The sequence below is a fragment of the Sphaerisporangium corydalis genome, assembly GCF_025506355.1.
In the GTDB taxonomy this organism is placed as follows: Bacteria; Actinomycetota; Actinomycetes; order Streptosporangiales; family Streptosporangiaceae; genus Sphaerisporangium; species Sphaerisporangium corydalis.
The window spans coordinates 57672-109433 of record NZ_JANZYP010000024.1 but is presented as its reverse complement, the minus strand read 5'-3'; the positions used below and the strand labels follow the sequence as shown (position 1 = coordinate 109433).

The window sequence follows — 51762 nt, the reverse complement described above, 5'->3', positions numbered from 1 at the left end:
CGCCGCCCCACCCGCGCCGCCCCGTACGAAGCCCGCCGCCTCGCCCGCCCCCGGCGCTCCCGCCCGTGCCACGCCTCGTGCACCCGTCGGCGGTCCGGCCGACCCTCCGGGTACCGAGACGGGCGCCACCATCCCGGCCACACCGGGCGCCGCTCCGCCTCCCCCGGGGCGCCCCGCCGCCTCGCCGGGCAAGACCCCTCCGGCCCGCGCCAACCCGACGACGACGCCCACGCCCGCCATGGCCTGGCCCCAGCCCGGCGCGGCGGGCAGGCGTACCGGCCCGCCGGAGGCTCCGGCCGCCGCGGGGTCGAACACGGTCTCGGACGCGGCTTCGGGCGCGGCTTCGGACGCGGCTTCGGACGCGGAGCCCACGCCGGACAGCGGGTTCGAGGTGGACGCCGGGTTCCTGGCGGGCGCCGGTTTCGACCCGGACGCCGATCCCGAGCAGACCATGACGGTCATCCGTCCGAGGTCGGGCCTGCGCATCCCCCCTCCCGCCCCGGACGACGAGGACGCCCAGTCCACGATGGTGGGGCAGATCCCGGCGATCACCTCACCACCGCCCCCTCCCCCGGCCCCGGCCATGCCCCCGGCCGCCGCCGCGCCGCCCGTCCCGTCCAGGACACCGGCGCCTCCGGCCGCCCCGTACGCGCACCCGTACGGCCGGGCGCCGCAGCAGCCGGTCCCCGCGAGCGAGCGCACCCAGGTCGTGCCGAAGATGGAAGCGCGGCCCTGGGACCAGGCGCCGCAGGGGCCCGACGACGTGCCGACCAGGACGGGGGCCGAGGCCTTCGGCGGCCCGCCCGGGTCCGCGCAGGCGTTCGCCCAGCAGGGCGTGGCGCCCGACGAGGCCACCATGTGGAACGACCCCGCCGCCGACAACGGCCTCGGCACCGACCTGTTCGCCTTCCAGGGCACGGCCCCGCCCCGGAGCGGCAGCCCCACCGGGATGATCATCCTGGTCGTCGTCGCCCTGCTCGGGCTGGCGGCCATCGTCATGCTCGTCGCCGCCGCGCTCTCGCACAGCGCTCCCAGCGCTCCCGCGGGGGCCAAGGTGCCGGTCGGCGCGGCGTCCGTCGAGAAGGGCAGCGCGAGCGCGGACGCCGCGCCCGCGCCGGGCCTTCGCCGGTACGTCGACAAGACCGGTTTCGTGATCGACCTGCCGGCCAAGCTGCGCGCCGTCGCCAAGGGCGGCAGCGTCGGGTTCAGCGCCGCCGGGGACGTCCGCACGGTGCGGATCAGCCGCTCGGCGGACGGCACGGCCGACGTCCTCGGCGCGGCGCGCGCGGCGGAGAAGCGGGCCCTCGCGGCGGGCACCTATCCCGGGTACAAGCTCGTCCGCCTCGCCGTGACCCGCCCGGCGCCGTACGCGGGCACCGAGGTGGCCGACTGGGAGTTCACCTACACCGCGCCCACCGGCCCGGCGCACGTGCTCTCACGCTGGGTGTCGGTGCCGGGCGGCCCGAGCTACGCGATCTACTGGTCCACGCCGGAGACCACGTGGAAGAGCCACCGGCCACAGCTCGTGACGGTGCTGTCCTCGTTCCACCCGGCCCGCGGGAGCACATCCGGCGGTTCGTAGAGCAAGACTGGGGTCATGCAGGATTTCCGGATCGAACATGACTCGATGGGCGAGGTTCGCGTCCCGGCGGCGGCCAAGTGGCGGGCGCAGACGCAGCGAGCGGTGGAGAACTTCCCGATCTCCGGGCGCGGGCTCGAACCGGCCCACATAGCCGCGCTGGGGCTGATCAAGGCCGTGGCGGCGGAGGTGAACGGCGAGCTGGGCGTCCTCACCGGCGACATGGCCGAGGCCATCTCCGAGGCCGCCACCGACGTCGCCGAGGGCGAGTGGAACGGCGAGTTCCCGATCGACGTCTTCCAGACCGGCTCGGGCACCTCCTCCAACATGAACGCCAACGAGGTGGTCGCCACACTGGCCGAGAAGCGCCTCGGCCGCCAGGTGCACCCGAACGACCACGTCAACGCCTCACAGTCGTCCAATGACGTGTTCCCGTCGTCCATCCACGTGGCGGCGATGATCGACGTCGTCTACGAGCTGATCCCGGCGCTGGACCACCTGACCGTGGCGCTGCGCCAGAAGTCCGTGGAGTTCGCCGAGCTGGTCAAGGCCGGGCGCACCCACCTGATGGACGCCACGCCCGTGACCCTCGGCCAGGAGTTCGGCGGGTACGCCGCGCAGGTGGAGAACGGCATCGCGCGGCTGCGCTCGACGCTGCCCCGGGTCGCCGAGCTGCCGCTGGGCGGCACGGCGGTCGGCACGGGCATCAACACCCCGCCGGGCTTCGCGCAGGGGGTGGTGCGCAAGCTGAGGGAGGCCACCGAGCTGCCGTTCACCGAGGCGCGGGACCACTTCGAGGCCCAGGGCGCCCGTGACGCGCTGGTCGAGCTGTCCGGGCAGTTCCGCGTGATCGCCGTGTCCCTCAACAAGATCGCGAACGACCTGCGGTGGATGGGGTCGGGGCCGCGCGCGGGCCTGGGCGAGATCAACCTCCCCGACCTGCAGCCCGGCTCCTCGATCATGCCCGGCAAGGTCAACCCGGTCGTCCCCGAGGCGGTCTGCATGGTGGCGGCCCAGGTGATCGGCAACGACGCGGCCGTCACGTTCGCCGGGGCGTCGGGGACCTTCGAGCTCAACGTGATGATGCCGGTCATCGCCCGGAACGTCCTGGAGTCCTCGCGCCTGCTGGCCAGCGTGTCCCGGCTGCTCGCCGACAAGTGCGTCCACCGGATCACGGCCAACCGCGAGCGGCTCCGCGAGTACGCCGAGTCCTCGCCGTCGATCGTGACACCGCTGAACCGCTACCTCGGGTACGAGGAGGCGGCGAGCATCGCCAAGCAGTCGCTCAAGGAGCGCAAGACGATCAAGGAGGTCGTGATCGAACGCGGGCACGTCACCTCGGGCAAGCTGACCGAGGACCAACTCGACGCCGCCCTCGACGTCCTCGCCATGACCATCCGCCCCCAGTAGGCCCCCGGGCCGCGCGGTACCGGTCGTGATCAATTGCGATCAGTCGTGATCAGTCACCCTCGCTGCGCGGACCAGGCCGAGGAGTTCCAGCGGGGCGTAGCGGGATGACGATCGTCAGCGCGGGGTGCGGCCGAGGTAGCGGAGCAGGTCGTCGACGACCGGGGTGGGGGAAGGGCTGCCGGCGGCCTCGGCCTCCACCACGGGAGCGTAGGCGCCCCACTGGCGCAGCGGTTCGACGATTCCCCGCGCGGCGGCGAGAAGATGGCCCGCGAGCTCGTCGTCAAGCGGGGACGGCCGGCCCGTGGCGATCGCGATGTCCCATGCGTGCACGGCGGCGTCGAGCGCGCACATCACCGCGGCGACCGGGGTGGGCAGGTCACCGTGCGGCAGCGGCGTCGGAACGGTCTCGGTGTCGTCGGACACCGTCGCCCACGCCGCGGCGGTCTGCTCGATGGCGTCTTTCACCAGCTCCGCCGCGGTGCCGTCGACGGCTCCGGAAGGCGAGAAGGGGTCGTAGGCCGGACCGCTTCCGATGCCGAGCATCTTCGCGTAGGCGAGCTGGTCGCCCGCGGCGTGCTGAATCACCTGGGTGACCGTCCATTCCGAGCACGGGGTGGCGTTGTCCCCCTGCCCGTCCCGCACACCCGCGACGCTGTTCTCCAGCGCCCGGTACGAGGCGGCCAGCACCTCACGCCAGACCGGCCGCAGGGAGGTGACGGTGTCGGTGTCGGTCGTGTTCATGATTTTGCCTTTCGATCTCTTCCTTGCCTGTGACACCAACCTAGGGGCCCATTAGGCTACTTTCGTTCCTAATTGCTTGGTGAGGGTGGGAATTCGATGGCTCCGACGACGACCCGAGTGCTGCGCCTGCTGTCCCTGCTGCAGGACCGGTCTTACGTCGGCCGCGAACTCGCCGAGCGCCTCGGCGTCACCGGACGCACACTGCGGCACGACATTCAGCGCCTCCGCGAACTCGGCTATCCGGTGCACGCCGTGCGCGGCGCGGTAGGCGGATACCGGCTCGGACAGGGCGCGAAGATGCCCCCGCTGCTGCTCGACGACGACGAGGCGGTGGCCGTGGCGCTGGCCGTCGGCCTGGCCGAGGACGGCTCCACCGGGATCGCGGACATCGACGCCAGCCTCACCCGGGCACTCGCCAAGCTCCAGCAGATCCTCCCCAAACGCCTGCAGCGCAAGGTGACCGCCCTGCGGTCGGCCACCGCGGTCGGGCCCGCCACCGTCGGCTCCCGCGAGCCGGACGCCCCGGTGCCCGCCGCCACCCTCACCGTCGTCGCGGGCGCGATCCGCGATGGCGCGACCCTGTCGGCGACCCGCGCCGACACCGAGACCGAGGTGGAGCCCTACCGCCTGATCAGCTGGCGCCGCCGCTGGTTCCTGGTCGCCTACGACCTCGGCGCGCACGCCTGGCAGGCGCTACCCGTCGCCGACCTGACCCGCGTCCGGTCCGCGTCCCGCCGCTTCGCCGCCCGGTCCCTGCCCGACGACGACCTCGTCGCCTTCGTCCTGCGCGAAGTCGCGCAGACCGGCTGGAAGGTCCACGCCCGCGTCACCGTCCTCGCCCCCGCCGAAACCGTGATCGCCCGCATCAACCCCGCCGTCGGCGTCGTCGAAGCCGTCGACTCCCACACCAGCGTCCTCGTCACCGGTGCCGACGCCCTGGAGACCATCGCCATCTACCTCAGCATGCTGATGATGGACTTCCGCGTCGACGGCCCACCCGAACTGGTCGCCCACATCCGCACCCTCGCCCGCCGCTACACCGAAGCCCTCGACGGGTAGGCCGACCGGCATGCCCGTCAACGATGGTCGAGGCCGCTCGGAGCATGGAGCAGTTCCTGACAGCCATGGACAAAGGCTCTCGCTCCGCTCGAACAGTGTTTCGAAGGGCTTCGCCCCTGCCGGCAGGTAGCCGACGCACCCGTGTCCATGAGGCCACCCGTGATCAGGACTCGCCCGGTTCTATGTGTCCGGAGGGCAGGTGCCAGTCCCCGTCGTGGAAGCCGGTGTTCCGGCGTCGGCCGAGCAGGATCTCACCGCCTCGGCGCAGGATCACGTGCAGGTCGATAGGGGTCTTGTAGCGCTCTTCGGGCATGACGTCGTTCCTTGTCTTCGAGGTTGGTGCGGGCGGGTCGCCGCGTCCGGCAACGTTGCCGGAGCGAGTGGACACCCGCAGGTGATCGGACTGGTCGGTTCGCCGGGGCCGCCGTCCAATACCGGCACTCGACCGGCTCATGACCGATCTCCGGCACCACCGCGCCCCCTCCCCTAACCTGGAGGACATCGGCACAGGCGAGGGACTTTCAATGCGTGGAGAAACCTCAGGACCCGAAGGCCGCGACGAGTCGATCGGCTTCCGGATCGCTCGTGAGCGTAAGCTGCGCGGCCTCACCCAGACGCGGCTGGCGGAGCTCGTTCCCTGCTCGAAGAGCCTGATCGCCCAGGTCGAACGTGGTCACAAGCCCGCCACCCCCGCCCTCGTCGCAGGCGTCGCGCGAGCGTTGCGAACCGCCCCGGGCACCCTCACCGGACAGCCGTACGAGGAGACCGGCCGCCATCAGGGGCGGATCCATGCGGCCGTTCCGGAGGTACGGCGGGCGCTGCTGACCTGGGACCTCCCTGACGAGGAGATGCCTGTTCGCCCGGTCGAGCGGTTGCGCGCCGACGTCGCCCACGCCTCGGCCCTCGGCAGGCAGGCCAGGTACGCCCAGCTCGGCGAGATGCTCCCCGCGCTCCTGGACGAGCTGACCCGTGCCGCCCGGTCGGCCGACGGCTCGCGGAGGAACGAGCTGTACGCACTGCTCTCCGAGGCCTACACGGGGGCCACGGCCATCGCCTACGCCCTCGGCCTCTTGGACCTGCGCGGCCTCGCCATGGAACGCGTCGCCTGGGCCGCCTCCGAGTCGCAGGACCCGCTTCGGGTCGCCCGCACGCAGTGGCAGCGCGCCACGCTCTTCTTGAACACCGCGAGCTACGACAAGGGGCTCGTCCTGCTGGAGCGGATCCGACGCGAGATCGGCGACGATCCCAGCCGTCTGAGCCCTGCCGAGATCAGCATGTACGGCGCCGCGCACCTCCGCTCGGCCGTGTTCGCCGCACGCGCCGCGAACCGCCCGACCGCGCTGGAGCACATCGAGTACGCGCGGGAGGCCGCACGGTACCTCGGGGGCGACGCGAACCACTACGGACTCGAGTTCGGCCCCTCGAACGTGATCATGCATCACGTCGCGGTCGCCGTTGAGCTCTGCGACGGCACCGAGGCGGTACGGCTGGCCGGGCAGGAGCCGCTGCCGCCATCGGTCGCGCCCGTCCGGCTCGGTCACCACTACATCGACCTGGCCCGAGGCTGGCTCTACCACGGCGACCGCCGCAAATCCTTCGCGACGCTCCTGGACGCCCGCCGCGTCGCCCCCCAGCAGACCCGCAACCACCCCATGGTCCGCGAAACCATACGAATGCTCGTACAACTCGACCGCCGCTGCTCCAAACCCCTCAGCACCTTCGCCACCTGGCTCGGCATGCACTGACCCCATGCTCCCGGCCAGTGGACTTCTTCCCGGAGGCAGAACGCCCGGAGGACCCTGCCGGTTCAGCGGTGGGCGCGCATGGCGCTGAGGAGCCACTGGAAGGCTGGTACGGCTGATTCGTCTGGGATGCGGCCGTTGACCAGGCTCAGAAGGTGCCAGTACCGCTCGATGGCCGGATCGGTGACCCCTTCGAGCCAGGCGATCAGGTCCGCGTTCTCCTCCGAGGACTGGTCCGCCGGGACGATCCGATCCAGGACGATGCGGCCACGCGCTGAGCCCGGCTAGACGCCCTCCTCGACGGCGCCGCCCGCGTTCAGCAGGACCAGGGGCCGCAGCTCAAGGCCGAACTCCAGGCGGCTGTCCTCCCGCCCGCCCAGCACCAGCCGCCGTACCGCCCCACGGAAGTCCGCGTCCGCGACGAGATCGCCAAGCTCGATCCACGCCTCGACCTGCTCGGGCGCGGGATCGTCCGGCAGTTCGCTCGGCATCTCCCGCATCCACCCCGCGACGATCTCGGTCTCCTGACCGCCGACTCCCTCGAAGACCCACGTCACGAACTCGTCGATGATCTGCTGACGTTCTTCCGCCGACTTCCGTGCCAGCTTGTGCATCTGCGGCATCTCCCTGATATCGGTGTACTTGGCGAGACCCCGGAGGATCGCCCTGCGGGACCGGAGCAGCCGGATCTCCGCGTCCAGCGCCTCGGCATGAACCTCGACCGCCTCGGCCAGGGACGTCCGCCGGCTCAGGATCCGCTGGATCACCTCCAGCCCCAGCCCGAGATCCCGAAGCGTGCTCACCAGCTCCAGCCGCGCCACGGCCTCGTCGTCGTACAACCGGTAACCCCCCGCCGAACGACCCGACGGCGGCACCGCCCCCGCGTCCGACCAGAACCTGATCGTCCGCGCCGACAACCCCGTACGCCCCGCCAACTGCCCAATGGTGAGCAACTCCCCTTCGCCATCCATGACCCCAGGCTGCACCTTCCACCCACTGGAACCTCAAGTCCCCGAACGCGACGTCCCCAGCCGTTCATGCGCGGTCGGCTGACCTCGACCCGGAAGTTGACGGTGTACTCGTGGCGCCCGGAGGCGCCGGTGCCGATGTGGATGGGCCCGGACTGGGAGCCGATCGCATCCCGCAACCAGGTACCGCCGCCCGTCGGAGGCCGGGCCGCGAACCCGGGCCTGGGTGGACGGCTCGTCGTAGCCGTCGGTCGCGGCCGATTCCGGGCCGCCGTACCGGGCGAGGACCACGAACTCGGCCGAGCCGGACGGCATGGTGGTCAGGTAGAGGGTGCCGTCCGTACGTGCCGAGGTCGAGCTCCTCAGACAGGACGGCGAACTCTTCCAGGAGAGTCAAGCTCCACCACCACCCGTGAGTCATGTATTGAAGTCGCGTCGTATCGCTGGATATCGGATGGACATAAGCCCAAATGAGAGCGCCTTTGATCTGTTTTCTGTAACGGCGCCCTCACTGGGTGATATCGGCCTCTACCGTCACCTCATGGCGCGTGCGAAGACGGTGAATCTCGTCGGCCCGGTGATCGTCGTTCTTCTGATCGTCGGCGGTTGCAGCAAGCTCATCGAGTCGGTATTCGGGGGTGACGACCCGGCGCAGGCCGCTCAGCCCGCAGGGCCGGTGTACGTCCCAGATCTGCGGAAGACAACCCTCGTCGACGCCGAGAACAAGACCGAGGCGCTCGGGGTGGACCTGTCGGCCGACGGCATCGGGAGCAGCAGCTATTGTCCCGACGAAACCGATTGTGTGATCTACCGGATGTCGCCGAAACCCGGCACCGTGGTCAAGGCGGGCGCCGAGGTAGCCGTCAAGTTCGTGACCCGCGAGGAGTGGGCCTGGTACCGGAAGCATCGGAAGATGCCCAACGTGGTCGGCTGGTCGGAGACCAAAGCCGACGGCCTGTTCGACGTTGTGGATTCCACGGTGGACTCCGCGAGCAAGGAGTCAACGAGGGTGGCGGTGGGCAAGGACGTGGTGCTCGCTCAGTCCCCGAAACCTGGCCGGCCGCTGCGGATCGGCCAGAAGATCAAACTGGTGATCGGCTACAACTTCGGCATGTCGAGCGGTACTGGTGATCTGCCGAATGGCAACCTCAACCCGCCTAACGGGCGGGGCGAAAGCCGATTCTGTAGCCACCGCTGGTGGTGCTAGCGCAGGGACCGCCGGATCTCCGCCGCCACGATCTCCCCGAAGACCGGGGGTCTCAGTGCGCATCGGGTCTTCCGGGGACCTGGCCTTCCGGCCGAGGTCGTACCGGTCGGTGAGATCCTCGTGCTGCCGGGTCGCGTACGGGCCGTCGAAGGACACCGCGCCGACCAGATTCGCCTCGTCCACCGAAGGGGTCGCTGCGCGTCCTCGACGAGCTCGCGAAGCCGGCGACCCGGCACGCGGAACCTGTTCGCAGGTACGGTGACGTCGTGACCGTGGTGGACATCGTGACCGTGGACGGCGGCCAGCTCGTCTCGCGCGCCGAACTGGCCGACGACGGCACCGTCACGTATACCGGCGGGTCCTCGGCCGCCTCGGCGGTGCGCCGGTGGCGGGTTCTGAACCCCGGCGCGTCCGAGGCTGACGCCGTGCGCGCGGTCGCGCGGGGCGGCTGGTCCAACGGGTACCTCATGGTCGCCCAGGACGGCACCACACCCTGACAGCTGTGACCACCTGACTCGCCTGCGCCGTGTTGATGGTTCCATCGCCCCCCGCGAACCGGCGTCGTGTGTTCCCCACCACCGTATTGACCGTCTTGCGCTGCAAGATGTCCAAGCAGGTGTTCCGACCACGACTAACAGCCCGGTCCTCGTTCGCCACCAAGTACGGCTCGATCTCCCGTAGCGCTGCCAGGTAGCTCGTGGCCTGTTCGGCATTCGGTGTCGGCACGATAATGACCCGGCCTTCGCCCTTACGGCTCGCTTGGGCTGGTGCTGTCGAATCGGGCGCGGCGTTGGTCTGCTTGTCGTCTTCCCCGCCGAGCACCATGCCGATCACGACCAGAATGACGAACACGCTCACTACGGCGAGGAGCACGAGCTTCGCACGGTTCCTTTTCCGCGTCGGGGGTGGCTCCCATTGCTGGTGTGGGGGCGCGGGTCGCCGCGGGCCGGGCTGGTGCTGCGGCTGCTGAGGGTGCATGTCCCGCACCGTAGAGCCGCTCCTAGATCGTTCCGCGGAGGATCGCTCCGATAGATGCCCGCAATGGGCGAATTGCACCACCCGTATTCAGGGTTCGCCAGGCGCGACGTGGTCCTCGCCGTCGGAAATTGCTGGCCAACGCCGTCACCTACGGAAGACCACCGGTAAGGCTCTGCGTCTGGGCCGGGACGGAAAGTTCGTGGGTCCGGATGACCAACCAGGGGGCCGGTGAGCCGTCTCCGCTCAACCTGGGCGTCGACGCCGATCACGGCCGAGGCCTGGCCACAGTCGCCGCCCTCGCAGACGATCACGGCGTCACCCGGTCTCCGGACGCACCGGGCAAAACGGTCTGGGCGCAGTGGAGATACCTCACCGATGTGCCCTTCGACCGAGTGCCTTGACCATTCACGCAGCCCTTCGGCAGGGGCGAAGCCTCCGAAAACACTGTTCGAGCGAAGCGAGAGCCATTGATGGAGCGTGCCGAAGGACATCACCACGCACGCCTCGAATCAGCTGTTTGAGCAGGGCTTCGGCAGGGGCGAAGCCTCCGGAAAACACTGTTCGAGCGGAGCGAGAGCCATAGGCCGGAGTTACGAGCCGTGGTCGGGGGGTGGGGTGGGGAGGTAGCGCTGTTGGAGTTTGTGGGCGAGGCGGACGGCGTGGCGGCCGCCGGGGAGGTGGGTGGCGAGGCGGCCGAGGAGGGAGCGGCGGGTGGAGAGCATGCCGGGTTCGCCGCCGGCCTGGACGCGGGCGCGGCCGGCCCTGCCCATCTCCAGGACGAACCGCAGGTCGACCTCCTTGCCGTCGATGCGCAGCCGGGGCGCCCACAGGCCGGGGCCGATGTGCCCCTCGCCGGGCAGCCGGCGCACCGGGACCTTGGCGACCAGTTGCCCGGGGAACCGTCCAGGCACGCCGGGCTCGACGAGGGCGGGGATCGCGATGACGCGGCCCCGGCTGGCGATCTGCCGGAGCACCAGTTCGGCGGGCGGTCCCCCGCTCGGCGGGACGTACGGCACGGGCAGGACGACGAACACGTGGCCCTCGCGGTGGGTGACCGAGGCGCCAGGCGAGACGAGCACGATGGACTCGGAGAACGACCGGGGTTCGACGCAGACGCTCAGTTCCCGCTGTTCCGACCAGCAGGGGATGACCAGTTTGCGTGGTTCCCCGGCGAGCACGCCGACGCAGCTCAGCTGGGCGCCGTGCTGTCCGGCGACGCGGGTGCGGGCCTGCTGGGCTCCGCTGTGCATGCGGACGTGCACCTCCCACTCCCCCGAGCGCAGCGGGCGGCCGAACGCGGCGGTGCCGACGTCGAGCCGGGCACGGCCCACGGCCCAGACGCGCACCCGGTCGGCGTCCTGTGAGCGGCACACCTCGCCGGACACCGGGATGAAGAAGATCAGCCCGGTGTCGATGTGGCGGATGTAGACCTCCATGCGGGCCCGGGACACCGCGTCGGTGACGTCGGCGAGCGCGGCCGGCAGGACGAGGTCGCTGATGGGTGGGGTCCAGAAGAGGCGGTCGCCCTCGGCGCGGAAGGTCAGCGGGGCGCCGTGGGCGTCCACGATCTCCACGGCGAGGTCCATGGTCAGGGAGCCGTCCTCCCAGCGCACGTCGCGGAGCTCGGCCCGCACGGACGTGCCCCTGAACGCCTCGCTGAGGGCCACCAGACGCCCTGGTTCGCCGGATCTGACCAGAACCGCCCGGGCGCGCAGATGGACCGGGAGATGGCGGTCCAGCTCTTCGGGGAACCGTTCGCGGGTCAGCTCGCGCAGCGAGGCGAAGAGCGCGGCCCGCTGGTCGGGGCGCGCGGAGAGCCAGGGGCGCCCGCCGAGCAGGCGGAGCACGCCGGTGCGGAACCAGTGGGCGTACATGCGGTCCCGCTGGTCCCCCGGGTCGCTGTGCGCGTCGATGACGTCGAGGACCGCCCGGATGCCTGACGCGTGGGCGGCCGGGTCCACCGGGCCTTCGGGGGACGGGCCGAGGTGGCAGCAGATGTGGTCGGCGAGCACCGCGATGACCTTGGCCGTCAGGTACGCCTTGACGACGAACGCCTGTTCCGACAGGTCCGGCTCGATGTCGGGGAAGCGGATGTCGCGCGCGTCGAGGAAGGCGCGGCGGAACAGCTTGTGCGCGGTCGGCAGCCCGAGGAGGCGGTCGCGCAGGATGTCGGCGCGCTCCCGGTTGCGGGTGAAGGCCCTCGGCGGTGGGTTGTCGCCGCTCACGAGCCGGCCGATCAGCACGTCGGCGTCGGTCTCGACAGCGGAGCGGTACATGACCTCCAGCGCGACGCGCGCGAGCCGGTCGCGCTGGCCGAGCAGGTAGACGTACTCGCCCTGGGCCACGGCCAGTCCCACGTTCCGGCCCCGGGCCGGTGAGCCGGCGTGCTCCAGGTGCAGGACCCTGACGTTGGGGCGGACGGCGGCGACGGCGTCGAGGCGTTCGCGCGTCCCGTCGCCCGACCGGTCGTCCGCGAAGATCACTTCGTACTCGTCCGAGGGCATGGACTGCTCCAGGAGCGAACGTACGCACGCGTCGAACGCGTCATCGTCCGGGCCTGGCTCTGATACCGGCACCACCACGCTGACCTTCACACCCATGTGGGCCAGCGTGCGACGGGGACCGGCGAAACGGCGTCAGGCTTGCCGAAACGTCAAACAACCCTGACTAAGAGTTCGCGCTGTTCAGTATCCGGCCCGCACGGGCGAGCCGGGCGGGCGGATCAGTACGAGCCGGTCAGTACCAGCCGACGGACTGGGAGTGGCCCCAGGCGCCGCAGGGGGACTTGTACCGGGCGGCGATGTAGCCGAGGCCCCAGGCGATCTGGGTCGCGGCGCTGGTCTGCCAGTCGCCGCCGGCGCTCGCCATCTTGCTGCCGGGCAGGGCCTGGGGGATGCCGAACGCGCCGCTGCTGCGGTTCATGGCCCGCTCGTTCCAGTGGCTCTCGCGGTCCCAGAGCTTCTCCAGGCAGCCCCACTCGCCGCTCCAGCCGCGCGCGGCGGCCATCTTCTGGCCGAGCGCCTTGTTGCTGCCGGGGTTGGGCCGGGAGCCGGGCGGGAACGCCTGGGCGGTGAAGCCCTCGCCTCCCGGGGCCTTCTTGACGATCTTCACCGGGTCGAAGCCGGCGGCGGTCTTCTGACGGGCGGCCTTGATGTCGTACGCCCGCTGCGCCTGGGCGGCGACGGCCTTGAGCGCGTCGGTCTTGGCGTCGGGGGCGAACGGGTCGTTGACGCGGGTGAGCTCCTCCAGCGTGAGGGGCGTGCCGGTGGCCGCGTCGTTCTCCTTCATGGTCTTGACCACGAACACGCCGAGCGCGGCGATCACCGCGAAGGAGAGGCCGACGACGGCGACGCGCTTGACGGACAGCAATGGCTTGCGGGCCGACTTCGGCCGGGCGCGCCCACGCGGCGGCGGCGGGGGTCGTTCCTCGTCCCGCCTGCCTCGCCTGTCCCTCAACTGCTGACCAGAGCTCACGGCCTATGAGCTTGCCGTGACATGGGGGGTGGTCCGCAACCCAAACGGAAAAGTTATTTGACGGTTACTTGCCCTAACCCATGAGTAACGTGGCCTTATCCCACTGAATGTGATTTTCGTCACACCAAGGGTTCGAGGTCCGCCCTCCGGACCCCCGCACCGGAGGGCGGTGGAGCGGCGAACCACTCGAGGAGGCAAACCCGCGCACGAGACCCCGATCTCGCGGCGCCTGCGGACCGGTGCGGCACGAGGGACGACGCGGCGAACGGGATCGGACGCGGACCCCCTCAGGCTGCTTAGTTACTATCGGGGTTCCGTGGGCGCCAGGTCACAGTTTTGTGACATAGAAGGGGCTAACGGAGTTTCGGCAATAATGTCCGGGTGGCCGGCATCCTGCTCGTTGAAGATGATCTTTCTGTCCGGACGGGCCTTGAGCTGGCACTCACGCGGCAGGGACACTCCGTCACCGCCTACGGGACCGGCGAGGAGGCCCTCGATCACGTGCGCGCACGGCGCCCGGAGATCGTGATCCTCGACGTCATGCTCCCCGGCATCGACGGGGTCGAGGTGTGCCGCCGCATCCGCAGGCTCGACTCCCTGCCGATCATCCTGCTCACCGCGCGCGGCGACGACCTGGACATGGTGGTCGGGCTGGAGGCGGGCGCCGACGACTACGTGGTCAAGCCCGTCGAACCGCGCGTCCTGGACGCCCGCATCCGGGCCGTCCTGCGCCGGCTGGAGTCCGCCTCGGCCGACCGGATCAGCTTCGGCGACCTGGTGATCGACCGGGGGGCGCTGAAGGTCACCCTGGCCAACCGCGAGATCCACCTCACCCCCACCGAGCTGCGCCTGCTGCTCGAACTGGTCCGCCACCCGGGGCAGGTGCTCAACCGCCGCTACCTGCTGCGCGCGGTCTGGGACCACAACCACGTCGCCGACTCCCGCCTGGTGGACGCCTGCGTCCAGCGCATCCGCGCCAAGATCGAGCCCGTCCCGGCCGAGCCGGTGTTCATCCACACCGTGCGCGGGTTCGGGTACCGCTTCAGCCCGCCGTGAACCTCGGCCGCCGTCGTCCCACCGGGCTGCGCGGCCGGCTGGTCATCACCTTCATCCTGGTCGCGGTGACCGCCTCGGCCCTGGTGGCGGGCATCGGCTACCAGCTCGTCCGCCGCGCGCTCCTCGACCGCGTGGAGAACGGCGCCACCGTCGACGTCCGGGACGTCCTGCAGCGGGTCTCGCTGCCCATCGGCACCAGCGACCTGCTGTGGCCGACCGACTCGGTGGTCACCGAGAGCGACCTGAACGACCTCGCCGAATCCCTCGGCGGCCCCGACCGGCAGGTGATCCTGCGGTACGGCGACCAGGAACGGCTGAGCACCGGCACCAGTTTCGGTCTCACCGACGTCCCCGCGGAGGTGCGCAGGCGCGCGTCCACGCGCATGGTCCGCGAGCGGCTGCTGATCAGGGACGAGCCGTGGCTGCTCATCGGCACCCAGGTCCACCGGCTGACCAGGACCGGGGCGATCAGGCCGACCGGCATGTCGGTCTTCGTGTTCGTCTCGCTCAAGGAGGAGGACGGCGTCCTCGCCCGGCTGCGCACGGCCCTGGCCCAGGCGTCGGGGATCACCCTGGCGATCGCGCTCACCGTCGCCCTGGTGTCGGCGCGCAGCGTCCTGCTGCCGGTGCGCAGGCTCGGCGACGCCGCACGCGCGCTGGGCGCCGGCCGCCTGGACACCCGCCTGCCCGTGCACGGCCGGGACGAGCTGGCCGGGCTGTCCGCGACCTTCAACGACACCGCCTCCGCCCTGGAGCAGACCGTCTCGGAGCTGCGCGCCCTGGAGGCCATGTCACGGCGGTTCGTCGCCGACGTGTCCCACGAGCTGCGCACGCCCCTGACCGCCATGACGGCGGTGACCGACATGCTCACCGAGGAGGCCGAGCACCTTCCCCCGGACGCGGGCAAGGCGGTGGACCTGGTGGTCCGCGAGATCAACCGGCTGCGGATCCTGGTGGAGCACCTCATCGAGGCCAGCAGGCTGGACTCGGGCGTCGCCGTGCTGGTCAGGGAGAACGTCGACGTCGGCGTGGCGCTCGCCGACTGCCTGGAGATCCGCGGCTGGACCGGTCGGGTGCGCCTGGTGGTGCCGCGCGGGCTGTCGTTCTCGCTGGACCCCCGGCGGTTCGACGTGATCGTCGCCAACCTGATGGGCAACGCCCTGTCCCACGGCGCGCCGCCGGTGACGGCGACCGCGCGGGCCCTCGACCACGGCCTGGAGGTGCGGGTGCGCGACCGGGGGAAGGGCATCCCGGCGCAGGCGCTCCCGCACGTGTTCGAGCGCTTCTACAAGGTCGGCGCCGGCCGGGCGCGCAGCGAGGGCAGCGGGCTCGGGCTCGCCATCGCCAAGGCGAACGCCGAACTGCACGGCGGGACGATCACGGTCGAGCGGTGCGATCCCGGGACCCGGTTCATCGTGTGGATACCGCACCCATGACGCCCCTGAGGATCCTGATGAGCCCTCGGCCGCGCGCCCTGGTCCTGCTGCTGATCCTGGTCGGCGCGGTGGCCTGCGGCGTGGACCCGACCGGGACCGTGGACGCCGGGCCGGCCCCGGTGATCAGCGCGCGCGGGGCGGCGGCGAGCGTGTACCTGCTGCGGGACGGGCGGCTGGCGCCCAAGAACGTCGCCACCGCCTCCTCCGCCGCCCAGGACGTCATCACCGCCCTGTTCGAGGTGGGCAAACGGCCCGGGGACGGCCTCGGCACCGCCCTTGGCGGGTTCCGGCTGGAACAGACCGTCCTCGGGCGGTACGGCGTGGACCGGGGTGTGCGCAACGACCCGGAGAACCCCGTGGGCCTGCGGCTGCACGTGATCGTGAACGGTCCCGGCCGGCTCGGCAGGACGGCGATGGCCCAGATCACCTGTACCGCGCGGCTGCGCGAGGAGATCTGGGCCGTGAAGATCACTCAGACGACGTCCAAGGGTCCGATGGCGCTGGGTGAGCACACCTGCCGCGAGTACCACGACCTCGCGGCGGCGGGCGTCAACCTCCCCCCGTGACCAGGACGAGCCTGGTGTGCCGATCAGGTCAGACCGTGATGTCCTCCAGCATCTCGGTCACCAGGGCGGCGATGGGCGAGCGCTCGGACCGCGTCAGCGTGACGTGGGCGAACAGCGGATGCCCCTTGAGCTTCTCGACCACGGCGACCACCCCGTCATGCCGTCCCACCCTGAGGTTGTCGCGCTGGGCGATGTCGTGCGTGAGGACCACGCGGGAGTTGGCGCCGATGCGCGACAGCACGGTCAGCAGGACGCCCCGCTCCAGCGACTGGGCCTCGTCCACGATCACGAAGGCGTCGTGCAGGGAGCGGCCACGGATGTGGGTGAGCGGGAGCACCTCCAGCATGCCCCGGTCGAGGACCTCCTCGATCACCTCGGGCGTGGTGACGGCGCCGAGCGTGTCGTACACCGCCTGCGCCCACGGCCCCATCTTCTCGTTCTCCGAGCCCGGCAGGTAGCCGAGCTCCTGGCCGCCCACGGCGTACAGGGGACGGAAGACGATGACCTTGCGGTGCTGGCGGCGCTCCAGGACCGCCTCCAGGCCCGCGCACAGGGCCAGGGCGGACTTGCCGGTGCCCGCACGCCCGCCGAGCGACACGATGCCGACCTCGGGGTCCATGAGCAGGTCCAGGGCGATGCGCTGCTCGGCCGAGCGTCCGTGCAGGCCGAACACCTCGCGGTCGCCGCGCACCAGGCGCACGGACTTGTCGGGCAGCACCCGTCCGAGCGCCGAGCCTCTGGTCGACAGCAGCCGCAGCCCGGTGTGCGCGGGCAGCTCCCGCGCCTCCTCCAGGTCGGCGGTACCGTGCTCGAAGAGCGACTCGACGTCCTCGGTGGTGACCTGCAGTTCGGACATGCCGGTCCAGCCGGACTCCACGACCAGCTCGGCGCGGTATTCCTCCGCCGAGAGCCCGATCGAGGCGGCCTTGACCCGCATGGGCAGGTCCTTGGACACCAGGACCACGTCGTGGCCCTCGGCCGCGAGGGACCGTGCCACGGTGAGGATGCGGGTGTCGTTGTCGCCGAGCCGGAAGCCGGCCGGCAGGATCGCGGGATCGCTGTGGTTGAGCTCCACCCTGATGGTGCCCTCGCCTATCGGCATGGGCTCGTCCAGTCTGCCGTGCTTCACCCGTAGGTCATCGAGGAAGCGGAGGGCCTTGCGGGCGAAGTAACCCAGCTCTGGGTGATGCCGCTTGGCCTCCAGTTCGGTGATGACGACGATCGGTAGAACTACCTCGTGTTCGGCGAAGCGGCCCATCGCCGCAGGATCGGCTAGGAGGACAGAGGTGTCCACAATGTAGGTACGCCTGGACGGCGTCGCGCTACCGGAAACAGTGGACGGGTTGCTCGAGGACACTGCCACGCGTTCTCCCCCGGGCGCCAGGAGTAAGCACCCTGCCAGATGAGGTGGTGAACGGACCGGGCCCGGTGCCGCGCCTCCAGGCGAACGAGGCGGTGCCGGGACCCGGCCCTCCTCGTCAAAAGGCGACGCAAGGGCGGACCCTCTCCCGAAGTAGGCCGTATGGACTGCCTACTACTTACGGTACGTCGAGCATTCCCCCTACCCAACAGCTCAACCAGGGGCGATAGGGGGTCCTCTCGGGGTGTCTCAGTTTCCGTACCGCCGGTGCCGCGCGGCGTACGACCGCAGCGCCCGCAAGAAGTCGACCCTGCGGAAATCAGGCCAGTAGGCCTCACAGAAGTAGAACTCGGAGTGGGCGCTCTGCCAGAGCAGGAATCCGGAGAGTCGCTGCTCTCCCGAGGTCCGGATGAGAAGATCCGGGTCGGGGAGGCCGCGCGTGTAGAGATGCTCCGCGATGTGCTCGACATCGAGGACCTCGACAAGCTCCTCGATGCTCGCGCCCTTGCTGGCGTGCTCCTGGAGGAGGGAGCGCACCGCATCAGCGATCTCACGCCTTCCTCCATACCCAACTGCAACGTTCACAATCAGCCCAGGTCGGCTCGATGTCACTTCTTTTGCATCTTTAAGGACTCTGGCCGTGCGATCGGGCAAAAGGTCTAGCGCGCCCATGGGGTTGACCCGCCACCCGCCGGTGACCAGGCCCTGGACCGTCTCCTCGATGATCTCCATGAGCGGGTCGAGCTCTTCTTTGGGCCGCGAGAGGTTGTCGCTCGACAGCAGCCAGACCGTGACGACCTCCACGCCGGCCTCGCGGCACCAGTCGACCAGCTCGGAGATCTTGTCCGCGCCCTTCTGGTGGCCGTGGCTGACGTCGCGCAGGCCCATGGCACGCGCCCAGCGGCGGTTACCGTCGACGATCACGCCGACGTGGCGGGGGATATCGGAGGACAGCTTCGTCTCGAGCCGGCGCTCGTACAGCCGGTACACGAGATCGCGCACGCCCATGGAGACCTCCCCTTCGCCGCCCGTCCGGTCAGGCGTTGGCAACACGCAATTATCACGCGCCCGAGCGCTTGTCCGTCCCCCGCGTCGGTTGCTGTTCCGTCCCGGTAACCCTAGTCAACGCCACACGGGACATAACACCCCAAAACCCCAGGCAAAGTGTCAGCCGAGCCGGTCGACCAGGGCGTGGTACTCGTCCCACAGCGCCTCGGGCAGGTGGGTGCCGAACGTCGCGAAGAACTCGGGGACCAGAGCGGCCTCCCGCTTCCACGCCTCGCGGTCGACCGACATCAGGGTCTCCATGTCGGCCTCGGACACCGAAAGGCCCTCGGTGTCCAGGGCGCCCTTGAGCGGCAGCAGCCCGATCGGGGTCTCCACGGCCCCGGCCTCGCCGTTCAGCCGCTCGACGATCCACTTGAGCACCCGGCTGTTCTCGCCGAACCCCGGCCACAGGAACCGGCCGGAGGCGTCCTTGCGGAACCAGTTGACGTAGTACAGGCGGGGCAGCAGATCGGCGTCCCCCGCCTGCCCGACGCTGATCCAGTGGGCGAAGTAGTCGCCCATGTTGTAGCCGCAGAAGGGCAGCATCGCGAACGGGTCGCGGCGCAGCTCGCCGACCGTGCCCTCGGCCGCCGCCGTCTTCTCCGAGGCCACGTTGGCCCCGAGGAAGACCCCGTGCGCCCAGCCGAACGACTCGGTCACCAGCGGCACGGCCGTCGCGCGACGCCCGCCGAACAGGATCGCCGAGATCGGCACGCCCTCGGGGTCGCGCCATTCGGGGGCGATCGTCGGGCACTGGGACGCCGGGGTGGTGAAGCGGGCGTTCGGGTGGGCGGCCGGCTCGGCGGAGTCAGGGGTCCAGTCGCGGCCACGCCAGTCGGTGAGGTGCGCCGGGGGCTCGTCCGTCATCCCCTCCCACCACACGTCGCCGTCGTCGGTCAGCGCGACGTTGGTGAAGATGCTGTTGCCCCACAGCGTCTTGATGGCGTTCGCGTTCGTGGACTCGCCGGTGCCGGGCGCGACGCCGAAGAACCCGGCCTCGGGGTTGATCGCGCGCAGCCGGCCGTCCTGGCCGAAGCGCATCCAGGCGATGTCGTCGCCGACCGTCTCGACCTTCCACCCCGGGATCGTCGGCCTGAGCATCGCGAGGTTGGTCTTGCCGCAGGCGGACGGGAAGGCGGCGGCGACGTAGCGGGTCTCGCCGCTCGGCGGGGTCAGCTTCAGGATGAGCATGTGCTCGGCCAGCCAGCCCTCGTCCCTGGCCATCACGCCGGCGATGCGCAGGGCGTAGCACTTCTTGCCGAGCAGGGCGTTGCCGCCGTAGCCGGAGCCGTAGGACCAGATCTCACGGGTCTCGGGGAAGTGGCTGATGTACTTGGTCGCGTTGCACGGCCACGGGACGTCCTCCTGGCCGGGCGCGAGCGGGGTCCCCACGGAGTGGACCGCCTTGACGAAGTCCCCCCGGGCCTCGATGAGGCGCAGGGCCTCGTCGCCCATGCGGGTCATGACGCGCATCGAGACGACGACGTACGGGGAGTCGGTGATCTCGACGCCGAGCTGGGAGATCTCGCCGCCGAGCGGGCCCATGCAGAAGGGCACGACGTACATGGTGCGCCCGCGCATGCAGCCGCTGAACAGCTTGCCGAAGGTCGCGCGCATCTCCCCGGGGGCGACCCAGTTGTTGGTCGGGCCGGCGTCCTCGGGGTCCTCGGAGCAGATGAAGGTGCGGTCCTCGACCCGGGCCACGTCGGTCGGGTCGGACGCGGCGTGGAAGCTGTTGGGGCGCTTGGTGAGGCGCGTGAAGGTGCCCTGCTTGACGAGCAGGTTCGTGAGGCGCGTCCACTCGTCCTCAGAACCGTCGCACCATTCGACGCGGTCGGGGCGGGTCAGCTCGGCGATCTCCTGGACCCAGGCCGCCAGTTCGGGGCGGGTCGTCGGGGCGGTCATCTCGATGGAAACTGACACGGGGCCGGCTCCTTACTCTCTGGCCAACATCATTAACGACAAAACGCGCCGAATCCAATTGGCGTAGACCAGTCAGTGAAACGGGGGTTCAAGTGGACCTCAAATCGGAAGATCCGTCTTACCCATTTCATTTCTGTTTCACGCCCGTGAATTCGATGCGCCGCCGTGGCCCCTGTCCGCTGCCCGTCGTATGACGTCACGGCAGGCAGGGACCGCGATGGTTCGTGGGAGTTTACCCACGCTTGACCGAGATAAAAGAGCCGTTCACCGTCGGGCGGCGCCAATGCCGCCCGGCGTCGAACACCAATTGGTATAGGCCAATCCGAATGGTCTAGGCCTGTCAAACAATTGGTTCAGTCCAATTTACGCATTGACGTCCGGGCCCTCGGAACGCACGCGGTCGACATGCTGGAGGGCATCGCGCAGGTCAGCGAGCCAGGTGTCGGTGTGACCGCCGACCAGCCGTACGCACCACGCGAGCGCGTCGCTGCGGCTGCGGGCGACGCCCGCGGCGACCAGTGTGTCGAGCACGCGCCGCTCCTGCTGGCGCAGGCGGGTCATGACCGGGATCGAAAGCGTGGTGAACATCACTGTCTCACCGTCGCTCGACACGCCCCAGGAGACCTTGCGGCGGAAGCGGTGCTCGGCCTCGCGGGCGATCTCGATGCGGCGCTCGCGGGTCTCCTCCCTGAAGCGCTGGATGTGCCCGTCGAGCAGGGCCGCCCGCTCCGCGCCGGAGGCCTCCGCCGCGGCGTCGGGCACGGGGAGCACGCCGACGACGGCTATCTCCTCGCGGTCGAGGACGAACTCGTGCTGCCCGGCGAACCAGTCCTGGGGCATGCGGCCGGTGAACCAGGAGATGATGACTGCTTCATCTGTTTCCATGTAATTGAGATTACACCCATACCGCCAAGTCTCAAGAGGCAGATATTGACAGGTGCTCGTTTTTGACAGTTACTATCAATTCATGGCTTCTTTCAGTTCTTCACGGCGGTGGTGGGCACTCGGCGCGCTCGTGCTGAGTGTGCTCGTCATCGGCCTGGACGCGACCGTCCTGAACGTCGCGCTCCCGACGCTCGCCACCGAACTCGGCGCGAGCACCAGCGACCTGCAGTGGATCGTCGTCGCCTACCTCGTGGTCTTCGCGTCCCTGCTGCTCCCCGCCGGGGCGCTCGGCGACCGGTTCGGGCGCAAGCGCGTGCTGATCGCCGGGCTCGCGGCCTTCGGCGTCGCCTCCGCGCTCGCCACCTTCGTGGACGGCGCGGGCTGGCTCATCGCCGCCAGGGCCGTCATGGGCGCGGGCGCCGCGGTGATCATGCCGGTCTCCACCTCGATCCTGCCCAGCGTCTTCCCGCCGCACGAGCGGGCGCGCGCCATCGCGGTGTGGACCGCCGGCATGGCGCTCGGCCTCCCGCTCGGCCCCATCGTCGGCGGCTACCTCCTCGACCACTTCTGGTGGGGATCGATCTTCCTCATCAACGTGCCCGCCGTCGCGATCGCCCTGGTGGCCGCGGTCTTCCTGCTGCCCGAGTCCCGCGACTCCTCGGCCGCCCGGGTGGACGTCGCGGGCGGCGTGCTCTCGGTGCTCGGGCTGGCCACCCTGGTCTACGGCGTGATCCAGGGCCCGGTGAACGGCTGGGGGGACGCCGGGGTCCTCGCGTCCGTCGGCGCAGGACTGGTGCTGCTCGCCGCCTTCGTCACGGTGGAGGCCAGGAGCCGCGCGCCCATGATGGACCTCGGCCTGTTCCGCAAGCGCGTGTTCCTGTGGGGGTCCATCGGCGCCACCTTCGTCTCGCTGGCGATGACCGGCGTGCTGTTCGTCGTCCCGCAGTACCTCCAGGCGGTGCTGGGCTTCGACGCCTTCGGGACCGGCATCCGGGTGGTCCCCATGGTGGCCGGGCTGATGGCCGGCGGGCTGGCGGGCGAGCGGCTGCTCAGGCCCGTGGGACTGCGCGGCATGATGACGGCCGGGCTGCTACTCCTCGCGGCCGGCCTCGGCATGGGCGCGCTCACCGGCGTCTCCGACGGGTACGGCTGGGCCGCAGCCTGGCTCGCGGTCACCGGCGCCGGGGTGGGCATGGCCATGGTGCCGGCCATGGACGGCGTCCTCGCCACGCTGCCGGAGGACCGGGCCGGGTCCGGCTCTGGCACCCTGCAGACCGTGCGGCAGGTCGGCGGGGCCGTCGGCGTCGCCGGGGTCGGCAGCGTGCTGTCCGCGCTGTACGTCGCGGGCCTGCCTTCGGGTGCGCCCGAGGCCGCCAGGGACTCGGTGTCGGTGGCCGTGAGCCTCGGCGACCGCGTCCTGACCGAGGCCGCGCACAGCGCGTTCGTGTCCGGCATGGACGGGGTGCTCGCGCTGTGCGCGGCGCTGTCGGTCCTGGCGGCCGTCCTGGTCGCCGCGTTCCTGCGCACGACCCCTGAGACGGCCGGGCCCGGCGATGGAGCCGGACGCGGTGGGACGGCCGAACCCGGCGCTGGGGCCGGGCTTGGTGCTTCCCCGGCGGCCGTGGTCCCGGTGGCCGCCGAAACGACGCGACCATAGATCCCGATCGCGCGAGGATGGAGACCGTACGCCGTCCGGCACGCGAGAATCGGAAGATGAGCTCACCTCCGCGCACCGAACAACAAAGCGGTCTTCGCGCCCGTAAGAAGGCCAAGACCCGCCGGGCCATCCAGGACCACGCGATGCGCCTGTTCGGTGAGCAGGGGTACGACTCGACCACGATCGAGCAGATCGCGGAGGCGGCGGAGGTCTCCCCCAGCACCTTCTTCCGGTACTTCCCCACCAAGGAAGACGTCGTCATCCAGGACGACTACGACCCGATGCTCGCCGCGGCCTTCCTGGCGCAGCCCGCGTCGCTCCACCCGCTCACCGCGATGCGCGGGGCGCTCAAGGAGGTCTTCGAGCTGGCCTTCGAGCAGGACAGGGCCACGATCGTCCAGCGCATCCGGCTCATCTGGTCGATCCCCTCCCTGCGCTCACGGCAGATGGAGGGCCAGGTCGCCACCGTCACCATGCTCACCGCCGCCATCGCCGAGCGCACCGGCCGCTCCGTGGACGACTTCGAGGTGCGCGTCTTCGCCGGCGCGGTCACGGGGGCCTGGATCTCGGCCATCCAGCGCTGGATCGAGTCCGACTGCCAGGAGTCGCTGCTCGACCTGCTGGACGAAGTGATGGACTTCCTCCAGAAGGGCATGCCCATCTAGCCCCGGAGGGCGGGTGGTGCGGGTGGGTCAGCGGACCCGGGCGGCCACCCAGGGGCTGACGCGGACGACCCCGGCGAGGTTCCTGGTGTACACGGGAGAGATCTTCACCACATCGCCCGTATGCGGCGCCTGCAGCATCTTGCCGTCGCCCCAGTAGATCGCCACGTGCGAGATGTAGCCGGGGTTGGTCGGGTCGTTGCGCCAGAACAGCAGGTCGCCCGGCTGGGCCTGGGCGAGCGGGACCTGGGGCCCGGTGACCCACTGCTGGTGGGTCACCCGGGGCATGGTCACCCCGGCCTGCTTGAACGCCCACTGCACCAGCCCGGAGCAGTCGAAGCTGTCCGGCCCCTCCGCGCCCCACACGTACGGCCGGCCGAGCTTGCCCGCCGCGGCCGTGAGCGCCACGCGGAGCTGGTCGGTCGACATGAACGAGCCGACGGGCCAGGAGGTGCGGGCCTGGGAGGGCGGGGTGAGCACGGGGTTGATCAAGGCGATCTGGGTGCCCTTGGGCAGGACCTTCAGCAGCCGGAGCCGCAGGCGCGTGGCGTCGACGCCGGGCGCGCTGACGACCAGGGCGTTGCGCGCGGGGATGCCGAGGGACGCGGCGACCTTCTCGGAGACCACCGCGTTGATCATTCCCATGCCGGTCGTGGCGTACGCGCCGACGCGGAGCTTCTGCGCTCCGGCGGAGACCGTGGAGCCGAGCGCCACCCCGCCGTCGCTGCCCAGGGTGAACGAGACCGCGATGTCCCCCCCGGCGACGCTGTTCCACAGGGCGTCGGACCTGGCGGTGGAACGTGGCGTGTAGGAACGGAACGTCGAGGGGTTCACGCCCATGGTCTGGACGCGCTTGCCGTCCATCACGACCTCGGCGGCGTTCACGACCTCGACCGTCTTGACGCCCCTGCCGGCGCCGACCCTGCGGACGGCGGCCCGGGACAGGGGGTGGGCCGCCACGACGAACAGATGGGGCTTGCGCAGCACCGACAGCGGCGCCGCCTCGGCGCGCTCGGGGACCGCCGCGGCCGGCAGGTCGCGGGTCGAGGCGACGTACCCGGCCTCGCGCTCGGGGAGCCGCTGCCGGGAGACGGCCACGGCGGCCCGCGACTCGCGCTTCTCGATCTCGCCGAGGACCATCAGGTCGGCGGCGAGCACGGCCACCAGGCCGACGGCGATGGCCGGGACGGAGCGGCGCAGCAGCCGTGGCACCGGGCGGGGCCGGACGCGGGCCAGGGGGCGGGGCCGGTAGCTGAGGTCCTCGCGCGCCTCCGACAGCGCGCCGCCCAGGTAGTCACGGACACCGCTCAGCCCCCGGGTGAGGCTTTCTCGGACGACGGCCGTGCCACGAGGTCGCCGATCGAGCACGTTCGCCCCCTTCGTCCTAGGTGTCACGTCGAGCGTTGACGACGGTGCCACATCGGCGTCGCGCCCGTCCAGGCGTGCGCCGTCCCCGTCAGTGCCTGATTGTCCCGAAGTCCGCCAGTGATGTCCGCTGTTTCGCCGTTAATCACGCATGATCCGCCGAAGCCATACTCCGGCGGATCATGTCACAGGTCTCGGACGCCGACGCTGGCGGCGTGTCTCAGTTGCCGATGTACGGCACCGCCTCGAGGATCTCGACGGTGTTCTGCCTGCCGTTGGGCAGGGTGTAGCTGGCCCTCTCACCGATCTTCTTGCCGTTGATCGCGGCGCCGAGCGGGGACCGTGGAGAGTAGACGTCGATCGGCGCGCCGCTCTCCTCGCGTGAGGCCAGCAGGAACGTCACCTCCTCGTCGTCACCGTCGAACCTGATGGTCACGGTCATGCCGGGCCCGACGACGCCCTCGGCGCGGGGTGGTTCTCCGACCCTCGCCTGGTCAAGGAGCTGGCGGAGCTGGAGGATGCGGCCCTCCATCTTGCCCTGCTCCTCCTTGGCGGCGTGGTAGCCGCCGTTCTCCTTGAGGTCGCCCTCTTCCCGGGCCGCTTCGATCTTCTTGGCGATGTCGACACGCCCGGGCCCCGAGAGATACTCAAACTCCGCCTTCAGGCGGTCGTACGCCTCCTGCGTCAACCAGGTGACGTTCTCTTCGCGGCTGTCGACCACGGGTTCTCCTTGCGTACTCGTGAGAGTTGCGAGTGTTCGAATTCGGGGAGACTAACAAATTAACCCGTCCGAACGCTTTCCCAAAAGTCTCATTGTACGAGATAGCAGTACTGGACGTGGCCCGAAGTGGCACGAGCACTGGTCTCCAGGCGCTCGGTGAGCTGGACATCGGCCTGTCCGCGGGGCAGGGTCACGTCGCGGCTGCCCACCTCGACGTGCTCGGTGTCGGTGGCGCGGAGCTTGCACACCGCCACCCGGTCGGCCGGTTTGTGGGCCTGGAAGGTGATCGTGATCGAGTTCGCGCCGCCCACCTCGAAAGCGATCACTTCGGTGAGAACGTCAGGATTTCCCTTCGCCGACATCATCACATAGCCCCACCCACCCATCGCGATCACGACAATGATCGCGATGACGGTGAAGATGATGGCCCGCCCGCTCCGCCCGAAGCGTCCTGGACGCTCCGGGAAGGTGCCCGGGACCCCGAGGACAGGTCCGGGCGCGCCCGAAGCGGCGGCTCTATCGGCCATGGCGGAATCTCTCAGCGGTACCTCGTCGTTGCACGAGACAATTGTCCCCTGCGGAGGCCACGCCCTGCGCCTCGCCCCACGAGAAAATGGCCTCTCGGGGGAGCTGACCTGTACACCTGAGGAGAAACCGAGCCGTGAGTGCACCACTGAGGCTGATGGCCGTCCACGCGCACCCTGACGACGAGTCGAGCAAGGGAGCCGCCACGATGGCGCGCTACACGGCCGAGGGCGTCGAGGTGCTCGTCTGTACGTGCACCGGCGGTGAACGCGGCTCGATCCTCAACCCCAAGATGGAACGGCCCGACATCCTGGAGAACATGGCCGAGGTCCGGCGCCAGGAGATGGAGACGGCCCGCGAGATCCTCGGCGTCCGGCAGAGCTTTCTCGGCTTCGTCGACTCCGGCCTGCCCGAGGACGAGAGCGAGCCGCTGCCCGAGGGCTGCTTCGCCCTCCAGCCCGTCGAGCTGGCGGCGGCCCCGCTGGTCGCGGCCGTGCGCGAGTTCCGCCCGCACGTGATCCTCACCTACGACGACGACGGCGGCTACCCGCACCCCGACCACATCATGACCAACAAGATCTCGATCGAGGCCTTCGAGGGGGCCGGCGACCCCGACCGCTACCCCGGCCTGGGCGACCCGTGGCAGCCGCTCAAGCTCTACTACCACATGGGTTTCACCAAGGAGCGGTTCGAGGCGCTCCACCAGGCGATGAACGAGCGCGAGATGGGCTCCCCGTACGGGGACTGGATCGCCCGCTGGGAGGACCGCCCGCAGAAGTGGGAGGTCACCACTCGCGTCCCCTGCGGCGACTTCTTCGAGACGCGCGACCTGGCGCTGCTCGCCCACGCCACCCAGGTCGACCCGGACGGCTTCTGGTTCGTCTGCCCGCGCGACCTGCAGCAGGAGATCTGGCCGACCGAGGACTACCACCTGGCCAGGTCGCTGGTCGACACCGAGCTCCCCGAGGACGACCTGTTCACCGGCATCCACGCGGGCGAGGTGTCCCGCGCCCAGATCTGACGGCGGTCCGCGCCTTCCCGGCAGGTCACCGACCTGCCGCCGGAGGCGCGGCCCCCAGGTGGCAGACTTGACGCGTGACCGATCTCACCGCACACATCGCCGCGCAGGCGGCCGCCGCCCCAGCGACCCCGGTCGGTCCCGGCCTCGTCGGCTTCCTGGTGGTCGCCGCGATCGGTGTCGCGCTGTACTTCCTGGTGAAGTCGATGAACAGGCACATCTCCAAGATCGAGGCCCCGCACGAGGCCGATCTCGAGCGGCCGGCGGCCGGGCAGGAATCCGAGCAGCGACCCAACGGGACCCACTGAGCGCCGTGGTCCACGAGAGGAACCCCCCATGGACCACGCGGTCGACGTGTCCGACAACCACGATGCCAGGCGCTTCGAGATCACCGTGGACGGCCGGATCGCCGGGTTCGCGGCCTACCGGCGCAAGCCCGGTCAGCTCGTCTTCACCCACACCCAGATGGACGACGAGTTCGAGGGCCAGGGGCTCGGCGGCCGCCTGATCCGCGAGGCGCTCGACTCCGCGCGTGGCGCCGGGACCTCCGTCGTGCCCCTCTGCCCCTTCGTCGCCGCGTTCATCGAGCGCCACCCCGAGTACGCCGACCTCGTCCCCGAAAGCACCGACGCCTAGCGGACGGGCCCGCTTCGGGGCGTCACTCGGGGGACCAGGCGCGTTCCAGGGCTTTCGGCAGGCCCCACCAGCCGAGCGGCGTGAGGATCGCCTTGTCGTCCACGATGCCGAGCCGCTCCCACAGCGGGGTGACCGACGTGAACAGCGCTTCGGTGGTCTCCAGGTCCTCGGGGTCGTCCATCTCCACGTCGATGTCCTCGGACTCGGCGACGAACCTGGCGATGCGCTCGGGCGAGGCGAGCACGCCGGGGCCGCGCCTGGCCAGCGCGATGACGGCGGCGAGCCAGTCGGCGTGGTGGATCGTGCAGATGGCGGCCAGCGCCGCGTCCTCCTGGCTGAGCTCGCCCTCCAGGTCCCAGAACTGGTGCTCGTCGTCGTCCTGCAGGTCGGAGACGGGCGAGGCGACGCCGGCGGCCAGCATGAGCCACAGTTCGACGTCGCTCTCGGGCAGCGGCTCGCCGTCGAGGCCCGCGCACACCTTGAGCACCGTGCCGGGGTAGCCGGGCTCGGCGAGCAGCAGGCGCAGCCGGCGCGCGGCCTCCGCGAGGTCGGCGGTCGGGCACGACGGCTCGGGCAGGTCGGCGAGCACGCGGTGCAGCTCGCTGAGCGCGAACGCCTCCTCCTCGTCCCAGGTGGCGAACAGGCCCTCGTCGAGCTCGTCGCCGACCGCGACGCTGGGCACGCGGCCGTCGGGAAGCGCGGTGGACAGCCAGCGGTCCTGGATCCCCTCGTAGACCTCGCGCGCGTCCGCGTCGCCGGAAACGAGCAGGTCGGGCTCGATGTCCCCGGCGGTCACGTGCTCCTCGAGGTGGGACACGAGCCGCTCGTACAGCTCCGCCGCGACCGGGCCGCGCTCGCCCTCCTCGGGCCAGACGAAGTAATTGCGGGTGATGAGGATCGGCTCGGTGCCGGTGGACTCCAGCCACCGCTGGACGTCGCCGACCGTCGCCACTCCGGCCTCGATGGCGGTGAGCGTGCTCTTCGCCGAGTCCCAGAACGCGGACGACAGCGGGTTGCCCGCCGCCAGCATCGCGCGGCGCAGGTCGGGGACCGCCACCAGCGCCTGCCCGCTCGGCACCGCGAGCAGCGCCCGCGCCACGTCCCGCCGGGTCAGCAGGGCCGAGTGCCGGCCGGCGTATTCGCTGACGAAGTCCAGATCCACGTTCACGCCCCGTGAGCCTACGCGCATGCGCGTGAAGGTGACAGCGTGACCGCCGGTCTCCGGCGGCGCCGCGCGGCGCGCGCGGGTGCGACGTACACGACATGACAGTGCAGGACAGGACGAAAGGCCCTAGCGGTGGCCGCTGACCTGGGCAAAGGGTGAAATGAAGACATTGCTTCGCACCTGAGGAGGGGCCATGACCGTGACCCAGACGTCGCGCGTGAGCCGAGAACGAAACAGAACGACATCCGCGTCCAACGGCGATCTGATCGGGCTGGACACGCCTGTCGTCAGCTTCCACGTCCACCGCCCGCACATGCCCCGGATGCCGCGAATGCCTCGCATGTCGCGCATGCCGGGCATGAACGGGCCGCGCGAGCAGGAGATGGGCCGGGCGATGGAGACCGCCAAGACGTTCCTGCCGCCGGCCGAGCGCCTCGCCTACTACGGCGGGCTCGGCCTGCTCGCGGTCATCGGGCTGCTGGAGTGGCCCGTCGCCGCCGCGATCGGCGCCGGGACGCTCCTCGCGTCACGGGCGGCGGGCGGGCACGAGCAGGCCATGCCGGCCTCGATGCCGGCCTCGATGCCCGCCTCGCGCCCGGCGTCGCGCTCGCGCACGTCGGCGAGCGGCCGCAGGACGACGAGCCGGGCGACCGGCACCTCACGCACGAGCGGGACCTCACGTACCGGCGGGACCACGCGTACGAGGGCCGCCTCCGGCACCGGGACCACGCGCAGCCGGGCCACCGGGACGACCGGAACGACGCGCACCAGGACCACCGGGACCGGGACGACGCGCAGCCGGGCCACGGGGACGGGGACGACGCGTAGCCGGGCCACGGGGACGACCGGGGCAGCGCGCGCGTCCAGGGCGACCGGAGCGGCCGGCACCACGCGCGGCCGGGCCACCGGCACGACCAGGGCCACCGGGACCACGCGCAGCCGGGCCACCGGCACCACCACACGTGCAAGGGCCACTGGGGCCACCACACGCGCAAGGGCGACCGGCACCACGACGCGTGCCAGGGCCACCGGCACGACCACGCGTGCCAGGGCCACCGGCACGACCGCGCGGGGCCGGGCCGCCGGCACCACCACGCGGAGCCGGGCCACGGGGACCACCCGCAGCCGGGCCACCGGGACCACCCGCGCGCCGGCCACACGGTCCAGGACCTCCGCCGCCTCGCGGCCGTCCAGGTCGACGGGCACGGGGACCACCCGAGCCAGGACCGCCGCGGCGTCCAGCACCTCGCGCACCCGGGCGACCGGCACCACGCGCAGCCGGGCCACCGGGACCACGCGCACGTCGCGGACCTCCGCGGCGACGTCGAAGACGCCCACGAGGACGTCAGCCCGTGCCACGACCAAGACGGCCTCCCGGACGGCGACGGCCCGCAAGCCCGCGGGCTCGACGTCCCGAGGAACCGGGTCCACCGCCTCGCGGAGCGGGTCCACCGCCTCACGTACGTCGTCCGCCGCATCGCGAAGCGGATCCACCGCATCGCGTACGGGATCCACCGCCTCGCGGACCGGAACCACCGCCTCGCGCACCGGATCCACCGCCTCGCGTACGGGATCCACCGCCTCGCGCGGCGGGACCGCCGCCACGCGGAGCGGGCCGGCTCCCATGCGGGCCGGATCGGCGCCCGCACGGCCGGGACCGGCTCAGCAAACACCCGGATCCATGCCGTCGCCGAACGGCCCCGCGCAGTCGCCATCAATGAGTACAGATAGGCGTTCAACCGCCTGACCTGGGCATACTTAGGTCGAATGATCAGACCGCGGACACGCGGTCTGATCGGCTTGTCGGCACCCGGGTCCTGGAGGCGTTGTGTTCCTGCTACGTGAACTCAGGGGACCGGTCGGCCTTCTCGCCTCCTTGCTGCCCGAGACCGTCCGGGGGACGCTCCCCCTCCCCCGGCGGGTCCACCCGTGCGTGGGAGGGCTGCGCGTCGAGCTGCGCAGGGTCGGCGGCCCGGGGACCTCCGGCGAGGCCCGCGTCCTCGAAGAGCGTCTGAGCGAGCTCAGCGGGGCCGACCGGGTGGAGGTCAACGGCCGGCTCGGCTTCGTCTACGTCGGGTGCGACCCTGACACCGCCGACATCGGCAAACTGCTGGCCATCGTCGACGAGCTGGACGTGGCCGAGCCGGACGCCGTCGTGCCCACGGCCCGGCACGCGCTGGAGAACCAGGCACGCGCCGTGGTGGAGCTGGGCGCCGGGCTCGCGGGCGTCGGGATGACCATCGTCGGCCAGGTGACGCGGGTGGCCAAGGTGCCGGCCGCGGTGCCCGCGCTCATGCAGCTCGCCGAGGCCACGCCGAAGGTGCGCCACGAGCTGGAGCGGCGCGTCGGGCACCCGACCGCGAACCTGGTGTTCGCCACGACGCGCTTCGCCGCCCAGACGCTCGCGCTGCGGCCGTTCGGCCTGTTCATCGACACGATGGCGGCGGCGGGCCGCTGTTTGGAGGCCGGAGTGGGCCGCCAGGCGTGGCGGTCCAGGGAGGAGGAGTTCGCCGCGAGGAAGGGCAGCTACCGCCACCTGCGCACCGCCGTCACCGCCCGCCCGCACCCCGTGCCGTCCGGGCCGGTCGAACGCTACTCCGACGCCCTCAGCCTCGGCGCGCTCACCTCGTACGGCGTGACCACGGTCATCAGCCAGGACCAGGAGCGCGCGCTCGCCATGCTCGTCGCGGGGACGCCCAGGGCGGCCAGGATCGGCAGGGACGCGTTCGTCAGCGCCGTGGGCCGCGCCGTGGCGCGCCAGGGGGCCCTGGTGCTGGACCGCGACGCGATCCGGGTGATGGACCGCGTCGACACGGTGGTCTTCGACGCCGACATCCTGACGCTGACCTCGTGGACCGTGCACGAGATCATCCCGCTCGCCTCGGCGGCCGACGTCGGCGCCGACGAGCTGCATTCCCACGTGTACACGCTCCTGGAGGGCACCGGCGCCGCCGTGCGCCACGAGCGGGGGGACTGGGCCGCCGAGGCGCTGGCCACCGTTCCCGCCCTGGCCGCGCACTGGCGGGAGAAGGGGATCCGGCCCACCGTCGTCACCCACCGGGGCGAGAAGGTCGCCCTGGTGGGCGTGGTCCCCGAGGTCCAGCCGTTCGCCGAGGCGCTCGTCGCGGCCGCGGGCGGCACGTGCGACGTGGTCATCGCCGGGGGCGACCCGAGCCTGGCCTGGCGGCTGGGCGCCGGGAAGGTCGTCGCGGGAGGCAATCGACTGCACCTGTCCGTGCGGGCCCTCCAGGCGTCCGGGCACACCGTCGCCGTGGTGACCGGCCGGTCCCGCCGGGGTCTGCGCGAGGCCGATCTGGGCATCGGCGTGCTCTCCCGCGCCGGCCGCCCGGCGTGGGACGCGGACGTGATCGGCGGGCCCGAGACCGCGCACCTGCTGCTGCGGTCGGTGACCCTGGCCCGGACGACGAGCGAGCGCTGCGTGAAGGTGTCCGCGGCCGGGGCCGCGCTCGGGGCCGCGCTGGCCGTACTCGGCCCGGGGGCCGGGTCGATCGGCCGGGTGCAGCTCGCCGGGGACTGCACCTCGCTGGTGGCCCTGGTGACGGGCGCGTGGACCGGCCGCGACGTCGGGCGCGGGGGGCTGCCGCCGCGTGCCGACCGCACCCCCTGGCACGCCCTCCCCGCCGAGGACGTGCTGGCGCGGGTCTCCTCGACGCAGGCGGGCCTCACCGAGGCCGAGGCCGCGCGCCGCAGGACCGCGCCCGGTCCGCAGCGGCGGGAGACCCCGGGGCCGGCCTCGCTGCTCCGCGCGACCGCCGAGGAGCTCGCCAACCCGCTGACCCCGGTGCTGGCCCTGGCCGCCGGGGTGTCGGCCGCCATGGGGTCGGCCCTGGACGCCGTGCTGATCGGCGGGGTGCTGGCCGTCAACGGGCTCATCGGCGGCGCCCAGCGGACTAACGCCGACCGGGCGCTGACCCGGCTCACCGACGCCACCGCCGTGCCCGTGCGGGTGCGCCGCCCCGGCGGGCAGGTCGACGCGACCGCCGACGATCTCGTACGGGGGGACGTCATCGAGCTGCGGTCGGGGGACGCGGTGCCCGCCGACTGCCGGGTGCTGGAGGAAGACGGCCTCGAGGTCGACGAGTCGCCCCTGACCGGCGAGTCGATGCTGGTCACCAAGTCGCCGTCGCCCACCGCCGCGCTCGCCGTGGCCGACCGGGGCTCGATGGTCTACCAGGGCACCACGATCGCCGCGGGCACCTGCGTGGCCGTGGTGGTGGCGACCGGGACGGCCACCGAGGCGGGCCGCACCCTCGCGGAGGGGCGGCCTGACGCGCCGCCGACCGGGGTGGAGCTGCGGTTGCGCGCCCTGAGCCGCCAGATCATGCCGGTCGCCGTCGGGTCGGGCGCGCTGCTGATGCTCACCAGCCTGCTGCGCCGCGCACCGCTGGCGACGGCGCTCGCCCCGGCGGTGAGCCTCGCCGTGGCCGCCGTGCCCGAAGGGCTCCCGTTCATCGCCACCGTCGCCGAGCTGGCGGCGGCCAGGCGGCTCTCGACCCGCGAGACCCTCGTACGCAACCCGTCGACGATCGAGGCGCTCGGGCGGGTGGACGTGCTGTGCTTCGACAAGACCGGCACGCTCACCGAAGGCCACATCAGTCTGCGGCGCATCTCCGACGGCCGCTTGGAGCACCCCGCGGAGGACCTGCCTGCGGCGTTCCGGCCGATCCTCGCGGCGGCGTTGCGCGCCGGGCCGCAGCTCGGCGGCGAGCGTGCCGTCCCGCACCTCACCGACCGCGCGGTGGTGGAGGGCGCCCAGCGGCTCGGCGTCCTGCCGTCGGACGGGCTGGACGGCTGGCACCGGGTGGACGAGATGCCGTTCGAGTCGGCGCGGGGCTACCACGCCGTGCTGGGGGCGCCGGAGACGCCCCCGCCCGGCGGCGGGGGCGCGCTCCTGCTCAGCGTGAAGGGCGCGCCCGAGGTGGTGCTCACCCGGTGCACGACCATGCTGACCGACGGGGAGGTGACGGCCCTGGACGAGGAGGCGGGCCACTCGCTCGCCAAGGAGGTCGACCGGCTGGCCCAGCAGGGGTACCGCGTGCTCGCCGTGGCCGAGCGGGCCGCCTCCAGCCACCGCGACCTGGACGAGTCCCGCGTCGGCGGGCTGTGCTTCCTCGGGTTCCTCGGGCTGGCCGACCCGGTCAGGCCGGCGGCGGCCCGCAGCGTGGACCGGCTGGTGCGCGCGGGCGTGCGGGTCGTCATGATCACCGGCGACCACCCGAGCACGGCCGAGGCCATCGCCGCCGAGCTCAACGTGCTGGGCGGCCTGCGGGTCATGACCGGGCCCGAGCTGGACGCGATCGACGACGACGCGCTGGCCGCGATCCTTCCCGAGGTGTCGGTCTTCGCCCGCGCCACCCCGGCGCACAAGTCGCGGATCGTCACCGGGCTGCGGCAGGCGGGCAAGATCGTGGCCGTGACCGGCGACGGCGCCAACGACGCCCCGGCCATCCGGCTCGCCGACGTCGGCGTGGCGCTCGGCTCGCGGGCCACGCCCGCCGCGCGGGCGGCCGCCGACGTTGTGGTGACCGACGACCGCATCGAGACGATCGTGGAAGCGATCGTCGAAGGGCGGGCGATGTGGAGCTCGGTGCGCGACTCGCTGGGCATCCTGCTCGGCGGCAACCTCGGGGAGATCGTCTTCACCGTCGGGTCCAACCTGGTCGCCGGCCGCAACACGCTGAACGCGCGGCAGCTCCTGCTGGTCAACCTGCTCACCGACATGCTGCCTGCTCTGGCGATCGCCATCCGGCCGCCGAGCGCCACGAGCCCGGAGCGGCTGCTCATGGAGGGCCCCGAGGCGTCCCTGGGCGCCGCGCTCACCCGCGACATCTACCTGAGGGCGGTGACCACGGCGGCGGCGGCCTCGGTGGCCTGGGTGCTCGCGCGGGCCACGGGGACGGAGTCGCGTGCCGACACCGTGGGCCTGATCGGCCTGGTGTCGGCCCAGCTGGTGCAGACGCTGGCGGTCGGGGGCCGGGACCGCACGGTCATGGCGGCGGCGACGGTGTCCCTGGCCTGCCTGTTCGTGGCGGTCTCGACGCCGGGGGTGAGCCGGCTCTTCGGGTGCCGGCCGGTCGGGCCGTTCGGCTGGGCCATCGGGCTCGGCAGCGGGGCGGCGGCCGGGCTGGCCGGGCGGCTGTTCCATCCGCCGGACGGCAATGGTCACCATTCGTTCATCGCTTCGTCACTTGGATCTGGACATATAGTCACATAGGGCATCAATGGTGTATAAAGCAGTCAAAACCCCTACTGTGAGGTTCCTATGTACAACTTCTTCGCCTCTGTGCTGGCCAAAGCCGCTGTGATGATGGTCGAGGCGCTTGTCGTGCGCCTCGTCCAGGGCTGGATCAACAGGGCCGCCCCCCAGGCGGCCTGACCCCCCCGGCCCCGGGTCCATGATGGAGGGCATCCGTCAGGGAGGTTCCGGTGGCCGATCGCCCGTACGTCCTGCTGTCGGTCGCGATGTCGATCGACGGCTACATCGACGACGCCTCCGGCGAGCCGCTCGCGCTGTCCAATGACGCCGACTTCGACCGTGTGGACGAGGTGCGCGCCGGTTGTGACGCGATCTTGGTGGGCGCGGGGACGATCCGCGCCGACGACCCGAGGCTGCTGGTCCGCTCCCCGGCCCGCCGTGCCGAGCGCGTACGGCGGGGACTCGGCGCGACCCCGGTCAAGGTCACGCTGACCGGCCGGGGCGATCTCGACCCCGCCGCGCGCTTCTTCACCGCGGGCGACGTCGAGAAGATCGTCTACGTGGGCGGCCCCGGCGTGGGCACCGCCCGCAAGAGCCTGTCGAAGGTCGCCACCGTGGTCGACGCCGGCGACCCGATCGGCCTGCCCGGCGTGCTGGCCGACCTCTCCGCGCGCGGGGTGCGGCGGCTGATGGTCGAGGGCGGGACCGCGATCCACACGCTCTTCCTCACCTCGGGGCTGGTGGACGAGCTGCACGTCGTGGTCGCCCCGTTCTTCGTCGGCGACCCGGCCGCGCCCCGCTTCACCGGCGACGGCCCGTTCCCGTACGGCCCGGCCGGCCGGATGCGCCTCGCGGAGGCCCGCCCGATCGGCGACGTGGTCCTTCTGCGCTACCTCCCCCGCCCGCCCGGCGACACCGATGACCGGCGGTGGCTCGGGGAGAGCATCGAGTTGTCGCGGCGCTGCCCGGTGTCGGCGACCGCGTTCGCCGTCGGGGCGATCGTCGTGGACGCCGGCGGGCAGGTCATGGCCACCGGGTACTCGCGGGAGGACGACCCCCACGACCACGCCGAGGAGGCCGCGCTGGCGAAGATCGCCCCGGGCGACCCCCGGCTGGCCACCGCGACGATCTACAGCTCCCTCGAACCGTGCACCACGCGGGCGTCACGTCCGCGCGGGTGCACCGAGCTCATCCTGGACGCGGGCCTGCGGCGGGTGGTGTTCGCCTGGCGCGAACCGGACCGCTTCGCCGACTGCACGGGCGCCGAGACCCTCCGCCAGGCCGGCGTCGAGGTCGTCGAACTGCCCGACCTGGGCCCCCAGGTCCGCGAGATCAACGCCCACCTGTTCGACGTCTGACCGCGACCCCCTCCCGATCATCGACACCCGCCACGGGCAGGACCGGAAGGGCCGCTCGCCACGGCGCGCTGGGCTCAGAGGCCGCTCGCCATGGCGCCACGGGTCAGAGGCCGCTCGCCATGGCGCCACGGGTCAGAGGCCGTTCACCACGGGCGGGTCAGCCGGGCGGGGTCGAGGGGGCCGTTCACGCGGGGGCCGGGCGGGTGGTCCCTGGTGATCTCGGTCAGCCTCCGGCGGACCAGGTCGTCGCGGAACGCGCGATGGCGGGCCGCCTCCTCGCGCGAGGGCTCGGGGGCGTGCGGAGTGAGCGGGTGGCCGTCCAGCCCGCGCCCGTAGCGCGCCGCCTCGGAGATCCACCTCTCGGCGGGCGGCCCGCCCACCGGACCGGACGGCGCCCACCAGTGCGCCCCCGTCCCCACCGGGAGGACCATGACACCCCCTGGCCTCATCGGCGCGTCCGCCCACCGTTCCGCCGTGTCCATCGCCGCCAGGGCGCCGGGCGGCACGGGGCGGTCGAGGGGGACTCCCCGGTCGATCAGGAACGCCGAGCGGGTGACGAACCCCCCCTCGGCCCCGGGCAGCCGTTCCCGGAGGTGGGCCATGAGGATCAGCCCGTGGACCGGCAGCCGCTCGCACCCGGCCATCCGCAACCCCGGCGGCCCGCCGTCCTCCTCGCCCGCCGGTACGACGCTCATCGGGAGGAACTCCACCGTCCGGAGGTACGCCGCCGCCTCCCCGGCCCCGGACCCGCACACGGGGCAGTCCACGACCGCGATCCTGAGCGGCCCGGGGAAGCACGCCGTCCGCTGGAACCCCTCGGCCTCCCGCGCCGCCATCCGGCCCAGGACACCCCCCATGGCACCACCCGAGGACGCGGCGACGCGCCCCCCGGCCGGGCCGTCGGACAGGCCCTGGTCAAGGGCGGCGAGGGCGAGTTCGATCAGGGCCTCGCGGGCGCCGGGGGTGAGGCGGGCGGCCTCGGCGGCCAGGAGCCCGGAGTCGACCCATCCGGCGACGGCCGCCCGCCGCAACGGCGCGACGAGGTCCACGGCCCGCGCCCCTTCCCCGGCGGCCGTCCTGGGGACGTGACCGACGTGACCGGCGGCGGGGACCGCGACGGAGCCGACGGGAACGGGAGTGGCGACCGAATCGGCGGGAACGGGGGTGGCGTCGATGCCGAGGAGGTAGGCGGCGGCCCACAGTTCGGTGGCGGTGGCGGGCGAGACCCCCGACTCCGACAGGGTCAGGGCCACGCGGCGTCCGGCCGCGGAGGCCAGGTACGCCGCCAGCGGGCCGAGCACGGCGGCGTGTCCGAGGCCGAGCACACCGCACCAGTCGCTCCACCGCCCGAACGGATGCCGGACGCAGTCGTCGTCCACCGGACGCAGGAAGCCGACGAAGCAGGTGCCGAAGGCGAAGGTGACCGAGAAGTCCCAGGAGGGCGCGCCCGCCGCCCGCATCACCGCCCCCTTGTCGAACAGCGGCGGCGCCGTCCACCGCTCGGGCGGGAGGTCGGCGCCGGGCAGCAGCACGGTGGCGCGCCGCACGCCGTGGCCCGCGTTCCCCGCGACGCTGGCGGTCTCGTCGTGGTCGAGCAGGTGGGGGACGGCCGCCAGGACGCACCGGTCGCGCTCGCGCAGGAAGCGGTCGATCACGGTGTCGTCGTCGCGGACCAGGTCGTCGACCCCCGCCAGGTAGGCGGCCAGGTCGGCGGCGAGCCCCACCGGCAGGACGAGACCCTGGGTCGGCACCCACTCACCGGGGACCAGCCGCGCCCACGCGGCGCCGCCCGCCGCCGCCTGGCGGATCGCGTAGGAGTTGTAGGGGGCGTTCCAGTGCGCGTAGAGCGCGAGCGCGTCGCCGGGCCTGGCGGCGACCGCGTCGCGGAGCTTGGCGGCGAACCCGGCGACCGGGAGCACGTCGTCCTGGAGGACCAGGTGGTGGGTGGTGTCCGGGCTCCACGCCGCCCAGGCGCGTTTCGCCGTGCGCAGCGGGCTGGGGAAGGCGGCGGGGTCGGGGTCGGGGACGGGGATGAGCCGCATCGGCAGGCACGCCTCGGCGAGCCGGGCGATCCGGTGCCTCCTGCCGGGGTGGTACATGACGGCGACGCCGATCCGAGGGGGCGTCATCCCCGCCCGCCACCTGCGGCGGGGTCGAAGGTGGGGGCGGGGAGCCAGCGGACCTCGCGCGCGATCCTGGCGGCCTCGCCCTCGACGAGGTCCACCGCCCACGGGGGGTAGGCCCGCAGCGAGGGGGCGAGCAGGGCCCGGTCGAAGGACGAGGGGCCGAACAGGGTCCGGAAGCCGTGCAGCGGCAGGATCTCCAGGTCGGGGACGCGGAGACGCGCCTGTTCCGCGAGCCCCCGGTCGGGTTCCAGGCAGACGGCGCCCCCCGTGACCGAGGCCAGGCAGTCGGCGCCGAACAGCACGGTCGAGGGGCCAGGGTCCGCGCCGACGCCGTCCGGCCAGGCGCGGGCCAGCAGGAGCCGGTCCTTGGACGCGCGGCGCAGCTCGGCGAGGCGCGGGTGGAGTTCGTGCGCCCAGCAGATGGTGGACACCTCGACGACCGGGTCGACGTGCTTTCTCAGCAGGAGCAGGGCGTGCTCGTCGTAGCTGGGCCGCAGCGCGGCCAGGTCGCGCTCGTGGGGGATCTCGACGCTCGCCGCGCGGCGGGCCAGCGCGAAGGTCAGCCCCTTCTCGTACAGGCGCCGGGCGAACTCGACGTCCTCGCCACTCCAGCCCACGAAGTCGGCGTCGAAGCCGCCGACCGCGCGGAAGTCGCCGGCGCCGACGGACACGTTGCCGGTCCAGTAGAAGATCCACGGGGCGGCGCAGGCGTCCAGCCGGTCGCCGTGTTCGCGGTAGCTCGGCTCGCGCATGTCCAGGTGGCGGCCGGTCCTGGTGAACCGGCCGATCAGCTCGTCCGGGGGCCGGCCGACGTCCTCGCCGCCGACCCGCCCGGCGACGTCGTGGTCGTAGCCGAAGATGTAGCCGATCACCGCGCGCCCGCCACGTTCGTGGGCGGCGAGGTGCGCGGCCAGCAGGTGGCGCGAGGCGAGCATCCCGCTGTCCAGGAAGACCAGGACGTGCCCCCTGGCGACGGCCGCGCCGAGGTTGCGCGCCTGCCCGGCCCGGAACCCCAGGTCCTCCTGGTGGACGTATCCGGTCCGCATGGGCCCGGCGTGGCTTTCGGCCACGGCGCGGGTGTCGTCGGAGGACCCGTCGTCGGCGACGATCACCTCGTACCGGTCCAGGGGCAGGTCCTGCAGGGCCAGGGTGCGCAGGGTGCGGTCCAGCTCCCTGGCCCGGTTGTAGGTGGGGATGATGACGGAGACGTCCGGTGCTCGGCCGTCAGCCAATGAGCGCCTCCTCAAGGACGGTGGTGTCGAGCACGTCGGCCACCGGGGGCAGCGTCCCGATGCCCCGCGCCTTCAGCCCCGCGTAGACGGGTCCGCCGAGCCGGGCCGGGTCGATCGCGCACAGCTTGTCGCCCTGGTCCCCCCGGATGAGAGCGGCCTGCACCTGGTTCTCTCGCATGGACGCCTTCGGGTCGAGCCCGAGGTCCTTGCCGTACTTCTCGACGGTGAGCCTGGTGCCGAGCGCCGGGTCCTTGAGGTCCTGCTGGTAGCCGCGGACCACGGCGCGCAGGTAGCCGACGAACCGCGCACGGTCGGCCTTGAGGTCGGCGCGCCTTACGGCCATGACGAGCGCGTAGTCGGGCAGGCCGAGCTGTCCCTGGGTGACGCTGACCACGTCGGCGCCCTGCTGCTCCAGCGCCAGGGGCTGGGCGGTGACGTAGCACGCCATCACGTCGCAGTCCCCCTTGGTGAGCGCGGTGGTGCCGGCGCCCACCGGCACCCGTTCGTAGCGCACGGGCAGCTTGTTGACCTTGAGGATGGCCTCCACCAGCACCTCGGCGCCCGGTGACAGGCCGATGCGCTTGCCGACGAGGTCCTTGGCCGTGCGGACGGGCTTGGCGGCGAGGCTGACGAAGCCGCCGGGGCTCTCCTGGAACACCGCTCCGATGGCCACCAGGTCGGCCTCGCTCTGGCGGGCCTTGATCAGGGCGCCGAAGTCCACCAGGGCGACGTCGGCGCCGCCGGCGGTGACGACGCTGACGGCGTCGGGGATGTTCGGCCCGCCGGCCAGCAGCGGCGCGGACAGCCCTTCCTTCTTGAAGTAGCCCTGTTCCTCGGCGATGTAGAGGCCGGCGAACGTGACGGTCTTCAGCCAGGAGAGCTGGGTGCGCACGGTCTTCCCGCCGCCGCCCCCGCCCGTGCCTGAGGCCGTCGAAGTGCACGCGGTGAGCATTCCCGCGGCGCCGAGTCCGCCCAGAACCGTGGTGGTGCGGAGGAAGCCGCGCCGGGACACCTGATCCACGCTGTCCATCCTTTTCTCGTGCCGTTCAGTTCTTGTGCAGGGAGAGGCGGACGCGTGTCTTCCTCTCGGCGAGGTCCATGACCTCGTAGGCGAGCAGTGAGGTGGCCAGGGAGGTCAGCAGCACCGCCCATACGGTCGGGGTGTCCAGGAGCCCCTGCGAGCGGGCCAGCAGCGCGCCGAGCCCGTCGTTGGCGGTGAGGAACTCCGCGGTGAGCGCGGCGAGTACGCCGACGCAGGAGGTGAGCTTGGCCGCCAGCACCAGCTCGGGCAGGGCGATCGGGAGGGAGACGTGGCGCAGGATCGTGCCGGTGCCGCCGCCGGTCACCCGGATGACGTCGGCCAGGGCGGGCGGGATGCGCCACAGGGCGGCGCCGACCAGGGCGAAGGACGGGAAGAAGCTCATGACGGTCGCGGTGGCGACCGCCGCGCCGCCGCCGTACCCGAAGAACGTGGCGATCAGCGGGCTGAGCGCCAGCACGGGCACGCAGCGCATGATCATGCCGCAGACGCGGGTGAGCGGCTCCACCGCCGGGACCAGGTGGGCGAGGACGGCGAGCATGGTGCCGAGGGCCAGGCCCATGGCGGTGCCGGCGAGGGCGCGTGCCGCCGTGAGCGGCAGCGCGGACGGGTCGGTGACCACCTTGGCGGTGAGGCTCTCGGCCACCCGCGCCGGGTCGGGCACCAGCAGGGCGGGCACGGCGCCGCTGGCGCGCACGAGCACCCACACCGCGGGCAGGACGCACAGCAGGACGCCGTACCCGGCCAGCCGCCGGACGCCCGGGCCGGTCACGCGGCGCTCCCGGTGATCCCCCGGCGGCGCTGCACCGTGCGGGCCAGCCGGGAGAACAGGGCGTACACCGCCGAGGAGACCACCACGACCAGCACGCTGACCGCGCCCACCAGGTCGGCCTGGCCCTCGCGCAGCCCCGACACGAGCAGCACTCCCAGCCCCTGCTCGGAGCCGAACCACTCGCCGATCAGCGCCCCGAGGAGGGCGCCGGGCACGGCGAACTTGATCCCCTCGATCACGTACGGCAGGGCGCCCGGCGCCTCCAGCAGGACCAGGCGGCTCCACCGGCCGGCGCCGTTCACGGTGAGCAGGTCGCGCAGCCCCTCGGAGACGGTGCCGAGCCCGGCCTCGGCCGCCGAGAAGACCGGCAGGGCCACGCTGATGGCGGCGGCGATCACCGGGATGGCGTCGCGTTCCACCGACGCGGTGAGCAGCGGCCCGAGGGCGACCAGCGGGATCGCGTAGAAGATCAGCATCATGTGCTGGAGCGGGCCGCGCGCCCCGCTCGCGGTGCGGGCCACCCACGCCGCCACGGTCGCGAGCACCGCCCCGGCGAGCAGGCCGAGCGCGGCCTCCCGCAGCGTGACGGCGGACGCGGCGGCCAGCAGGTCGCGCCGGCCGGTCAGCACGCCGCCGACCTCGCCCAGGGACGCGACGTCGCCCCCGCCGCCGGCCGCGAGCCGGTTCCACGCCAGCAGTACGGCGGCCAGCAACCCCGCTCCCAGCAGGAACGTGCCGGCGCGGCGCCGCAGGTCAGGCATCGAGCGCCTCCATGCACTCCTGCACGGCGTGGTGGAACGCCTCGTCCGGCACGGCGGGCCGGGGCCGCGGCATCGGGACGGTGACCTCCCTGACGATGGTGGCGGGCCTGGCGGACATGACCACGATGCGGTCGGCGAGCATGACCGCCTCGTCCACCGAGTGGGTGATGAGGATGGTGGTCGGGCGCACGGCGGCCCAGATCCGTTCGAGCTCGCCGTTGAGGCGCCGCCGGGTGATGGCGTCGAGCGCGCCGAACGGCTCGTCCATCAGCAGCAGCGACGGCCGCATGACCAGGGCGCGCGCCAGGGCGGTGCGCTGCCGCATCCCCCCGGACGCCTCGTGGGGGCGCAGGTGGGCCAGGCTGGTCAAGCCGACCAGGTCCAGGATCTCGTCGACGCTTTCGGGGTCGGGCCTGCGTCCCGAGGCGCGGTAGACGAACTCCACGTTGCGCCGCAGCGAGGCCCACGGCAGCAGCGCGGGGTCCTGGAACACCATGCCGACGCGGTGCTCGCGCGCCAGGTCGGCCGGGGGGCCGCCCCAGCAGCTGATCGTGCCGGAGGTGGGCGACTCCAGCCCGGCCACCATGCGCAGCAGCGTGGTCTTGCCGCAGCCCGACGGCCCGATGATCGCCAGGAACTCCGACGCGCGGACCTTCAGGCTGACGTCCCGCACGGCGGGCACCAGGCGCCGGCCGGTGCCGTACACCTTCGACAGCGCCTGGCCGTGGACGGCGGCGTCGCCCTCGGGGGGCGCGCCGCGCTCGTCACGCGCTCCCATCGGGCCGTCCCGCGCCGAGGGCGTTCGCCGGGCGCCGCGCGCGCCCGTCCACCGGGACGGCGGGCCACCGGTCGGCCGGGGGCCCCGCCTCGTCGAGGTAGGCCTGCCACCGGGACCGCAGGAGCCGTTCCGCCGCCGCCGAGACGGGGTTGAGCTCGCAGCGGGGCTCGTCGGGCCGGGTCTCCCACGCGACCTGCTCGCGCTCGCCGATCCAGGCGTCCTGCTCCTGGATCTTGGCCAGCACCAGGCGGCGGAAGAACGGCTCGGCGAGCTGCCGCAGCCGCCTGGTGCCGCGCCTGGCCTTGATGTACAGGGTGATGTAGACGGTGACCCGGTCGCGCAGCTCGGGCCGGAAGAAGACCCACACGACCATGCCGTCCCCGAGGTGGGCGTGGTGGTGGGGGTAGTCGTAGTGGACCTCCAGCGGGTAGCTGACGGTGGAGGCGCCCCGGTCGGAGCCGAGCAGCATGCGGAGCACGCGCTCGGCCCTGCCCTGGCCGCTGGTCACCTCGTAGGCGCCGAAGACACGGTCCTCCTCCGCGGACAGGTCGCGCAGGTCCAGGTGGGACCAGGGCTGGTACTTGCGGTGCAGGTGGAAGTGCGTGTAGTCCATCCCGTTGATCAGGCCGATCCCGTAGTGGTTGGGGAAGACCCGGTCCTGCCGGAAGGAGAACCACGCGCCGCCGTCCCAGGCGGCGGTGTCGGGCGGCGGCGGGGGCAGGGGGTCCACGGGTTCGGGGACGAACCACACCAGGCCGCTGCGCTCGGTGACCGGGAAGGTGCGCACCCGCAGGCGCGGCAGCGCCGCGTCCGGCTCCCAGTACGGGATGCGGGCCAGCGTGCCGTCCGGGCCGAACTCCCAGCCGTGGTAGGGGCAGACGATGTTGCAGTCGCTCACCTCGCCCTCGTGCAGGGCGACGCGGCGGTGGGCGCAGGCGTTGTCGAGGCAGTGGACCGCGCCGGTGCGGTCGCGGAAGACGACGAAGGAGCGCCCGAGGAAGCGCACCTCCCTGGTCCGTCCCTGGCCCAGCTCGTCGGTGCGGCAGGCGGGGTACCAGCAGCGGGGGTCCACGCCGATGTCGCAGAGGTTGCTCATCTTGCTCCTCGCATCCGTTCACGAACCTGGCCGAGCAGGCGTGCCTGGTCGGCGATCCCTTCCCCCGCGCCGTACTCGCCGGCGGCGACGTCCCGGGCGAAGGCGTCGAGCTGGTACCGGTAGGAGGTGAACGGGCCCTCGCGCGGGGCCGGCGCGCGCGTGCCGGGCCCCCACCGCGCCCGGAACAGGCGGGTCGCCTCCGGGCCGGGCAGCACCGGCAGGAAGGGCGAGCTCAGCCCGAGGCTTCCCTCGGTCCCGGTGACGCGCGCGTCGCAGACGAACGCGGGCGACCGCAGGCTGGCCCACACCCGCGCCCGCACCGGCCCCGAGCGGAGCCGCACCTCGGCGGTCAGGTCCACCCCGGTGGGCCCGGTGCGCGCCCGGACCCCGGTCACCTCGGGGAGGGCCGGGGTGAGCCGGCGTACGAGGTCGAGGCCGTAGCAGCCGACGTCCATCAGCGCCCCGCCGTCCAGCTCGGCCGAGAGCCGCACGTCGTCGGCGCGCTCCAGCGGCCACCCGTAGTGGACCTCGACGCGGCGCACCTCCCCGACCGCGCCGCCGCGCAGCGCCGCGAGGACGCCGGCCAGGGCGGGGTGGGCGCGGTAGTGGTAGGCCTCGCGCACCAGGACGCGCCGGCGGCGGGCCTCGGCGCACAACTCGGCGACCGCGCCGGGGTCGTGGCCGAGTGGCTTCTCGCACAGCACGTGCTTGCCGGCCCGTACGGCCTCAAGCGCGAGCCGCAGGTGCCCGGCGTTGGGGGTGGCGACGTACACGGCGTCGACGTCCGGCCGGTCCAGCAGGTCGGGCCAGGCGCCCGAGGCGGGAATGGCGCGTTCCGCCGCGTAGGCGCGGGCGCGTGCGGGGTCGCGGGAGGCGACGAACGCCACGGTGGCCGGGGAGCCGTCCCTGATCGGCTGGTGGACGGCCCATTCGGCGATCCAGCCGGTGCAGGCGAGCCCGAGCCTGACGGGACGGGTCTCGCCCGCCTGGCCGGCCACCTCACTCCCGTTCCCCCGGGGCGGCCCGGATCAGGCAGCGTTGCAGCCAGCGGTCGCCGCCGTCGTAGCGGGGCCCGTAGCCGGTGCGGCCGTGGACGACGTGGGTGTTGTCGATGAGCAGCAGGTCCCCCGCCATGAGGGTGATCTGCGTGGTCCGGTCGCGGATGCCCTCCTTGAGCGCCAGCAGGGCCCCCCGGTGCTCGGCGTCCACCGAGCACACCGCGTCGGCGTAGTTGAAACGCGGCCGGCCGCGCCACTCGGTGGCCACCGGCTTGGGCTCGGTGGTCGTCCCTCCGGGGAGCTCGAAGGCGTACGCGGGCTCGGCCAGCGCCCGTCTCACGCCGGAGTCCAGGCCGGCCCACACGTCCAGCAGGTCGCAGGCCAGGGTGCGGGCGCGGTCGTCGTGCCGCAGGCAGAGCAGCGCGAGGGCGTCGGGGGTGGTGGGGCGGAACGCCGTCTCGGTGTGCATCTCCAGGTGGACGGCGTTGCTCGCGTTCTGCCGCCCGGCCTCCGAGCGCAGCGGGTACAGGTTCTGCACCCGGTCGCCTCCGTGCCAGTCGGCGAACGAGACGACCTCGCCGGCCAGGCCGGCGACGGCCAGCAGCAGCGGTTCGGTCCCGACCGGCCGCCGCACCTCCACGTACGGCCGGCCGGGTGTCGGCGGGAGGCGGCCGGGGATCCGCACCCCGGTGACGCGCAGCAGGCCGGCCCGCCCGAGCAGGCGGCCGAAGCGCACCACTTCGGCCGCCAGATCGGGCGCGACGAAGGCCAGTCCGGGCGCCTCGGCCCGGGACCGTTCCGCCGCGCGGTACGCGTCCCCGGCCAGGGCCGAGGACCAGCGTGCGATCTCGCCGGCGGTCTCCTCGGTCAGGCTCAGCTCCGCGCCGCGCGTCTCCAGTTCAGGCAAGGCTGAATACCCCCGAGAAGACGGGCAGCCCGTAGTGGTCGATGATCTCGTTGAACCGGACGTGCACGTCGATGAGCTCGTCCAGGTCGTACATGAACGGGATGCTCTCCTGCTTGACCACGAACGCGGTGAAGACCGTGGGCGAGGGGACGACGCCCAGCTCGGCGATCCTGCGCAGCCCGCGCAGGGTCTCCTCGGCGGGTTCGATCCCGGCCAGCAGGCAGCTGCCGACGTTGTGGGCGCCGAACACCTCCACCGCGTCGGTGAACACGTCCACGTAGTCGTCGAAGGTGATGTCCGCCTTGTACCCGTGGATGAGCCGGCGGCGGTAGTCGGAGCTGACCACCTCGATCCCGCTGTTGAAGCGGGACACACCGGACTCCCGCAGGGTGTTCAGGTATTCGAGCCGGCGTTCCCTGTGCCCGATGAGGCTCGGCGGGATCACCTGCGAGACGTAGATCCCCTCCTGGTAGCCGGCCTCGCGCAGCGTCCGCGCCATCCGGCAGTGGCGGTCCAGCTCCACCGCCTCGTTGGTGATGCTGCCGGTGCACAGCCAGACGATGTCGTACTTGGTGTGGAAGTCCTCGGCGTGCTCGCCGACGTAGGTCAGGCACTCCTCGAAGTTGGCCTTGTAGTTGCCGGTCTTCGCCTGCTGGACCGACAGCACCTCCCACTCGCTCTCCTTGAAGCAGAAGTCGCAGGAGTAGGCGCAGTAGGTGTGGTAGTCGAAGACGAAGCTGCGGGTGCCGTTCTCGCGCAGCAACCCGAAGTTGTACATCCCGGTCGGCGCGCGGTCCTCGTCCACGAACTGCTCGCAGTCGACCCCGCGCTCCTCGCCGTTGATCAGCGCGCTCAGCCGGGAGCCGTCGAAGACGAACGGGGACGACTGGCTCACCCGCACCGTGATCTTCTTCTGGAAGCCGGGGCCGCTGATCACGATCTCGATGCGCGGCAGCACCTGCCCCAGGATGGGGAGCCGGATCTCGGTGGTGGCGAAACGCACGCCGTCGCGGAGGGCGCCGAGCCGGAAGACCTCTTCGATCCGCACCCGATGCAGGTTCTTCAGTTCCACTGGTGTTCGGGAATCGCGGACGGTGTCACGTTTCATGAAGTCCTCCACCGGGGAGATGGATCGCCGGGCGGGCGAAGGGGTCACTTGTCCAGCAGGCGCAGGGCGTTCTCGCCGAGCAGGGCGGGGCGCAGTTTCGCGGGAAGCCCCTCCAGCACCGGCTCCCATTCCTCCCGGGGCCGGAACGGCGTCCCCGGGTGCGGGAAGTCGGTGGCCAGCAGGACCCGGGAGTGGAGCTCTTCGGGGAGCCGCTCCAGCCGTTCGCCGAGGCCCGTCGAGAAGAAGAAGGTGTCCCGCTCGTACAGGTAGTGGTGCGGCAGGTGGTCGGGGGTGGGCCTGCCGGTCTCGCGCAGCGTCTCGTAGGACTCCTGCGCGCGTTCGAGCCACGCGGGCAGCCAGCCGATGTTGCACTCGTGGAAGGCGAATCGCAGGCCGGGGAACCGGTCGGGGACGCGGGCGTCCAGGAGCCCGGCCAGGAAGAGCTGGCCCGGCAGGATCTCGTTGACGTGGTTGAAGAAGGCGCCGGGGCCTGAGGAGTGCACGCTGGTCGGCAGGGGCAGCGGCAGCAGGTGCGGCACGGCGACCTTGTGCAGGTGGACCACCATGCCGTGGTGCTGCGCGGCGGCCCAGAACGGGTCCAGGCGCGTGTCGAGGTGGCCCGTGACCCCGTGCGGGAGCATGACGTGCCGGAACCCGGCCGCGTCGAGCGCCTTCACCTCCTCGGCCAGGCCGAGGAGCGGGGACAGGGAGAGCTGCCCCACCGGGACGATCCGGCCGGGGTCCGCCGAGGCGTAGTCGGCCATCCACCGGTTGTAGGCCCGGAAGTGCGCGACGGCGTACGGGGAGGCGGGGTCGACCTCCCTCGGCCAGATCAGCCCGAGCGACGGGAACAGCAGCGTCGCCTCGATGTCCTGCTCGTCCAGCCACCGCACCCGCGCCGCGCCGTCGTAGGACGCGGGCGGGCTCGACTCCAGGAACGACGCGTACTCCTTGAGCTGCAGGGTGTTCCAGTCGTGGATGGGCTGCTCCGGGTCGTACGGGACGCCGCCGAGCCTGCGGATCAGCCGGGAGGGCCGGCCCTCGATGATCAGGCGGTCGCCGTCGAGCCGATCGCGTTCCACCCGCAGGCAGGTGTCGCGGAACGCGGGCTCGACGTACTGCTCCCAGAGCGTCCCGGGTTCGATGACGTGGCCGTCGGCGTCGACGACCGGGTAGCCGTTCCACATGGTCCGAGTCCTCCAGGGCTGCGGCGTTCTCTCCTACTGGGCGGCGGGCTGACGGAGCGCCTGCTGGTAGTCGTTGGGGTAGTTCGCGTAACGCCGGTCGGAGACCAGGCGGCCGTCCGTCCGTGGCTCGCCGCCGAGCAGGCGGGTGGTGACGAGCATGCGCTGCAGCCACCGGTCGGTGCCGTCGTAGCTCGGGACGATGGCGTTGCGCCCGTGCACGACGCGGGAGTTGTCCAGCACGAGCAGGTCTCCCTGGGACAGCGCCACGTCGGTGGCGATGGCCAGCACCCGGCGGCCCAGGTCGTCCAGCACGCGCGCGGCCTCCTCCTCGACGGCGACGAGGTCGCCCACGTACTCGATCACCCGGGTGCCGTCCCGGTGGCTGATGATCGGCTGCGGTTCGGTGAGCCCGCGCCCGTCCACGATGACGAGGGGGTTGTCGGTCTCGAACGCGTAGAGCGGCCTGGACAGCACCGCGAGGGCGTCGTCGTCCAGGGAGTCGACCACGCGGGTGATGTCGGAGACCCTGGTCTTGGCCTGGCCGGTCGGGTCGCCGCGCAGGCAGAGCAGGGCGAGGTAGTCGGGGGAGACGTCGCGGAAGGGCGTCTCGGTGTGCAGGAGGAACTCCACCGCGTTGGAGCCGAACTGCAGGTCGCGGTGGGCGCGGATCGGGTACTTGTTGTGGACCAGGTGGCCGGAGTCCCACTCCAGGTAGCTGAACGGCTCGCCGAGCACGTTCACGGCGCTCGCGAGCACCGCCTCGGTGCCCACGGCGGTGAGGTCGGGCAGCGCGGAGAACGACCGCTCGGGCGTCGGCGGCAGGTCGGGCGTGATCGGCAGGTTCCTGACGAGCAGCGCGCCCGGCGCCTTCCCGCTCCGCAGGGCTTCGAGGGCGTCGCGCACCCGCTCCGGGAGCGCCTTCTCGGCCCGGCGGACCTGTGTGAGGAACGATTCGAACGCTTCATACGGATTCTCGGAGACGGGGCCGATCCCCCTGCGGAACGACTCCCTTTCCTCGCCGGAAATCTCGACGACGGGGATCTCTGTCAACGGCTCGCTCGATTTGGACATGGCGGTATCCGTTCCGTTGCGAAGGTTTCGCTTACCGTGGCCGTCATTCCGCCGGATGATTCGGTGGTCCGGCCGGCCGGCGAGAAAGGCCGATGAGAACGCGATCCCTGTGGTGGGCCGTGCGCCACTTCCTCCTTCCCGACCGCATTGACCGCCGGGACGCCGGCTTCATCGTGCTGATTAAACAGGCCACTTCTTGCCGCGTCATTGGGGGAAACCCTGAAACAGGTCGGCCGGGAGGAACCGGGACCCCGCCGCCCGGTACGGCCGCTGCCGGAGACCGGCCGGACCGGCCCGGTCCCCTACCGCGCCCGACCGGCTCAGTCCCGGCCGGCTCAATCCCGACCGGCTCAATCCCGACCGGCTCAGTCCTGGCCGGCGCCGCGCCGGTCGGCGGTCAGCCGGACCACCAGCTCGGTGCGGCTGCGGACGCCGAGCTTGCGGTAGGCGCTGGACAGGTGGCTCTCCACCGTCTTCACCCCGATCGCCAGCTCGTCGGCGATCTCCTGGTTGGTGCGCCCCTCGGCCGCCAGCGCCACGACCGGCGCCTCGGAGACCGTCAGCTTGTTGGGCGTGGAAAGGCGCGACCGCAGCACCGCCCGCTCGGCCCACCCCTCGGCCCCGAGCTCGGTGAAGATCCGTCCGGCCCGCTCCATGCTGCGCCGCGCGGCCTCCCGCCGGCGCAGCCGGTTCTGCGACCTGCCGAGCGCCAGCAGCGTGCGGGCCAGCTCGAACGGCATCCCGGCGGTGGAGAACTCGGCGGCGGCGGCCTCCAGCTCGGCGACGCCCCGCTTGGGCGACCCCGTGGCGGTCAGCAGCACGCCGCGCGCCCGCCCGGCCAGGCCCCTGGCCAGCGGCTGGTCGATCGCCCGTACGGCCCGTTGCATCCTCTCCGCGCGTTCGGCGGCCTGGTCATACCGCCCGACCAGCACCAGCGCTTCCACGTGGTCGGCTCCGGCCGTCGGGCAGACCACTTCGAGGACCGCGCCGAGGGAGCTGGACATCTGGTCGGCGGCGTCCAGGTGCAGCACGGCCGCCATCGGGTCGTCGCCGGACAGGTCGATGAAGCCGAGCAGCGCCCGCACGGTGAGCGCGGCCGTCCGGTGGCCCGAGGCGTGCGCCACCGACAGCCCCTCCCCGGCCAGCCGCCGCGCCCGGTCCAGCTCGCCCCGCAGGCTGAGCACCAGCGCCTCGGCGAACAGGGCGGCCGAGGAGGGCACGCCGGTCTCCTGGACGGCGTGGGCGGCCAGGTCGGCGTACCGCGCCGCCGCCTTGAGGTCGCCGGCCAGGCACTCCACCTCGGCGGCCCAGACCATCCCCCACTCGGCGGAGGCCTCGGTCCCGGTCTCGGCCACCGCGGCGCGCAGGGTGGCGAACGCGGCCTTGGCGGCGGGCAGGTCCCCGAGGCACCGGCACAGGTAGCCGTACATGTGCAGGGCCACCAGCGGCGCGCGGTCGCGGTCGCGGGCCCGCGCGGGCACCGGCAGCCCCACCGGGGCCGAGGCGTTGCACATGAACTCCAGCGTGGCCAGGACGATGACGGCGTCGTCGCGCGTCGCCCGGTCGCCGGTCCCCTCGGCGAGGGTCAGCAGCTCCCTGGCGTGCCCGAGCGCGGCGGCGAGGTCGCCCAGGTGCATGCAGAAGTACGTGAGGCTGGCCGTGATCGGGACGAGCAGCTCGGGGTGGCCGGCGATCTCGGCCCGGCCCCACTGGAGCGGCACGATCGAGCCCGCGATGTCACCGGAGTTGAAGATGGCCCGGCCCAGCAGGAAGAACACCTCGGCCCTGCCGGGCCCGGGCGGGCACCGGCGCAGGGCGTCCTCCAGAAGGGCACGGGCGCGCGTTCCGTCGCCGCCGGAGATCAGGTGGGCGGCGGCGGCGAGCTGGCGGCGCAGCCCGATGTCGGCCTGCCCTGAGGGGGTGAGGCGGGCG

At 72.2% G+C, this 51762-nt stretch carries 43 protein-coding genes and 2 pseudogenes (1 of these 45 cut by a window edge); 17 read left to right on the top strand and 28 right to left on the bottom strand.

What is annotated here, in order from left to right; genetic code table 11:
• Positions 1 to 1582 (top strand): annotated as a pseudogene (locus NYZ98_RS18615) (hypothetical protein); the annotation flags it as partial.
• Positions 1583 to 1597: 15 nt separating this feature from the next.
• Entirely contained in the window at positions 1598 to 2989 is a 1392-nt protein-coding gene (locus NYZ98_RS18610) for a class II fumarate hydratase (RefSeq protein ID WP_262844074.1), read from the top strand.
• 114 nt (positions 2990 to 3103) lie between these two features.
• On the opposite strand, the gene NYZ98_RS18605 is transcribed toward NYZ98_RS18610, so the two are convergent.
• Positions 3104 to 3730 (bottom strand): TIGR03086 family metal-binding protein, encoded by a 627-nt coding sequence (locus NYZ98_RS18605; RefSeq protein WP_262844073.1) that lies wholly within the window; start codon positions 3728 to 3730, stop codon positions 3104 to 3106.
• Between the two features lie 96 nt (positions 3731 to 3826).
• Between NYZ98_RS18605 and NYZ98_RS18600 the strand changes: the two genes are divergently transcribed.
• Positions 3827 to 4789 (top strand): helix-turn-helix transcriptional regulator, encoded by a 963-nt coding sequence (locus NYZ98_RS18600; RefSeq protein ID WP_262844072.1) that lies wholly within the window; start codon positions 3827 to 3829, stop codon positions 4787 to 4789.
• 163 nt (positions 4790 to 4952) lie between these two features.
• Here NYZ98_RS18600 and NYZ98_RS18595 read toward each other — a convergent pair whose 3' ends face one another.
• Entirely contained in the window at positions 4953 to 5102 is a 150-nt protein-coding gene (locus tag NYZ98_RS18595; RefSeq protein ID WP_262844071.1) for an NUDIX domain-containing protein, read from the bottom strand.
• Between the two features lie 211 nt (positions 5103 to 5313).
• On the opposite strand from NYZ98_RS18595, the gene NYZ98_RS18590 reads away from it, so the two are divergent.
• Positions 5314 to 6534 (top strand): helix-turn-helix domain-containing protein, encoded by a 1221-nt coding sequence (locus NYZ98_RS18590; protein WP_262844070.1) that lies wholly within the window; start codon positions 5314 to 5316, stop codon positions 6532 to 6534.
• A gap of 281 nt (positions 6535 to 6815) precedes the next feature.
• Here NYZ98_RS18590 and NYZ98_RS18585 read toward each other — a convergent pair whose 3' ends face one another.
• On the bottom strand, positions 6816 to 7502 hold the full coding sequence (locus NYZ98_RS18585) for a helix-turn-helix domain-containing protein (RefSeq protein WP_262844069.1): 687 nt from the start codon (positions 7500 to 7502) through the stop codon (positions 6816 to 6818).
• A gap of 538 nt (positions 7503 to 8040) precedes the next feature.
• Between NYZ98_RS18585 and NYZ98_RS18580 the strand changes: the two genes are divergently transcribed.
• Both NYZ98_RS18580 and NYZ98_RS18575 read left to right on the top strand, forming a co-directional pair.
• Positions 8041 to 8706, top strand: coding sequence for a PASTA domain-containing protein (locus NYZ98_RS18580; RefSeq protein WP_262844068.1), 666 nt, complete (start codon positions 8041 to 8043; stop codon positions 8704 to 8706).
• 266 nt (positions 8707 to 8972) lie between these two features.
• A complete protein-coding gene (locus NYZ98_RS18575; protein WP_262844067.1) occupies positions 8973 to 9203 on the top strand; it encodes a hypothetical protein in 231 nt (76 codons plus the stop codon).
• Here the strand turns inward: NYZ98_RS18575 and NYZ98_RS18570 are convergent.
• The 3 genes from NYZ98_RS18570 to NYZ98_RS18560 form a co-directional block, all read right to left on the bottom strand.
• Positions 9172 to 9564, bottom strand: a complete 393-nt coding sequence (locus NYZ98_RS18570) for a DUF732 domain-containing protein (RefSeq protein ID WP_262844066.1) — start codon at positions 9562 to 9564, stop codon at positions 9172 to 9174. The genes NYZ98_RS18575 and NYZ98_RS18570 overlap by 32 nt on opposite strands.
• Before the next feature lie 710 nt (positions 9565 to 10274).
• Positions 10275 to 12284, bottom strand: a complete 2010-nt coding sequence (locus NYZ98_RS18565) for a glycosyltransferase family 2 protein (RefSeq protein WP_262844065.1) — start codon at positions 12282 to 12284, stop codon at positions 10275 to 10277.
• 136 nt (positions 12285 to 12420) lie between these two features.
• Positions 12421 to 13140 carry an aggregation-promoting factor C-terminal-like domain-containing protein gene (locus tag NYZ98_RS18560; RefSeq protein ID WP_262844064.1) on the bottom strand — a complete coding sequence of 240 codons (720 nt, stop codon included), beginning with the start codon at positions 13138 to 13140 and terminating at the stop codon, positions 12421 to 12423.
• Between the two features lie 399 nt (positions 13141 to 13539).
• On the opposite strand from NYZ98_RS18560, the gene NYZ98_RS18555 reads away from it, so the two are divergent.
• Genes NYZ98_RS18555 through NYZ98_RS18545 form a run of 3 tightly spaced genes read left to right on the top strand, consistent with a single transcriptional unit; the run spans position 13540 to position 16216 of the window.
• A complete protein-coding gene (locus tag NYZ98_RS18555; protein ID WP_262844063.1) occupies positions 13540 to 14214 on the top strand; it encodes a response regulator transcription factor in 675 nt (224 codons plus the stop codon).
• A complete protein-coding gene (locus tag NYZ98_RS18550; protein ID WP_262844062.1) occupies positions 14211 to 15650 on the top strand; it encodes a sensor histidine kinase in 1440 nt (479 codons plus the stop codon). The genes NYZ98_RS18555 and NYZ98_RS18550 overlap by 4 nt, the downstream gene beginning before the upstream one ends.
• 17 nt (positions 15651 to 15667) lie before the next feature.
• On the top strand, positions 15668 to 16216 hold the full coding sequence (locus tag NYZ98_RS18545; protein WP_262844061.1) for a hypothetical protein: 549 nt from the start codon (positions 15668 to 15670) through the stop codon (positions 16214 to 16216).
• A 28-nt stretch (positions 16217 to 16244) separates the two neighbouring features.
• Here the strand turns inward: NYZ98_RS18545 and NYZ98_RS18540 are convergent, their stop codons facing one another.
• The 4 genes from NYZ98_RS18540 to NYZ98_RS18525 all read right to left on the bottom strand — a co-directional run bounded on the left by NYZ98_RS18540 (position 16245) and on the right by NYZ98_RS18525 (position 21431).
• On the bottom strand, positions 16245 to 17513 hold the full coding sequence (locus tag NYZ98_RS18540; protein ID WP_380706791.1) for a PhoH family protein: 1269 nt from the start codon (positions 17511 to 17513) through the stop codon (positions 16245 to 16247).
• Positions 17514 to 17825: 312 nt separating this feature from the next.
• Positions 17826 to 18584, bottom strand: coding sequence for an isoprenyl transferase (locus NYZ98_RS18535; RefSeq protein ID WP_262844060.1), 759 nt, complete (start codon positions 18582 to 18584; stop codon positions 17826 to 17828).
• A gap of 159 nt (positions 18585 to 18743) precedes the next feature.
• Positions 18744 to 20528, bottom strand: a complete 1785-nt coding sequence (locus tag NYZ98_RS18530; protein WP_262844077.1) for a phosphoenolpyruvate carboxykinase (GTP) — start codon at positions 20526 to 20528, stop codon at positions 18744 to 18746.
• A gap of 381 nt (positions 20529 to 20909) precedes the next feature.
• A complete protein-coding gene (locus NYZ98_RS18525) occupies positions 20910 to 21431 on the bottom strand; it encodes a hypothetical protein (RefSeq protein WP_262844059.1) in 522 nt (173 codons plus the stop codon).
• A gap of 82 nt (positions 21432 to 21513) precedes the next feature.
• Here NYZ98_RS18525 and NYZ98_RS18520 point away from each other — a divergent pair, with 82 nt between their 5' ends.
• Together NYZ98_RS18520 and NYZ98_RS18515 are read left to right on the top strand one after the other, a co-directional pair.
• A complete protein-coding gene (locus NYZ98_RS18520) occupies positions 21514 to 23088 on the top strand; it encodes a DHA2 family efflux MFS transporter permease subunit (protein ID WP_262844058.1) in 1575 nt (524 codons plus the stop codon).
• A gap of 56 nt (positions 23089 to 23144) precedes the next feature.
• Complete coding sequence (locus tag NYZ98_RS18515) at positions 23145 to 23753, top strand: acyl-CoA-like ligand-binding transcription factor (RefSeq protein ID WP_262844057.1); 609 nt, start codon at positions 23145 to 23147, stop codon at positions 23751 to 23753.
• Between the two features lie 27 nt (positions 23754 to 23780).
• Here the strand turns inward: NYZ98_RS18515 and NYZ98_RS18510 are convergent, their stop codons facing one another.
• The 3 genes from NYZ98_RS18510 to NYZ98_RS18500 form a co-directional block, all read right to left on the bottom strand.
• Positions 23781 to 25118, bottom strand: a complete 1338-nt coding sequence (locus NYZ98_RS18510; protein ID WP_262844056.1) for a C40 family peptidase — start codon at positions 25116 to 25118, stop codon at positions 23781 to 23783.
• Positions 25119 to 25335: 217 nt separating this feature from the next.
• Complete coding sequence (gene greA / locus NYZ98_RS18505; RefSeq protein WP_262844055.1) at positions 25336 to 25836, bottom strand: transcription elongation factor GreA; 501 nt, start codon at positions 25834 to 25836, stop codon at positions 25336 to 25338.
• A gap of 89 nt (positions 25837 to 25925) precedes the next feature.
• Positions 25926 to 26363, bottom strand: a complete 438-nt coding sequence (locus NYZ98_RS18500; protein WP_262844054.1) for a DUF4307 domain-containing protein — start codon at positions 26361 to 26363, stop codon at positions 25926 to 25928.
• 134 nt (positions 26364 to 26497) lie between these two features.
• Here NYZ98_RS18500 and mca point away from each other — a divergent pair, with 134 nt between their 5' ends.
• The 3 genes from mca (at position 26498) to NYZ98_RS18485 (ending at position 28015) form a co-directional block, all read left to right on the top strand.
• Positions 26498 to 27382 (top strand): mycothiol conjugate amidase Mca, encoded by an 885-nt coding sequence (gene mca / locus NYZ98_RS18495; RefSeq protein WP_262844053.1) that lies wholly within the window; start codon positions 26498 to 26500, stop codon positions 27380 to 27382.
• Between the two features lie 74 nt (positions 27383 to 27456).
• Complete coding sequence (locus NYZ98_RS18490; RefSeq protein ID WP_262844052.1) at positions 27457 to 27687, top strand: hypothetical protein; 231 nt, start codon at positions 27457 to 27459, stop codon at positions 27685 to 27687.
• Positions 27688 to 27715: 28 nt separating this feature from the next.
• The gene (locus NYZ98_RS18485; protein ID WP_262844051.1) at positions 27716 to 28015 is read left to right on the top strand and encodes a GNAT family N-acetyltransferase; all 300 of its coding nucleotides are present in this window, start codon (positions 27716 to 27718) and stop codon (positions 28013 to 28015) included.
• A gap of 22 nt (positions 28016 to 28037) precedes the next feature.
• Here the strand turns inward: NYZ98_RS18485 and NYZ98_RS18480 are convergent, their stop codons facing one another.
• Both NYZ98_RS18480 and NYZ98_RS18475 read right to left on the bottom strand, forming a co-directional pair.
• Entirely contained in the window at positions 28038 to 29183 is a 1146-nt protein-coding gene (locus NYZ98_RS18480; RefSeq protein WP_262844050.1) for a hypothetical protein, read from the bottom strand.
• Between the two features lie 438 nt (positions 29184 to 29621).
• Positions 29622 to 30806, bottom strand: a complete 1185-nt coding sequence (locus tag NYZ98_RS18475; RefSeq protein WP_262844049.1) for a hypothetical protein — start codon at positions 30804 to 30806, stop codon at positions 29622 to 29624.
• 202 nt (positions 30807 to 31008) lie between these two features.
• Between NYZ98_RS18475 and NYZ98_RS18470 the strand changes: the two genes are divergently transcribed.
• From NYZ98_RS18470 to NYZ98_RS18460, 3 genes and pseudogenes are all read left to right on the top strand, one after another.
• Positions 31009 to 35415, top strand: coding sequence for an HAD-IC family P-type ATPase (locus NYZ98_RS18470; protein ID WP_262844048.1), 4407 nt, complete (start codon positions 31009 to 31011; stop codon positions 35413 to 35415).
• A 248-nt stretch (positions 35416 to 35663) separates the two neighbouring features.
• Positions 35664 to 36221, top strand: a pseudogene (locus tag NYZ98_RS18465) (RibD family protein); the annotation flags it as partial.
• A gap of 18 nt (positions 36222 to 36239) precedes the next feature.
• Positions 36240 to 36755, top strand: a complete 516-nt coding sequence (locus NYZ98_RS18460; protein ID WP_380706789.1) for a deaminase — start codon at positions 36240 to 36242, stop codon at positions 36753 to 36755.
• Positions 36756 to 36898: 143 nt separating this feature from the next.
• Here NYZ98_RS18460 and NYZ98_RS18455 read toward each other — a convergent pair whose 3' ends face one another.
• From NYZ98_RS18455 to NYZ98_RS18395, 13 genes are all read right to left on the bottom strand, one after another.
• Positions 36899 to 38884 carry a hypothetical protein gene (locus NYZ98_RS18455; RefSeq protein ID WP_262844047.1) on the bottom strand — a complete coding sequence of 662 codons (1986 nt, stop codon included), beginning with the start codon at positions 38882 to 38884 and terminating at the stop codon, positions 36899 to 36901.
• On the bottom strand, positions 38881 to 40113 hold the full coding sequence (locus tag NYZ98_RS18450; RefSeq protein ID WP_262844046.1) for a glycosyltransferase: 1233 nt from the start codon (positions 40111 to 40113) through the stop codon (positions 38881 to 38883). Before NYZ98_RS18450 ends, NYZ98_RS18455 begins: the two co-directional genes overlap by 4 nt.
• Positions 40106 to 41134 (bottom strand): ABC transporter substrate-binding protein, encoded by a 1029-nt coding sequence (locus NYZ98_RS18445; RefSeq protein WP_262844045.1) that lies wholly within the window; start codon positions 41132 to 41134, stop codon positions 40106 to 40108. The genes NYZ98_RS18450 and NYZ98_RS18445 overlap by 8 nt, the downstream gene beginning before the upstream one ends.
• A gap of 25 nt (positions 41135 to 41159) precedes the next feature.
• Positions 41160 to 41924, bottom strand: a complete 765-nt coding sequence (locus tag NYZ98_RS18440) for an ABC transporter permease (protein WP_262844044.1) — start codon at positions 41922 to 41924, stop codon at positions 41160 to 41162.
• A complete protein-coding gene (locus NYZ98_RS18435; protein ID WP_262844043.1) occupies positions 41921 to 42685 on the bottom strand; it encodes an ABC transporter permease in 765 nt (254 codons plus the stop codon). The genes NYZ98_RS18440 and NYZ98_RS18435 overlap by 4 nt, the downstream gene beginning before the upstream one ends.
• Complete coding sequence (locus NYZ98_RS18430) at positions 42678 to 43463, bottom strand: ABC transporter ATP-binding protein (protein WP_262844042.1); 786 nt, start codon at positions 43461 to 43463, stop codon at positions 42678 to 42680. Before NYZ98_RS18430 ends, NYZ98_RS18435 begins: the two co-directional genes overlap by 8 nt.
• Positions 43450 to 44559, bottom strand: a complete 1110-nt coding sequence (locus NYZ98_RS18425; protein ID WP_262844041.1) for a Rieske 2Fe-2S domain-containing protein — start codon at positions 44557 to 44559, stop codon at positions 43450 to 43452. The genes NYZ98_RS18430 and NYZ98_RS18425 overlap by 14 nt, the downstream gene beginning before the upstream one ends.
• Positions 44556 to 45557, bottom strand: coding sequence for a Gfo/Idh/MocA family protein (locus tag NYZ98_RS18420; RefSeq protein WP_262844040.1), 1002 nt, complete (start codon positions 45555 to 45557; stop codon positions 44556 to 44558). Before NYZ98_RS18420 ends, NYZ98_RS18425 begins: the two co-directional genes overlap by 4 nt.
• Position 45558: 1 nt before the next feature.
• The gene (locus NYZ98_RS18415; protein ID WP_262844039.1) at positions 45559 to 46464 is read right to left on the bottom strand and encodes a TauD/TfdA family dioxygenase; all 906 of its coding nucleotides are present in this window, start codon (positions 46462 to 46464) and stop codon (positions 45559 to 45561) included.
• On the bottom strand, positions 46457 to 47572 hold the full coding sequence (locus NYZ98_RS18410; RefSeq protein WP_262844038.1) for a radical SAM protein: 1116 nt from the start codon (positions 47570 to 47572) through the stop codon (positions 46457 to 46459). The genes NYZ98_RS18415 and NYZ98_RS18410 overlap by 8 nt, the downstream gene beginning before the upstream one ends.
• Positions 47573 to 47616: 44 nt before the next feature.
• Positions 47617 to 48759, bottom strand: coding sequence for an amidohydrolase family protein (locus tag NYZ98_RS18405; protein ID WP_262844037.1), 1143 nt, complete (start codon positions 48757 to 48759; stop codon positions 47617 to 47619).
• Between the two features lie 33 nt (positions 48760 to 48792).
• Positions 48793 to 49830, bottom strand: coding sequence for a TauD/TfdA family dioxygenase (locus NYZ98_RS18400; protein ID WP_262844036.1), 1038 nt, complete (start codon positions 49828 to 49830; stop codon positions 48793 to 48795).
• A 365-nt stretch (positions 49831 to 50195) separates the two neighbouring features.
• A protein-coding gene (locus NYZ98_RS18395; RefSeq protein ID WP_262844035.1) for a helix-turn-helix transcriptional regulator crosses the window boundary here: on the bottom strand, positions 50196 to 51762 show its 3' portion. 1181 nt of this gene lie beyond the right edge of the window; 1567 of the gene's 2748 nt are visible here — the last part of the coding sequence; its start codon lies beyond the right edge, outside the window; the stop codon is at positions 50196 to 50198.

Coding starts and splice junctions, on each gene's coding strand:
- NYZ98_RS18610 (WP_262844074.1), top strand. CDS start 1,598: ATGCAGGATTTCCGGATCGAACATGACTCGATGGGCGAGGTTCGCGTC.
- NYZ98_RS18605 (WP_262844073.1), bottom strand. CDS start 3,730: ATGAACACGACCGACACCGACACCGTCACCTCCCTGCGGCCGGTCTGG.
- NYZ98_RS18600 (WP_262844072.1), top strand. CDS start 3,827: ATGGCTCCGACGACGACCCGAGTGCTGCGCCTGCTGTCCCTGCTGCAG.
- NYZ98_RS18595 (WP_262844071.1), bottom strand. CDS start 5,102: ATGCCCGAAGAGCGCTACAAGACCCCTATCGACCTGCACGTGATCCTG.
- NYZ98_RS18590 (WP_262844070.1), top strand. CDS start 5,314: ATGCGTGGAGAAACCTCAGGACCCGAAGGCCGCGACGAGTCGATCGGC.
- NYZ98_RS18585 (WP_262844069.1), bottom strand. CDS start 7,502: ATGGATGGCGAAGGGGAGTTGCTCACCATTGGGCAGTTGGCGGGGCGT.
- NYZ98_RS18580 (WP_262844068.1), top strand. CDS start 8,041: ATGGCGCGTGCGAAGACGGTGAATCTCGTCGGCCCGGTGATCGTCGTT.
- NYZ98_RS18565 (WP_262844065.1), bottom strand. CDS start 12,284: ATGGGTGTGAAGGTCAGCGTGGTGGTGCCGGTATCAGAGCCAGGCCCG.
- NYZ98_RS18545 (WP_262844061.1), top strand. CDS start 15,668: ATGAGCCCTCGGCCGCGCGCCCTGGTCCTGCTGCTGATCCTGGTCGGC.
- NYZ98_RS18535 (WP_262844060.1), bottom strand. CDS start 18,584: ATGGGCGTGCGCGATCTCGTGTACCGGCTGTACGAGCGCCGGCTCGAG.
- NYZ98_RS18530 (WP_262844077.1), bottom strand. CDS start 20,528: ATGACCGCCCCGACGACCCGCCCCGAACTGGCGGCCTGGGTCCAGGAG.
- NYZ98_RS18525 (WP_262844059.1), bottom strand. CDS start 21,431: ATGGAAACAGATGAAGCAGTCATCATCTCCTGGTTCACCGGCCGCATG.
- NYZ98_RS18520 (WP_262844058.1), top strand. CDS start 21,514: ATGGCTTCTTTCAGTTCTTCACGGCGGTGGTGGGCACTCGGCGCGCTC.
- NYZ98_RS18515 (WP_262844057.1), top strand. CDS start 23,145: ATGAGCTCACCTCCGCGCACCGAACAACAAAGCGGTCTTCGCGCCCGT.
- NYZ98_RS18500 (WP_262844054.1), bottom strand. CDS start 26,363: ATGGCCGATAGAGCCGCCGCTTCGGGCGCGCCCGGACCTGTCCTCGGG.
- NYZ98_RS18485 (WP_262844051.1), top strand. CDS start 27,716: ATGGACCACGCGGTCGACGTGTCCGACAACCACGATGCCAGGCGCTTC.
- NYZ98_RS18475 (WP_262844049.1), bottom strand. CDS start 30,806: ATGGGAGCCGGCCCGCTCCGCGTGGCGGCGGTCCCGCCGCGCGAGGCG.
- NYZ98_RS18460 (WP_380706789.1), top strand. CDS start 36,240: ATGCGCCTCGCGGAGGCCCGCCCGATCGGCGACGTGGTCCTTCTGCGC.
- NYZ98_RS18455 (WP_262844047.1), bottom strand. CDS start 38,884: ATGACGCCCCCTCGGATCGGCGTCGCCGTCATGTACCACCCCGGCAGG.
- NYZ98_RS18435 (WP_262844043.1), bottom strand. CDS start 42,685: ATGCCTGACCTGCGGCGCCGCGCCGGCACGTTCCTGCTGGGAGCGGGG.
- NYZ98_RS18430 (WP_262844042.1), bottom strand. CDS start 43,463: ATGGGAGCGCGTGACGAGCGCGGCGCGCCCCCCGAGGGCGACGCCGCC.
- NYZ98_RS18425 (WP_262844041.1), bottom strand. CDS start 44,559: ATGAGCAACCTCTGCGACATCGGCGTGGACCCCCGCTGCTGGTACCCC.
- NYZ98_RS18410 (WP_262844038.1), bottom strand. CDS start 47,572: ATGAAACGTGACACCGTCCGCGATTCCCGAACACCAGTGGAACTGAAG.
- NYZ98_RS18405 (WP_262844037.1), bottom strand. CDS start 48,759: ATGTGGAACGGCTACCCGGTCGTCGACGCCGACGGCCACGTCATCGAA.
- NYZ98_RS18400 (WP_262844036.1), bottom strand. CDS start 49,830: ATGTCCAAATCGAGCGAGCCGTTGACAGAGATCCCCGTCGTCGAGATT.